Below are 57,671 nucleotides of genomic sequence, written 5' to 3' on the forward strand. Positions count from 1 at the left end.
CACCGCCACTCGCCTGGCTGCTCGGGATCGTTACTGTCCAGTTGCCATTAGTACCAACTGTCGCAGTCTGCGTTGTCGTACCGTCTGGATCTGTCACCGTGACTGTGTCACCTGAGACACCTGTTCCTGAGACGGTGCCTGACGCGGCCGTCGTAATCGTTGTCGCTGCGACTGTGGTTGCGGCATAGGCCACCGTCGGCGAACTGACTGCTGTCAGCGTGGCTGTTCCCGCACCAATAAATGTGAGTGCCGAAGCTGCATAGAGCCAATTTTTACCTGACTTCCATTGACGAAAATGAGTAATTTTCTTTCGTGTTATTTTGAATCTTGGTGACTCATGCAAACTACTATACTTCATTCTCACCCTCCAATACTCATGTTGTTTGTTTGTTTGTTTGTTTGTTTGCATAAAGCCTCCCTCTTTTTACTATAGCATAATATAATCTTTGTATTTTTTCAATTACACGAATATTTCAATTTCGATTAAATTTATACAAATTGAATCAAAAAAAAAATAAGAAATCATGAGCTAAGCTCATGATTTCTTATTACGTTTCTTATTTTCATTACTTCTCATATCAATAGTTTTTTTGTTCTGGTGAAAAATCAGCTTCTGTATCATCTTTTCCAACAATTTTGACTAAGGTCTCTTCAGCTTCATTCAGCGTTTTTTTCAATTTATCGGACAAAACCATCCCTTTTTGAAATTCTGTTATGGCATCTTCAAGTGCGACATCACCTGATTCTAATTTTCTAACAATCATTTCTAATTCAGTCAGGTTATCTTCAAATTTTGCGGTTTCTTTTTTTGTAGGCATGATTCACTCTCCAAACATTTTTTAACTTTCATTTTTCATGAAATTTTCATCAAATTCTAATTCATTTTGATCAAAAACAACGGTGTTAATTCCACATAAGGACATAAGAGCGTTACTTCTTCATTTTTATTGTCCTTTAGAGACAGAATTTTCTTGTTGACAATAACTGTTGACAATACAAAAATTCTTTCTAAAAGTGAAATTAAAATTCTTCTTATTTCACCTCTGCTGACACCTGACCATCAAACAGCGAAATTTCAATAGCTTTCCCTGGATTGACGTCTTTCACACTTTTAATAATTTTCCCATTTTTATCAGAAACAATGGAGAATCCTCTCGCTTTTATCTTAGAAATATCTAATAAAAGTAAATTTTGATAAGCACGATCTAATCGGAATTTTCGTCGTTCAACAGTTCTGGAATAAGCGGGTACCAACTGACCGGAAATAAGTTCAAATCGGTGTTGTCCCTGATCAACTTTTTGTTTGGTCAGTACTGACAAACGTTCGGTCAATAGATCAACTTTTTGAATATGCCCATCGTAGAGGCGCTCAGGTTGCCGAAATACGACCGAATGTGTTAATTTTTCCAATTTTTCACGTTTGAACATGATTAAGGCTTTTAAACGGTTTAACATTCGATTTTCTTGCTCATTTGACCAGGCGAGTAAATCAATTTTCGTATTTGGTGTAGCTAATTCAGCAGCTGCGGTTGGTGTCGCTGCACGTGCATCAGCAACAAAATCGGCTAAGGTCACATCTGTTTCATGCCCAACCGAACTGATGATTGGAATATGTGATTCAAATATCGCGCGGACAACGATTTCTTCATTAAAGCCCCATAGGTCCTCAATTGACCCACCACCACGACCAATAATCATCACATCAAAATCACCGCGTTCATTGGCTCGCCTAATATTCGAAGCAATTTCTTCTGCCGATCCTTCTCCTTGAACCTTTGTCGGATAAAGAACAATTTCTGACATTGGAAAGCGTCGTTGAATCGTTGTAATAATATCCCGGATAACAGCTCCAGAAGGTGAAGTGACAACTGCAATACAATTAGAAAATTGAGGCAATGCTTGCTTAAAACGAGTTTCAAAAAGTCCTTCAGCTGATAATTTTTTCTTCAACTGCTCAAATTTGACTGCCAAAGCTCCAATTCCGTCTGGAACCATTGTTTCAATATTAATCGAATAAGAACCAGAAGGCGCATATAATGAAACCCGTCCGACGACTAAAACCTTCATACCATCTTCAAGTTTAAAATCTAATTTGCGAAATTGTCCTGCCCACATGTTCGCCTGTATCACTGCACCCTCGTCCTTAATGGCAAAGTATTGGTGATTCGGCCGCTGGCGAAAATTAGAAATTTCCCCCGTCAAATAAACCCGTTCCAAATATGGATCACGAGAAAATTTAGCAGCCAGATATTTAGTTAATGTTGTTACTGTTAAATATTCTGTCATAATTCCCAACTTACATCATAATGTTTATCAATCAAGTGATAAGGGAGCTTATTCTGTTCACATCCCTCTTGAAAAGCTTGATTATTTGCGATGAGTAATGCTTTACTTAAGTAAGATTCATCCTGACGTTGTTCTACTTCTTAGGCGAATTTTTTGATGTCCTCAAAATGATTTTCGATATAATCTTTAGACATGACGATGAAATACGATTTGATTTGACCTAACATATCCTCAGAAAAATCATTTTGCCAATCAAAGGGGATATAAATTCCTTCGACAATCAAATTTTGCCGATTCTCAATCGCTGTTTTAATGATTTCTTTGACAATTTTCCAGAGAAATGGGCGGAGTGCCCCATCATCGCTCACCGAGAGTTCAGTCGTACCACTCCGAATCAGCCCCATTTTCAATAAATCAATTGACAAACATGAATAACTTGTCTGTTTAATTAATTTTTGTGCCAAAACTGTTTTACCTGTATGTGTTGCCCCGGAAACTAATAATATCACTATAATATTTTCTCCAAAACATAAATTTTAATCGTTTGTTTTTATGTTAAACCCACTCAAAAATAGGTTGTAAATTAAAACGATAAGTAGATGGCCTGTATAAGGGCAATAGTCTAATCCAGCTGAAAAGAAAAGTGCGCCAAAAGGAACGTCTAAATCTATTAATTATTTATTCGATGAGTATGAGTTATTATTTTCACTCATTTCAGCAGACCTAATTGTCTGTTCCATCAGCATGGTAATCGTCATTGGTCCCACACCACCAGGCACTGGGGTAATCAAGCTTGCTACTTCTTTGACCGAATCAAAGTCAACATCGCCACAGAGTTTTCCATTTTCATCTCTGTCCATGCCAACATCAATAACAACAGCACCTTTCTTAACCATATCAGCGGTGACAAATTTGGCTACACCAATGGCTACGACTAAAATATCGGCTGCTTTTGTCAACTCAGATAAATTTTTTGATCGACTGTGCGCAATGGTCACCGTTGCATTCGCCATCATCATGAGTTGTGCAATCGGTTTACCTACAATATTTGATCGTCCAATGACGACTGCTCGTTTCCCCGACAAATCAACATCATAATGTTTAAACATCGCCATGATGCCTGCTGGTGTACTTGGTACCATGACCGGATTTCCCGCCCAAAGTCGCCCCATATTCATAGGATGAAAACCATCGACATCCTTTTTAGGATCAATAGCGAGGAGTACTTTTTCTTCTGAAATATGAGCAGGCAATGGTAATTGTACCAATATCCCATTCCATTGTTCATCTTGATTATATTGATCAATTAGAGCAAGTAATTCACTTTCACTCGTCTGGTCTGGTAAGCGAACAACTTTTGAATTAATTCCCAGTCTTTGTGCTGTGCGTTCTTTATTTCGGACATAGACTTGACTAGCCGGATCTTCGCCCAACAAAATAACGACCAATCCAGGAACAACTCCCTTCTCACTTAATTTTTCAACTTTTACTTTTAAATCAGCTTGCATTTGAACAGCCAATGCTTTTCCATCAATAATTTTCATACTTTAAGTATATCACAAAAAAATAAAGCCTTTCAATTTTCCACGTCATTATTGTCTCCTGTTTCTAATTTTTTTAAATTAAAACAAGTAAATCATTTTACTTGTTTTAATCTACTTTCGACAAATGCTCATCCAAATTTTCTTTAATCTTATCGGTTGCTACTGTGAGTTCAACCTGACGAATTTCTCTTGGGAGAAATTTGCGAATGTCATCCTCATTATACCCCACCTGCAGTCGTCGGTTGTCCAAAATCAACGGGCGACGCAATAATGTCCTATTTTTTTCAAATATCTCAACTAATTCATTTAGAGAGAGTTGTTCAAAATCAAGCTGCAACCTATGGTATGCACGACTACGTGTTGAAATAATTTCTTCAGTTCCGTTATCTGTAAGCGACAAAATTTGTAGGTAATCGGCCCGACTGATATTGTCTGTCAACAAGTTCACTTCTTCATATTCTAAATGATGAAGTTCCATCCACTGCTTTGCTTTTTTACATGAGCTACACGAGATTACGGTATAGATTTTTACCATAGTCTTTCCCTCACTTATTTTTAATGTTCTAATGTTTTTCTCATTTATTTATAATCTTATTATAACATAGCATAATATTAAGTAAAGGGGGATCGTCAATTTGTAAGCTTTTTTAACTTTTGTGTAATCAAAAGAAAAAGTCTGTTTAATTACAGACTTTTTCATTTTATTGATTAAATTTTCTCATTTGTTACTTGTATTCACGATAGATACGATCGGAAAGTAAACACAGAATTTCATAATTAATGGTGTGGCGCCATTCGGCAATTTCTTGTGCCGTAATTTCTAATTGACCTTCACGACCAATTAATGTTACGGGAGTTCCAATAGGGTATTCTTTTTCCAGTTTTATACACATTTGATCCATGGAAACCCGGCCGATAATTTCACAATACTGACCATCCACAATCACATGAAAACCTTGCATCTCTCTGGTCCAACCATCAGCATAACCAATTGACACCGTCCCGACGACAGTATCTTCACTCGCAGTATAAGTGGCACCATAACCAACAGTATCTCCCGCCTGAATGGTTTTCACATGAGTCAATTCTGATTTTAATTCAAAAGCAGGCTCCAGATCAAAAGGTAAGTCTAAGGCTCTACCACTCGGATTAAGGCCATACATTGAGACCCCTAAACGTTCGATATCTTGAACTTGTTCTTTATGCCAAAGTCCAGCTGCCGAATTTGTCGAGTGAACAAATTGAGGACGACGGTTCAATCCAGCCACAATTGAAGCAAATTTTTCTTTTTGTTGTATATATTTTGTCGTATCCACTTCATCTGCAGTTGCGAAATGTGTAAAGATCCCATCAAACAGGATACCACTTTGATCAGCAAGGTCAATCATAGCATTTGCCTCAGCAGCATCCCGAACACCAATTCGCCCCATCCCAGAATCCACTGCAATGTGAATTTTTAGGCCTTGATAATTCGTTTTTTGTGCAACAATCAATTTTAACCATGCCAAACTGGGAGCAGTCAGCGTAATATTCAGACTGGTAGCAATATCTGCATTTTCAGGAACGATTCCTGATAAAACTAAAATGGGTTTTGTGATTAAATGATTTCGTAATTCGATCGCTTCATCGAGATTGGAAACGCAAAATCCGTCAACTAATTCGTGAACACTTTGAGCTACTGGAATCGCACCATGTCCATAAGCATTGGCCTTAACAACCGCATATAATGCGGGCTTTGCTCCAATGTGTTGGCGCATTTTTTTTACATTATTTTGAATCGCAGTCAAACTAACGATGGCTGGCGTATGACGATGGGGAGAAGATTTCATTTAAACAATCCTACTTTCTTCTTTGTGGGGATAAAATTAAAAAGTGATTTTTTTAATTATTTTCTAGAACTACGAAAGCAACAGCCTCAAGGTTACTGTGTGAAATAGTTAAATGAACGAGTCCCTTAAATGGGTGCTTAGAAAAATAAGGTTTTCCTAACTGGTCATTTTCAATTTCCAAATCGTGCATGCCGAGTTGGCGTCCAAAACCAGTTCCATAGGCTTTTGAAAAAGCTTCTTTCGCTGCCCAACGACCAGCTAAAAATTCAACTTTCCTTTTGGATGAAGAAAATTGATTAAACTTGACCATTTCTTGGTCCGTCAATACTTGTTCGACAAACCGTTCTGAGCGAATCATCGCATTTTCTATTCTTGAGAGTTCGACATTGTCGACGCCGTTTCCGTATATCATGTTCTCTATTATAGCACACCCAAAATATAAATTAATATTAAATTACATTTTGCAAAAAATTTTCTCAAGGGAAATTATCGTTTCTCTCAATCAAAAAGTACAGAAAAAAAACGGAGCTACAGTTCCATTTTTTGTTCAAATAAAATTAAGTGTGTTGCCACTTAGTATTTCTGCCACGAGTTTTTAGATATTCCAATAACGCAACAGTGTAAAAATAAATCAACATCAGCGAATATACAAATTCAGGAATGTACAGGGCAGCAACAATCCTTCCTCGCCAGCCGGTTTGCCAAACTGTCATGACTTGTGTCAGAACATAAACCCCAAATAAGAAAATTGTATACATAGGGACACTTGATTTTATCATGCCCATCATTGAAAATATTATACTGAGAACAAATATCCCAAGTACAACAGGCACCATTGCCATCGCAATATAAAGCCCAATTTGTTGAAACCAATAAATGGAAATCATCCAAAGTGGCATTTGTAAACCGTAGGCTCCGATATTTTGCAATGCTCCTAAGTACCAACGTTTTCTTTGGGCATGAAGACTTTTAAAGTCTTCCATAACATCGGTGACCGAGAAAATACCACAATGAGGAACAGAGTAGCCCACCACTAACATCGCCAATGTCAATTCATTGTCCTCCGTCAGACTGTCCACGTCATAATAACCCTCTCCCTTCGGGAGGATTTTCCCCACAAGACGAGCTGCTTTAATTTTTTTAATGGCCTCCCAACGGATCAGGCTTGCAGTTCCCGAAAGCACGAAAACTTCTGGTCGATGAAAGGCAATTAAGCCATAACGCGCATATTCCATTGCCTGTAATGTTCCAATGATTGTTTTAGACTCTCGACCGACAAAAATTGAACTCACACCTCCAACATCCACTTCTTCAAGCATTTTAAGCTCTGCTCTTTCAATAAAATTATCCTCAAGAATAGTGTCGGCATCCATGACTAAAATAGCTGGATTGTTTTGTTTTTCGAATTTACTTGCTAGTTCATCGAGTGCGAAATTAAGCGCACCTGCTTTCTTTTTTTTATTTTCTCCAGGCATAACAAGCACTTCTGCACCAGCATTCCAAGATTGCTCTGCAGTATGGTCAGTCGTATTATTCGGAATGACCACGATATGATCTGGTTGGCGCGTTTGCCGATAAAGACTTTTGAGCGTATGAGCTATCGTTTCTTCTTCATTCCACGCTGGAATAAGGACTGTAATGATTAGATTTTCTGCCATTTTGAATATCAATTCCGAGATGATTTGATAAAGTCATATGAACAAGGAGCTACCAAATAAGGAAAGGGCATCTCATCTTATCTCATCTCATTAGTATTTTTTTTATTTTGGTGAACTGATTTTATTTACTTTTTAATTCATCACTTACGTTTTTTGTATTATCAAATTTAAAAATGAGTTTGCCATTAAACGTCCACTTTAGATGCCGTCTGTGATCACTTGGCGAAATAACGTAATCAAGTGCTAGTCGCGGACCAAATTTAAAAAGGTGTAATACGATGCCAATATTAATAAGGATTGAAATAATCATTGAAAATTTGTAAATTAATTGCATATTAGAACTCAATTCCTAGGTAAAGTACTTCTCGATCAATAACATTTTCTTTAGAAATATCTTTTAATTCCATTTCAGTGTGGGCCAAATCATCTTCAAAAAGACCAATTGCTTCATTCAGGAATGAGGCCTGGTTATTTTCAAAATACCTCAGCAGAATCGTTAAGACTTGGATGCTTAAATATTGTCGAGGAATATAAGATTCTTTAATATCTTTACTCAATAATAGATTTGTATTGTCTCGGTTAATTTCATCGATTTTTTCTTGTGAGTTATTCAGTCGTCTTTCAAAATTCGCTCTTCTAAATCTGGCAAATAGTGGCGTATGCCAAAGTAAAACACATGTGATGTACGTCAAAACAAAGATTGAAACGACACCCATAAGACTCGATAAAGTAGAATTTTTTATTATTCCAGTCAGTAAAAAGCCCCAAGCTACAAAAAATGAAATGACGCCTGCCACGATTTCAAAATTGAATTGAACTCTTTTTTTGATTTGCTCTGAAATTTCTCGCCTTTCGATACTTTTAAGTTCGATTTGTTGCAATTCAGACAACACCATCCGGCAGTATGCCTCGGTTACACCCTTATCACTATTCATCTTATCTTTCTTCTTTCTCATAAATGAGTGCAGCTATGATTCTTTGAATTCCTCGTACATCCTGGAAACCATGTTCAAAGTAAAAGTCGGTATCTGCAAATTCATCGGTCGTCATATGGTTAGTTATCGCAATCGATAAGCTATTCACATAGCTATTAATGTTTGGAACATCGCCTACAAATTGTGCGCCTAAAATTTTATGTGTCTCTTGGTCATAAGTTAGCCAAATATTGTAACCCACTTTGTGAACTTTTGCATTATGATAAAAAATTTGAGCAGCTTTGTATCCCGCTGCAACAGATTTTTCAAATGTGATTCCCGTTGTTGCAATAATCAAGTCATCCATATCAATTGATAATGTCATTTCAGAAGACATAATTTCTTTTCGTGGCTCTATCAAGTTGCTTATCACAATTTGACCGGTTCGCAGCGCATCTGAAGCATGTGGAACATAAACCCCTTGATCTAATAAATCACAATAGGTTTCAGCACAGTCTCCAATTGCAAAAACATCTTTAAGACTCGTTTGTAAAAATCGGTCAGTTTTGATCGCCCCAGATTTTCCAATCTCAACTTGATTTCGTAAGAGTGCAACATTAGGTCGAAAGCCTGCTGAAAATATTACAATCTCGGTCAAAATTTCGCCTGAACTTGTTTTAGTTTTTATATGTTTTTTAGCTTTTTCAAAAGAAACAGCCATTTCATTCTTTCGTACTTCGATCCCTTCCGATTTCAAAATCTCTTCAAGTTGATCAGAAGCACCATGGTCAAAATAATGAGTCATGATTTTATCATGTTTTTCTACAAGAACTACTTTAAGTCCTCTTTTTTTTAGAATTCGTGCTAACTCTACTCCTATTGAACCACTCCCAAAGATAACGGCGGTTTTTCCTTTTTTAACCACTCGATTTAAATCAAGTGCAGATTTCAAATCTTTTAGAACGAACAAATTATCTGGTTCAGGGCCTAGGATGATTGGTAAGACTGGATAAGAACCTATGGCCATGATCAACTTATCCCAATGTTCTGTATAACTCATCCCATTTTCTAAATTAATATAGGACAAAACATGTTCCTTACCATCAATGGATTGAACATCCACACTTGTATTGACAATGTAACCAGCATTCCTCAAAGCGACTACAGTCGTGTATTGGCCTGAATCCAAACGTAATCGATCTTGATCAAGGATGTAGAATAGGGTATTTTGGGAAATGAAACTGATTTGATTTTTCTTTTCATATAAAACAATTTCTGCATCAGGATACCTTTTCTTTGCCTCAGTTGCTGCGCTAATTCCCGCATGAGATGCGCCAATGATTGCAATTCTCAACTTTTTGCCCCTTTTATTCAATTTATAAAACCATTTACTGTCTATACGCAAATTTGTAATTTTAAGATTACGCTTACATTCTATCACTTTTTTTAATTATTGGCAAGAAATATTCTCCATTTAATCTTTTTTTGGGAGGGCTTATTTTAATAAATTGATCAAAAGATTGTCCTTCGATTCCGTGCATATCTAGCATCGCTTTATCAATCTTAACACTCATCTGACGGCCCAGATTACACAAAAAAACTGCCTTCCGGCAGTTTTTATTATTTAGTTAATTCATAAATTGCTTCCGCATAAATGACGGCCGCTTTGAAGATGTTTTCAACAGGTTTCATTTCATTAGCTTGATGCATTGAATCAGGTTCTCCTTCAAACATTGCACCATAGGCAACACCACGTTTTAGCAAACGACCAAATGTACCACCACCAATAATAGTTTCGTAACCTTTAAGACCTGTATGTTTTTCATAAACATCAATCAAAGTGGAAACAAGTGGATCTTCCATCGGAACATAATGAGGCGTGTGGAGGTGTTCGGACAATGTCACATCATCAACCCCATCAATGGCTTTTAAGATTTCTTGCATGCGTTCTGGACTATTGCCTTGAGGGAAACGGAAATTAAGAGCAATTGTTCCTTCTGTTGCTTCATCATATGTCCAAACTCCTGCATTCATAGAAGTATTTCCCATCAAATCATCAACATAAGCAACACCCAATTTTTCACCTTCGTGGTCTTCAAGCAAAATTTCGGATGCAATTCGTAGGTAGGCAGCAGCTCCTCCACCAAAATTATAGCGGTTCAAGAACAAAGCAAGGTAAGTTGCACCGTTAATTCCTTTTTCAGGCATCGCACCATGTGCAGCACGTCCATGAAGGGTAATCGTAGCTTTATCACCATTTTCTTCAAGATCATATCTGAGGTTTTTATCTGCATACTCAGAAATGAATTGGTCAAGTTGACCTTTCAAGTCTTTAGCTCCAGTAATTACAGCCGTTGCTGATTCGGGAACCATATTTTCGGCAAGCCCTGCAGTAAAGCTATTCAAAATTACTTCACCATCATTTTTCCCTACAAAATGAAGATACTCAGTGATATTCCCTTTTTCACCATTGATAATTGGGAATTCAGCATCTGGTGAAAAGCCAAATTCTGGTAGCGGCAATTCACAATGGTCAAAGTAGTAATCCATGTCAGCCCAACCAGTTTCTTCATTGGTACCAACGATGAAACGGATTTTCTTAGATAATGGAACATTTAATTCTTTAAGGATTTTGAGCCCATAGTAACAAGCCATTGTTGGTCCTTTGTCATCTGATGCACCACGGGCATAAAGATTTCCTTGACGAATTTCAGGTTCAAATGGGTTTGAATCCCAACCAGCACCTGCTGGAACAACGTCTAAGTGACCAATGATTGCGAGTGTTTCGGCATCTTCTTTAGCCCCATTTTCATAAACAAAATGTCCAGCATAATTGTCGTAATTTTTTGTTTCGTAACCATCACGTTTTGCGATTGCTAGGAAAGCATCAAGGGCTTGACGAGGGCCAGGTCCAAATGGATTTTCAGCATTCGCATGAGCTTTATCTTCTGCTGAATTGATGCGTAAAAGCGTGAATAAATCTTCCATTAGTGCATCTTTACGTTTTTCAACTTCAGCATTAAAATCAATTGTTGCCATATTTATCTCCTTGAAATAGTAGTCACTTAACATTATACCAAAAAATCAGACGTTAGTCTGAGATTTCCTAATTTTTGTTTAAGATTTCAAATAATTTCACTTGAGGACCTGCTAGTGGAATTTGGCTTAAATCTTTAATCCACTTCTTATTTTCATCCAATAAAAGCTCCGAAACCTCGAATTTTTCTTCAATTTGGCAAGAAAATAAAGCAATGTTCCATTTCTGATGTGAAAAGACGTGTTTGTAATTACTAACGAAATTTATTTTTCCAATAGATTCCGATATTTTTGGCCGCTTGGATGTTCCGTCAGTACTGGCTTGATTGAATTCTGCTTTTGTCAATTCAGTCATCGGGAATAGCCACATGTCCGCCAAAAGCCCCTGTTCAGGTCTTTTTTCGAGATACCATTCACCAAGTGAATTTTGGGCAGCAAACGCAGCAAAAAAATGTTCTGTTTGCTTTATTTTTTTCGTTTTAACAGGAAAATTGAGTTGGGTGCCTTCTTTATAAGCTTGGCAATATTGATTTAAAGGACAAATTTCACAACGTGCAATTTTTGGCGTGCAAATTTGTGAGCCAATATCCATCAGCGCTTGATTGAAGTCACCAGGCCGCTCACTACTGATCAGTGGGCGCAGCACTTCATCGAATGATTTTCGCGCATTAGATTTAGAAATATCCGAATCTAATTCAAATAAGCGACTTGTCACGCGCATCAGATTCCCATCTATCGCCGGTTCAGCCAAGTTAAACGAAATGGATGCAATGGCTGCTGCAGTATAGGGGCCAATTCCTTTTAGGGATAAAATATCCGTCAGATCTGAAGGAAATTGTCCATCAAAATCCCTGATCATTTGTTGTGCGGCTAACTTCAAATTTCTCACTCTTGAATAATAACCGAGTCCTTCCCACATTTTCAATAACTCAGCATCATCAGCTTGTGCTAAACTTTCGACAGTCGGATATTTTGTCATAAAGCGTTCATAATAAGGAATAACTGTCTCAACTTGGGTTTGTTGCGCCATTATTTCAGAAATCCAAATTTGATAAGGAGCCTTTGTTTTACGCCATGGTAAAGGTTTCTTATTTATATCATACCAATTTAATAATTGGATTTGGAAGTCCTCAATCTGACTGTCAGTTAATTTGTTCATATTACCAATTTTAACAAAATAACGCGAATTCTGTAAGTTTAAAATTTTACACATCCATAAAAAAAAATGGAGTTTCACTCCATTTTTTATTTTTCAACAGGCGTCTGATCTTTCAAAGATTCCCAATTCTCATTCACTTGAAATTCAGCCGATAATTTCTCTTTAACTCTCTTAGCAACATCATAAGGCAATCCAGCTTCAGCAATCTGTTCAATGGATGCCTGTTCCATTGCGGGTAAATTTTTGAAAGTGGTCATCAATTTCTGTTTGCGTTTTGGACCCAAGCCCTCAATACCATCTAATTTCGATGCAAATGTATTTTTTCCTCTGACTTGACGGTGAAAGGTAATGGCAAAACGGTGAACTTCATCCTGAATCCGGGTCAACAAAAAGAATTCTTGCGATTGACGTGATAAATCAACAATTTCCAAAGGGTCACCGAATAATAATTCACTCGTCTGATGCTTGTCATTTTTTTGCATGCCAGCTACTGGAATTTTTAAGCCCAGTTCTTTTAAGACTTTTTTGGCTATATTAACTTGTCCTGCTCCACCATCCATTGCAATGAGATCAGGTAATGGGGACTGTTCTCTCACTGCTCGACTATAACGTCTTGTCATAACTTCGCGCATTGAAGCATAATCGTCAGCACCGACTACTGTTTTTATTTTATATTTTCGATAATCTTTTTTACTCGGTTTACCATTAATGAAAACAACCATTGCCGAAACTGGGGACGTCCCCATAATATTTGAGTTATCAAAACTTTCAATTCTGATTGGTTTAGGAATCCCTAAAATTTCCCCCAAATTTTCTACCGCACCAGTCGTTTTTAAAACGTCACGTTCCGCTACATCAAATTTTAGCTGCAGCTGAGTTTGTGCATTTTTCATCGCCATATTTACTAATTGCTTTTTCTCACCACGACTAGGTTGTAAAATTTTTGTTTTGTAAGCCGTCTTATTTACTTTTTCGGCTTTTAATTCCTTGTCTAATTTGACTATGGATTGTTCAACATCTTGATCGGAAAATTTTACCATTTTTGGACTAAAAATCTGTTGACGCCAGACTTGGTCGGCTTTAACTTTCTGCTCACTCGTATCAATCAAGTTTGTCAGTGCTGATGAATCTTGAGAAAGGGCCGTAATCACCCCTTCGACTGATTCAATATCAATTCCTTGAGGGATAAAGATTTCTCTGGGCAATAAGTGATTGGCATTTTGATAAAATTGACCAAGGTAAGTTAAAAAATCTTCTTCAGGTTCATTATAATATGGAAACATATTGACATCGCGCTGAATCACTTTTCCCTGGCGAACAAAGAAAACCTGTACACACATCCACCCCTTATCAAAATAATAGCCAAAGACATCGCGGTCCTTTAAATCTTGATTCATTACGCTCTGCTTAGTCCGTAGAGTTCCAATGGCATTAATCGTGTCGCGGTATTCAGCAGCCTGTTCAAATTCCATCTTTCCAGCTGCTGTCGTCATTTTATCCTGTAAAGCTTGAATCACTTTTTGATCATTCCCTGTTAAAAATTGACGCACTTCTTCAGTCATTTCTTTAAAAACTTGGGGATCTGTGTGATTTACAACGGGACACAAACACTGATGAATGTGATAATAAAAGCACACTTTTTTTTCATTTAGTCCACACTTGCGAAATGGAAATATTCTATCCATTAGCTTTTTGACTTCATTTGCTGCCTTAACATCGGGATAGGGCCCAAAATAATTCGCTCCATCCTTTTTTACTTGACGAACAACGAGTAAACGTGGATATTTTTCGTTAGTTATTTTCAAAAAAGGATAGTATTTATCATCTTTTAATAGGATGTTGTATTTAGGTTTGTAACGTTGAATTAAATTAATTTCAAGGACGAGCGATTCAATATTCGAACCGACCACAATCCACTCTAAATCCTCAATCTCACTTACTAAGAGTTCTGTTTTTGTGTTATGAGACCCGTGAAAATATGACCGCACACGGTTTTTCAAGTTCTTTGCTTTCCCAACATAAATTACTGTCCCATTTTTGTCCTTATGGAGATAACAACCCGGATTATCAGGTAATAATTCTAATTTTGCTCTAATCGTGGAATTCATAAAGCTATTATACCACCTCTTTCTTTGTTTTCTAAAAAAATATTCCTGACTTATTAAAAAAGACTTTTCATGATGAAAAGTCACATTTATTAACCAAATAGTTTACCAATTCCATAATGAATAGCAATAGTGATCAAGCCGATGATGATATTTCGTAGAACAGCCTTTTTCACGAAACCATCAGATAATTTAGCACTGATGTAACCCGTTAGAGAAAGCGCGACAACGGTCGCCAAAATTGTAACTGGGAATTGTAAATTTCCTTTTACGAATAGCATCGTGACCATGGGAAATAAACCGGCGATACCAAAACTAAAAAAAGAAGACCAGGCTGCTTGAAATGGGCTTGCATAATGTCCCAATGAAATGTCATATTTAGTTGCTAGCACTGTTTCGAGAGGCTTTTTATTCAACAATTCATCCGCTATCTCTTCCGATGTTTCAACAGAAATTCCTTTTTCTTGATAAAAGTTAACTACGAATTGACGTTGACCCTCAAAGTCAGTTAATAATAAGTCTCTTTCCTGCTCGACAATTGCTTTTTCACTGTCGGACTGTGAGCTCACCGAGGCATATTCACCTGAGGCCATCGAAAATGCGCCAGAAACCAAATTGGCCAAACTCGATATGAGTAATGCAAAGGAACTTCCTGACACTGCTGAAACTGAAAATAAGACACCAACAACGGTCAAAATTCCATCATTTGAGCCTAAAACACCTGCACGAACAGAATTTAATTTCTCATCCATGGTCATTTTTGATTTCTTACTCATCACAAACCTCCTTGTCTAAATAGGTAACCGACAAAGTAGGTCACAGCCATTGTCAATAGACCCGCAAAAACGTTTCGAATAACTGCGTGTTTTTTATCAGCGCCATTTAATCTAGCTGCTGCATACCCTGTCAAAGCAAGTGCAATAAGAACCGCAATAAATGTTGCGAACATATTCCAACCAGTTGGTAGAAACGAAATAGCGAGCATCGGTAACAAGGCACCAGTTGGAAAAGCCAACATCGAGGCTACAGCTGCCCCCTTTGCACTTAACTCATTCCCCAAAGTAAAACCATGACGTTCACGAACCGTAGTTCCTAAAGCATCCTGATTCATCATTTCCTTGGTTGCCTTTTGCGCTAATTCAGCAGAAATGCCAATCTCTTTATATTTTTCGAGCACATAATTGAATTCTTGGGCATAATTATTTTCAAGTGCAATCGATTGATCATGCGCTGCCTTTCTTTGAGCATCTTGTTGCGAACTGACTGAAACATATTCGCCCATCGCCATACTTACCGTTCCAGCTAATGTTCCGGCAAAACCGGCAAGTAAAATTGTACCCATATCCGATGTTGCACTTGCAACACCCAACACAATACCAGCAATCGAAATGATACCGTCATTTGCGCCCATCACACCGGCACGAATAATATTATTTTTTTGTAGTAAACTTTCTTCTTTCAATCTGTCTCCTTTTAGAACTATTCCAGCCCTACTTTAGAATGATTCTAGTTATATTTTAGAATCATTCTAATTAAATGTCAAGTCATTTGAATCAAAAAACTTTTCGTGCTATAATTAACGTAATAAGACAGTTAAAAGGGAGGAATTAAATTGGATAAAGATTTAAAAGCACTATTGCAATCTCATCAATTAAAAATCACTTCCCACCGATTAGTCATTTTGGATTATTTAATGACTCATGAGACTCATCCAACTGCCGAAAAAATCCATGAAGATTTACCAGACATCAGTCTGGCAACAGTTTATAACACACTTGAAAAACTGGTTGAAAGTGGACTCATCATCGTGATTAATGTGAATGGGACACGTCGATATGATTATTATGGTGAGCCTCATTATCATGTCATTAATAAAACAACTGGCGAAATATTTAATGTTGATAATTTTGATTTTCGTCCACTAATAAACGCAGCTCGGGAAGCAAGTGATCTCCGAATCACGGGTTTTAAAGTTGAAGTTTTTGGTGAAAGCAAGATAAAAGAGGACTAGTCCTCTTTTTTTTACTAAAATTTTTGAACAAAAAAAGACGCCAAAGCGCCTTTGATTTTATTCAAATTATAAATCGTTGATGTCGAAATCGTCACCAAGGAAATCAGCAAGTGAGAATCCTTCTTGTGTTTCTGGCAATTCGTATGAAGGTTTAGCAGCTTTACGTGGAGCACGTGGTTTACGATCACGTTTTTCACCGTCTTCATTATTGTTACGACGAGCTGGACGTTCTGGAGCTTCTTCAAGTGCTTTGATAGAAAGGCTGATTCGTTGTTCTTCAGGTTTAACATCAAGAACTTTCACGTTAACAACTTGACCTACTTTAAGCACATCTTTTGGATTTTCAACACGTTCCCAAGAAATTTGTGAAACGTGAACAAGTCCTTCAACGCCTGGGTAAAGTTCAACAAATGCACCAAAGTCAGTCAAACGTTTAACAGTACCTTCTACAGTAGAACCAACTGGTGCTTTTTCTTCAACTTCTTCCCAAGGACCTTTTTGAGTCGCTTTAAGAGAAAGTGAAAGGCGTCCAGCTTCTTCATCAAGTTTCAAGATTTTAACTTGAACTTCATCGCCAGGTTTAACAACGTCTGAAGGACGTTTAACACGGCTGTGGCTCAATTCTGAAACGTGAACAAGTCCGTCGATACCACCAAGGTCAACGAATGCTCCGAAGTTAGTAACACGTGATACTGTTCCTTCAACGATGTCGCCTTCTTGAAGTTGTGCAAATGCTTCTTTTTTAGCTTCTGCTGCTTCAGCTTCAACTACTGCACGACGGCTAAGAATAAAGCGATTTTCTGACGCATTAACTTCGATGATTTTAGCTTCAATTTCTTCGCCAACAAATTTCTTAGTGTCTTTTACGAAGTAAGTATCAATCATTGAGGCAGGGATAAATCCACGTACGCCGTTATAATCTACTGAAAGTCCGCCTTTAACATCTTTAGTAACTTTAACAGTTACGATTTCGCCTTCTTTGCCTTCAAGAGCAGTCCAAGCTTTACGGGCTTCAAGACGTTTCAATGAAAGAAGGTAGACATTTGCGCCTTCTGCATCTTTACCAACGATTTGCTTAATAACAAGCAAGTCAAGGACATCACCTGGTTTAACAAATGTATTGATGTCAGCATCGCGGTCGTTTGTGATTTCGCGAAGAGTAAGGACACCTTCAACTCCTGTACCAACGATAGCAACTTGTGCTTGACCGTCTTCAACAGAAAGGATTTCGCCCTTAACGACGTCGCGTACTTTAACGTCTTCAACGCTGTTTAATAATGTTTCAAATTCGTTCATTTGTAAAAAAAATTCCTCCAACAATTTGGCTGGCACACAGCCATGAACTGTATTATATCATATTTTAATGGAAAGGGAAAGTCTTTTTTAACCTTTTTTAATAAATATTTTCTAATTTTGCTTCTTAAGCTTAATCATTTACTTATTTATCTATAATTATTCAACCAAATAGGTGGTTAATCTTTTCACTTCTTCACGATTTAAGACCGATTGAGCCATCAAAATTCTTATTTTTGTTTGATCTGTTGGATCAAGCCCCCCACTTAAATCAATCCTCCCTAAATCATCAATGATTGGGATTGCTACTCCTTTGGGATAAATAATGAGTGGTGCAGCCGCAGTTTTTTCAGGACGTGTGAGATAAATTCCACTATAGGGGGCTCTCCCCTGTAAATTCAAAAAATACCGTTTTTCGTCTATGAGAACACAGTTTTCACGAATTAAAAATTGAATCCCATTATCAATGCCTGATTGACTGCGCCAAATTCCTTCCAAACTTGTGAAATCCCCCCTTAGAATTTGATTCATTTCCAACTCCTTTAATTCGTCCGAATCATAAAATTTTACTTTAGTAGGTTCGACGATAACAACATTTGAAAGCTTTGTCCATGGATGTTTGAAAGACAGCCATATGATTGATATTGAAAATAGTGCCAGAAAAATTAAGAAACAATTGTGTTGTATATTATTTTTTTTCATCGCCCTCACCTTGATATATTATAAAATAATTATAAAATAATTATAACAAAATGATAATATCATTAGAAATCATATACAAAAAATAGCGACCTGCGCTATTTCTTCATTCATTATTGATATTGCATGATTTGACCATCTTTGTATGCATAGTCGATTAGGGCGCCGCCTAGGCATTCGTCTCCGTCATAAAAGACAACAGCTTGCCCAGGAGTAATTGCACGAACAGGCTCATCAAAGTCTACCTTAACTTTGTCCCCGTTGACATGAATCGTAACCCCAGTATCTTGTTGGCGGTAACGGAATTTAGCTGTACAATGAAGGTCGAATTGTTCTGGCATCGCTTTTGTAAAACTCAATTGGCTAGCCGTCAGACTTGTTGAATAAAGGTGTTCGTGATGGAATCCTTGACCTACAAACAGGGTATTTGTTGATAGATCTTTTCCAACAACAAACCAAGGCTGTGAGTCATCTTGACCATGTTGCCCACCAATTCCGAGCCCTCCACGTTGACCAATTGTATAGTACATAAGGCCAGCATGAGCACCCATATCTTTGCCGTCAAGTGTCATCATTCGACCAGATTTAGCAGGCAGATAAGTTGAGAGGAATTGCTTGAAATTCTTTTCACCAATAAAACAAATTCCAGTTGAGTCCTTCTTTTTTGCTGTTGCTAATCCAGCTTTTTCTGCAATTCGGCGGACTTCAGGCTTTTCAATATTTCCTATAGGAAACATGACTTTTGCGAGTTGTTTTTGCGAGAGTTGACTCAAAAAATATGTTTGATCCTTATTTGAATCATCTCCTCTTAACATGTGGACAGTGCCATCTTCATCGCGGCTAATTTTTGCATAATGACCAGTTGCCACATAATCCGCTCCAAGATCCATGGCATAATCAAGGAAAGCTTTAAATTTAATTTCTTTATTACACATTACATCCGGATTGGGCGTCCGTCCAGCGCGATACTCAGCGAGGAAATACTCAAATACACGATCCCAGTATTCTTTTTCAAAATTAACTGAATAATAGGGGATTCCAATTTGGTCAGCGACTGCTGCAACATCTTTATAATCCTCTGTCGCGGTACAGACTCCGAATTCATCCGTATCATCCCAATTTTTCATGAAAACGCCAATGACATCGTAGCCCTGCTCTTTAAGCAGTAGAGCTGTCACACTCGAATCGACACCACCTGACATTCCGACAACAACACGTGTGTTCGCATTGTTTTTCTTATTTAAGTTATCCATTATTTTTCACCATCTCTTTCTATTTTGATTGTCACACAAAATATCAGTTTGAAGGCTGACTTTTGTTGGTTCAGTTGAAGGCTGAATTAATAGGTAACTGGATAATTATAGCAAAAATAACGAAAATTTTAAAGCCTCTTAAACTGGAGAAAATGATATAATGTTAGCATGATTGAACACACAGATAAGCCACTTATTTTTGACGCTGAAATAAATAATGTAAAATATGCATCTGCTGGACATTCAAAAATTGTCTGTCCTTTTTGTGATACTGAACATTTGCAAAATATTTTTCGAACGGAAGGAAATAAAATTTGGCTGAAGAATAAATTTTCTACGATCCGGGAATCATTAATGACGGTCATTATTGAATCTGATTTACATCTCGGTGATGTCTCTGTCTACACAAGGGAAGAGAATCGATCGGTTTTTCGCTTTGCTATTGAATGTTGGGATGAATTAATACAATCAGGAAAGTATCAATCAGTTTTGATGTTCAAAAATTTCGGCCCCCATTCTGGTGGAACCCTAAGGCATCCTCATATGCAAATTGTCGGTCTGGAAAATGTTGATGGCTACCTACAGATTTCCCCTGAAAACTTCGATGGGGTCGAAATAAAGAAGAACGGCGTTACAGTAACTATTTCAACTCGACCAATTATGGGCTTTGTCGAGTTTAATGTCATCATCTCGGAATTAAAAAATATTGAAAAAATGGCTGATGACGTTCAAACCATTACCCAGTATATATTGGGAGAATATATGGGGGGACATTGTGATTCTTACAATCTTTTCTTTCATCACATCGGTGAACTATACATTTGTAAAATTGTCCCTCGTTTCATAACATCACCTTATTTTATAGGCTATAAAATTCCACAGGTTAACCAATTGGATCGTTTAGAAGAAATAGCAAATGATCTACGAGCTAAAATGAAAAGAATTTAACTTAATTCTTTTTTTTTGAAAAAAAGAGGTGCTTTTAAGACTTTTCAGTTATAATATGTGTATGATAAAATTTGTTAAGAAAAATAAATGGTGGTTATTACTAAGCTTTTTTGTGCCTCTTGTGATGATGGCAGTCATTTTAGGAACAAATCAAATATATTGGGGCAGTTCAAGGTCCATTCTGGCAGGTGATTCTTATCACCAATATGTTGCCCTTCACTCACTTTATTCGAATATCTTACATTCTGCTGGACGTAACGGTTTTTTCTATACGTTTACGAGTGGTTTAGGGTTGAATTTGTATGCTTTTGCTGCATATTACATGGGCAGTTTCTTTATGCCTCTGACCTTCTTTTTTAATGTGCATAATATGCCTGATGCGCTATATTTACTGACTTTATTGAAGACGGGGACAATGGGGTTAACCTTTTTTGTCAGTTTTAAACAGATGTATCAAAAGTTGTCCGCATGGCTTATTTTAGCATTAGCTTGTGCCTATTCCACCATGAGTTTTTTGACCAGCCAAATCGAAATTATCATGTGGTTAGACGTGTTTATCTTGCTTCCTTTGATTGTGTGGGGGTTGCATTCACTTCAAGACAAAGGAAAAAGACGACTTTATTTTGTAACATTGACCATCTTATTTATTCAAAATTATTATTTTGGTTTCATGATTGCCCTCTTTTTGGTGCTTTATTATTTTGCAAGAGCAACCATGAAAAAGTGGTCCTGGCATAACTTTTTGGACTTTGCAGTCACTTCCTTATGTGCCGGGATGACCAGTTTAATCATGCTTCTTCCAATGTATCTGGATCTCAAAGCCAATAATACGAACGCCTTTTCTCAATCTTTAAGTTTTTTTACAGATGGATCAAGACCTTTCGACCTCTTTGCCAAGAATTTCGTTGGGGTATATGATACGACTCAATTTGGTGCTGTCCCCATGATTTATGTTGGACTTTTGCCCCTGATTCTTGCCCTTCTCTTCTTTTTTACTCACAGCATAAATTGGAAGGCTAAAATTGCTTACTTGGTTTTGCTTGGTGTCCTAATTGCTTCATTCTATATCGAAATTTTAGATTTGTTTTGGCAGGGAATGCACTCGCCCAATATGTTTTTGCACCGCTATGCTTTCATTTTCAGTTTAATTATATTGATTATGGCTTGCGAAACATTAACCAGATTGGATGAACTCGAAGTTTGGAAAATTTGTTTTGTTATTGGACTTTTAGGAATTGGATTTTCGGCTACATTGGCCTATGGAAATTACAATTATCTCAAGAATTTCAACAGCATCTTAACCGGCTTATTTGTACTTGCCTATTTAATTTTATTAATAAGTCGCCGCTGTCGATGGCTCTCATACAAATTGTTTTTACCGATTGTCTTTATCTTTATGATGGCTGAGGCTGGTGTCAATGGTTTTCTTCAGGTTTCTGGCTTGCAGAATGAATGGAATTTCGCTAGCCGAACATATTATAACCAACAAGCTGGACTGTTGCAGCCCTTAGCTGATAAAATCAATAAATTGACTGGGGACGGACTATTCCGGGCGGACAATACGAATCCTGATACAGCAAACGATGGTATGAAATATGGCTATAACTCCATTTCACAATTTTCGTCCGTAAGAAATTCCAATTCTAGTGCCCTCATGAAATTACTCGGTTTTCACACCGATGACACTTTTCTAAATTTGCGCTATCCCGGCAATACTTTACTCATGGATTCCATTTTCGGGGTAAAATACAACATCAACCAAAATCAACCTGTCAAATATGATTTTAATACAATCAGTTCAAAAGATAATTCATCAGCTCTGACAGAAAATCAAAATGCCCTCGGGTTAGGATTTATGGTCCCGGGTGGTTACCATGACGTGACTTTATCAAATGATTCAGACCGCTATTTGAGTAATCAAACAAAATTTGTCAATGCCTTGGCTAAGGTCAAATTAAATTATTTCACCCAGATCTATACCAGTTCAGAACATACTGAGAACAAAATAAGTGGCACTACTGATTATGTAACGTTAGCAAATAAAACAGGGCAAACTGGCGATGTAGCCGTAACTTATGAAATAACGGCACCTGCTCAAAGCCAATTCTATATTTCAATTCCAAACATCTCTTACATTTCAAATGACCAGAAAAATACGACGTTGACACTCTCTAAGGTTCAACCAAATGGTGAAGTCACCCCAATTTCAGGCTATTCTGTAAGCACTGATGACACTGGTACTTACTTTAATTTAGGGTATTATGAGAAGGCAACTCTATTAAAACTTACTTTAAGTTTCCCGGGTAATTCGCAAGTTTCATTCAATCCCACTTCCTTTTGGGCCCTCAATACGCAAAATTACAATGCTGCACTTGCAAAAATAAAGACCAGCACTGTCAACGGTGTGGAGGATAAAAATGGTGCGACTTTTACCATTGATGCCAAAACTTCTGGCGATTTATTTCTAACGATTCCATATGATAAAGGTTGGTCTGCCAAAGTTGATGGTAAAAATGCCAAAATTAAAAAGGCACAGTCTGGTTTTATGACCATTTCGATTCCTCAGGGGAAACACAAAGTTCAATTGAACTTTGTCCCGCAAGGCTTTGTAATCGGAAGTATTTGCTTTATTAGCGGCATTGTCTTATTTATTGGCTATGATTTTTTATTGCTTTTTGAAATCCACATGATAACTTTTTCCTTGAAAATGAACTTTGAAAGATAAACGCGTGATTTGTTCCGGTAAATGATTTTTAAATTTTAATTCATTCCCCTCGATCTGTAAACCAGCAAAACCATAAACAAGTCCGAGCCAGGAACCGCCCATATTCGCTGCATGGATACCGTGAGCTGCATTCCCCTGCATATCTGATAAATCCATCGTGGCACTGTCGGCAAAGAAGCGATAGGCCTCATTAGGACGTCCTAAACGACTTGCTACAACACCATGGATAGCTCTTGATAACGAGGAATCATGGGTAGTCAAAGGCTCATAAAAATCAAAATCTCGTTTGATTTGTTCCTCTGGCTCTGGATAAATCATATGTGCTAAGATCGTGTCTGCTTGTTTTAAAACTTGATGTTTATAAATTTTCATCGGATGATAATGGAGCAACAAAGGATAATTTTCTTTTGGCGTTTCATTAAAAGGCCAAGGTTCCTTATCCAAAAAACTATCGTCTTGTTTTGTTAATTTCCGCGCTTCATCATATCCGAAAAACATTGCTTCTGACGCATTCTTCCAATTTTCTCGTTCATAAAGATGCTCTGAAAAACGTTCCGCCAATTCACTCGCATAAGCCAAATTATTTTGCGCCATTTTATTAGTATAGTAATTGTTATTCACAAGTGCAGTATATTCATCTGGCCCCGTGACTTCATGGATTTCAAAGCCTCTTTTGCTCATAAAGCCATAGGATAACCAAAAGCGAGCAGTGTTATAAATGACCTCGCGGCTCTTCGCAATAAATTCTTCGTCGCCAGTAACTTGATCATAAAGCTGGAAAGCATAGGCGATATCCCCGTTGATATGTAATTGCGCTGTTCCTGCAGGATAGTATGCTGAGGTTTCATTCCCCGATTGTGTTCGCCATGCAAATAAAGCGCCGTCGAAGTCCAGTTCTTTCGCCCGCTCCAGTGCTTGTGGTAAAATTGACAACCGATAAGACAAAAGTTCCTTTGCAATTTCAGGTTGGGTGTAAATAAAGAAAGGTAAGAGGTACATCTCTGTATCCCAGAAATAATGCCCTTCATAGCCTTCACCTGTCAATCCTTTAGCCGCAAAATTAGTTTTTCCATCTCGTCCTGCTGAATTAAAGAGGTGATACAAATTCACACGTATCCCTTTTTGAAGCTCCTCATCACCTTCAATTTGAATATCTGATTTATCCCAAAATTCAGCAAAAATAACTTCTTGTTCAGCCTTCAATTGTTCATATTCAACCGTTTCAAAGTGATTCTGTCGTGCCATTTGATAAATCTGCGTGAATTCAAAATTTTCATTTTTATCAAGTTGCACTTTTGTGTCAATTGAATCAAATGCGGTAAAGAGTGACAAACTTGAATTTGGTGTGACGATTTGATTGGCGTTTACGAGCAGTTTTGTGGATGCTTCTCTTACGCGCGGGTCAAATTCAGCATTGCCTGTTGGTTGAATCAATTTCGCTTTCTTCTTTATTTCAATTGGGCCGGAGAAATTTAGAGGACTGATTTTTATTTTTTGAGCATAAACACTCCGATTGGCATGACTTGCAAAAGATTCAATTTCTAATCGTGCTTGTAATCCGGAAACCGTTGTATACTCATAACATTCATGCAATACTCCATTCATAAGGTCACATTCTATCGATTGTTGCATGAGTTTTGTCAATTTTTCTTCGCCAATCTTGATTTCCATACTTTTAAAATCAAATAATTTAACGATAGTCTCATGATTTTTTGCATAACCGTAAGCAGTTTCACCGTAAATAATGGGATGTGTTTCATAATATCCATTCACAAATGAACCCGGATTACTGGCACGAACTGGAATAGGGAGACTTGCTCGAACTCCCAGAAAACCATTTGCCTGAGCAAATAGGGTTTCAATATTTCCTTGTTCTTGATTCCCTAAATCATCAAGGCTTAAGATAAAATTTTTCATGTCACTCCTTCCAAAAGAGTCTGTCAGTAGTGACAGACCCTTTTTATTTAAATGTTAATTCAATTATACTTGATTTATTTTTCCCCGTCCATTCTTATTCCTTGCAAGAAGTAATTATTGAACAAAATATAAAGGATAATAATCGGAATAATGGTGAGTACTGATGCTGCCATTATACGATTCCACATTGTCCCACCTTGGTCAGCTGATTGAAGCATCTGCAATCCAACAGTTAAGGTATAATTCGAAGGTGTCCTTAAATATAGCATTGGTTGTAAGAAATTATTCCAGAAGCCCATGAAGATAAAGACAGCTTGAGTGGCAATAGATGGCCGAGCTAATGGCATGACAATTCTAAAGAAAGTACCTGTCCTTGACAAACCATCAATCCGTGCAGCTTCTTCAACATCTGAAGGAAAATTCAGGAAAAATTGACGCATCATGAAGATGTAAGAGATATTGATTGCAGCAGGTAAAATTAAGGCTGTGAAAGTGTCCAACATCCCTAAGTTTTTGATGATCATAAAGTTGGGAATCAATAGAATTTGACCCGGTACAGTCATGATGGCCAAAATACCGTAATAAATTCTTTGACGTCCAGGAAATGACAATTTTGCAAGCGCATAGCCAGCCATTGAATTTAAGAATATGTTGATTGCTGTACCGATTGTCGATATAATTAATGAATTGATGGTCCACTGAATAAAAAGTGAGCCTGACTGAGGATTAAACAAATATGCATATTGCTCCGCCGTAAAATGTTTTGAAAAGAGGGCCATGCTGCCGCTTGTGATTTCGCTCAGTGGTTTAAACGATGCAGCAATTGCCCATAAAAATGGATAGAGCGTAATCCCTGCATAAATGATCATAATCACGTAAAGCACGACTTTAAGTGATTTTTGCAAATTAGTTTCCTTCAAGTCCATTACCTCCATTCAATTTTTCGGCAATCCGTGAAACAAGGAAAATTACGATTGCAAGTACTAATGCAATAACAGCTGCATATCCCATTTGGTTATTTTGTGATTTGAAAGCATATTGATAAATCAGGAGTGAAACAGTCAGTGTTGAATTCGCTGGTCCACCCGACCCACCTGAGAAGATATAGGCTTGGTCAAACATCTGAAAAGTCCCAATAATTCCCATTAAAAGCACAAAAGTAGTCACCGGGCGTAAATGTGGAACTGTGATATATCTGAATTTTTGCATCACATTTGCCCCATCAATATCAGCAGCCTCATAAAGCGAATCAGGGAGGTCAACCAACGATGCCAAATAAATCGTCATAAAATAGGGAACAGTCGACCATATATTCATGACCATAATGACTTTTAAAGTCCAATTTGTATCGTTCAGAAAGTTTATCGGCTGATTAAGCAAATGTTGTCCAACCAAAAAGCCATTAATCGGTCCATTAAGATTGAATAGGAACATAAATATTAAGGTCAAAGCCGCCGAACTTGTTAAAGTTGGAAGGAAATAAATCAGACGAAAAAGTTTTTTTCCTTTTACACCGCGACTAGCCAATGTATAAGCCATGATCAATGCAATAATTGTCTGAGCTGGAACAACAATGAGGGCAAAAAAGCCCGTATTTTGAAAAGCACGCAAAAGGATGCCGTCAGTTAATAAATTCTTATAGTTAGAAAAATTGTTCCATGTATTCGTTTGAGCAATTAAGTTGACGTTATTAAATGACAAATATATTGCATACAAAATAGAAAGGATAATAAAGACCAAAATGACGAGTAGGGCCGGCGCCATGAAGGTATAGCCCTGAATTATTTCATTAAGTTCAGCCTTGCTCCTTTTCCTTTTTATTGTTTTATTCTTCATTAGAACCTCGAAATTCTATCCGCATTAAACGAATAGCAGTAAAAAGGTGGAAGGACCACCTTTTATGCTACTTTTTTCAAATTATTTACTGATTTTTGCGTTTGCGTCGTCATCAGCTTGTTTCAAAGCGGATTTCAAAGTATCTTCAGTTGCACCTTTTTTGAATGCATTTGAAATGAAGTTACCGTATGAGCTAACAACAGTTGTCAAATTAACACCATCTTGCCAAGCCACCGCACTTTTAATTGCGTCTTGGTGAACTTTCAAGAGTGGGTTGTCATTCAAGAAACTTGAATTTTCAGCCACATCTGGACGTGTTGCGAGTGTTCCGACTCCGTCAGTCCAAGTGGTCATACCGTCTTTTCCTGTAACATATTGGATCCAATCATTAGCGAGTTTAGAAACTTTTGTGTTCTTATTTTCACCCCATCCAACTGTATATTGCATGGTCATTTCTTTCCCTTTATAGGTCATATTAGGAATGATGTCAAAATTCAAATCTTTGTATTGTGTTTTGAATACTTGATAGTTCCAGTTTCCTGTCAATGCCATTGCAAATTTACCAGATGCAAAACCTGCTCCTTCATCACCAGCACCTACTTGTTGAGGTGTTGCGACAGCACCAGTGTTGAATAATTCAACAGCGGTGTTCAAATTCTTCAAAATAGTTGGGTTTGACAAATCGGATTTACCATCAGATGTAATTGGGTTTTGTCCGTCAGCAGTGATAAATTGCCAGTTCCTTGTTAAATCCGCATTGTAGTTCATCAAATAAACTTTACCTTTACCATAAGCGGCATCCAATTTTGCTTGTGCAGTTGGAGCCCATGTAATGAAATCTTCATATGACTTAGGAATTGCAGATTCATCAATGCCTGCTTTCTTAAAGACATCCTTATTCACATAAATGGCAAGGGTTGAAACATCTTTTGGTGCGGCGTAAGTTTTACCATTCGTTTGGAAGGCGGACACAATAGAAGGGTAGAAGTCTTTAGGATTTACAACACCTGATAAGTCAGCCAACACACCTTCTTTTTGAAGATAAGGATAGAATGATGAGTCAATATAAAAGGCATCTGGTGCTACTCCAGCTGAGAGGTCTGTTGGTAATTGCGTTGTAATATCAGTATAAACTTTTGGTTTAACTTTGACATCATATTTTTTTTCAAAAGACGAGACAAGTTTGTTAAAAGTCGCATTTTCTGTATCAGACCCTTTCCAATAACCAACAGTAAGCGTTTCGCCTTTAACAGAACCAGATTTATCAGAACCAGACGAATTTGAGCTACAAGCTGCAAGTGATGCCGCAGCCATGAATGCTGCTCCAGCAAGGGCAGCTTTTTTCCAAGTGTTCATACAATTTTCCTCCTAGTGAAAATTAGTTATTATATTGTGACCATATTTTGTAAGGTGTATTCTTGCCCTTTGTGCATAAATACAATATTTTGTCCATTATCAAGTTTGCTTACTGTAAAATGTGCTTGATCTATTTTTACCGTAAGTGCTTCGCCTTGATAATCAAAACCAAACTCTAAATGAGACCATTCTTTAGGGAGATGTGGTTCAATTCTTAATTTCGAATTAAACATTCGCACGCCCCCGTAGCCGAAGACAACCATTTGCCAAATCCCTCCAAGTGATGCCGCATGAATTCCTGCATCAGAAGATTTCATGTATTCCCCCATATCAATTGCAATGGCTTTATTAAAGAAGTCGTACGACTCGTTCAACTTTCCTAAATCTGCTGATAAAATCGCATGGGTAGAGAGACTTAATGAGCTATCATGAGTTGTTTTAGGTTCATAATAATCGAAATTTTTCAACTTCAATTCTTTATCAAATAAATCTTCAAACAGAAGCATCAGCAGCAATACATCGGCTTGCTTTGTGACCTGCATTTGATTGACTTGTTCCAAATTATAATCATGGAAAAGTGAATCTACCCCATCTTTTGATTTATAAACAGATAAATCCAGAATTTGCTTAGATAGGTATGAATCATCTTGAGGAATTATTCCTTCATCGGTTGGTCGAGGTAGATATATTTTATTTACTTTTTCCTGTAATATTTTCAAAAGTTTTGTAAAATTGAACTTTTGATTCAATCTTTCGTAAACTGATTGCTGATCATTTCTTAAACTATCTATAAGTTGAATTGCAAATGAGACGTTCCAATAAGCAGTATAATTTGTGTAAGCATTATTATTTACGTGTTCTTTATACTCATCAGGACCAATCACATCTTTGATTTCATAAAAATCGCCCTCTTGGTTATACTCCAGTCGACTGGCCCAAAATTTCGCAGTATCAATTAGAATTTCAAAACCTTTTTCCTGTGCAAATTGAGTATCACCAGTCACATCCAGATATTGTTTTACACCAAACGCGACATCAGAAGTGATATGTTGTTCAATAAAACCTGACCAAATTTTTGTCGCTTGTCCAGTTAAAATGTCGGCAGCTCCCCAAACTGGTGTCACTTCTCCATCTGTCGGCCAAGCAGCTTCCCAAGGATATTGAGCGCCATCAAGTCCATTTGATTTTGCTTTTTTGTGTGCACCATCAAGTCCCAAATAGCGATAAGTGACCAATTTCTTGGCAATATTGGGATGTGTATAGGTAAAATAAGGGAGCATGAATATTTCTGTGTCCCAAAATGTATGTCCTTTGTAGCCTTCTCCAGACATTCCTTTGGCACCAATATTCATTCTTTCATCGTGGGCGGGCGTCATGATATGCAAATGGTAAGTCGCAAAACGAATGGCAAGTTGATCTTTGAAATTTTTTGATTCAATGATAATGGGGTGCTTATCCCAAATTTTTTGCCAAGCAATTGCTGACTCTTCAAGTAAATCATCAAAAGTCATTTCTTCGATTGCTTCCATATCATCAACAGCTTTTATCCGTATATGTTCTAGGTCTCTGAATTCCAAATCATTATCTATCGATGTATAAATTGAGCCTCGTTTTTCAATTTCCACAGTTCCATTTGAAGGAAGTTCAAAATCATAATTCATGAAAAATGATCTTCTCCCTGTTTCCGGTCTATTCTTTGACGGAACTGTGATTCGATGCTCCACAGTTTGGACAAATTGGATTTTTGAATGCGTTGTCTGAGGCATCATCTGGATATACTTGCCTACCATCAATCCCTTTTCACCATCGGTAAAATGTTGACTTCCTTCATTTGAAACTTGACCATTGATCCCTGAGCGTAAGTGAACCTTGACAACTTCATCTGTCATATTTTGAACCTTAACATGACTTGACAAAACATGACGGCGTGCTTTAGAAATAAATTTTCTGAACACAAATTTTAATTTCAAATCGCCGCAGATCCAAATCATTTCTCTGGACAAAAGACCATTTTTCAAATTTAATTTTTTCCGATAGTCTTTCACTTCCCCATCTAATAATGTGAAGCTTTTTCCATTAAAATAAAAGTTCATCGCCCACATATCAGGAACATTGGGAAGTTCAGTGACTTCATTTTCATCAAATTGATTGAACGTTCCTGCAACGAAGATATCGCGTGTTTCCCCAACGTAACTTTCTTCTTCAGAGGCACGGGCGCCCATATATCCGTTCCCTAGTGCCATAATAGCTTCAGTTTTCCCTAAAACTTCCGGGTCAAAACCAACTTGTTCAATCTGCCAAAGCTTATCCCTTGTGTAGTTCATAAAGGCATTCATTACATAATCTCCTTTTTACTAAAACGTTTTAGTAAAGTCTAAAATTTTTTATTTATCAAAATAATGTTGATTTCTAAATACGAGGACAATAATTCCAAAAAGATAAATCCCTATAATGAGGATGACTTTTATGTGCAAAAAGAGACTCAAAATAAGATAGGGTAATACATAGATCGCATAAGCTCTCACATACTTCATCGGATCGTACTCTTCACGATAGGCCCAAGCAATAAAATAGGCTACGACTACCGTCAGTATAAACATGATCGTAAGAGGCAGGGCTGGGATATTCATCAAGGGAAATTTAGTGTCATTAAACAGTTGCGATCACCTCACTTCTACCAACAATATCGTGCAAAAACTTGCTTTTTATAAGATAACAAATTATTGAAATAAACAAAAATATTGGTCCGCCATAAGGTAAAAAATATAGTATCTTTGTAAATTCTCGTTGTCCAATTTCTGAAAGCGAGTTTTCCTGCGAAACAACTTTTAATTTAGCGAAATACTTCCCCAGTGTTTTCCCCGAGAATGAACTTTCACAAATCATATTGTATAAGATAAACAAGGCTGCAGCTAACAGGTTGAGCATGGAATTCCCCTGCCCTTTTGCTAGAATCTGAACAAGAAAAAGCGAAGGCAAATAGATTACAATTAAATCTATCAGAGTTGCTAAAGCTCGTTGAACGAACATTAATGCTTTCAAATCTATTTCAATCTCCTAAAACGATTTAGTACTCCTTTAGTATAACAAAAACGCTTTCATTTGTAAATGGTTTATTTTAAAAAAAAGATATTTTTATTTCATTTCTAAAAATATCTCTATCGTGCTTTTATTAATTTCTTACAAAAATTATTGTTAACTTTACAATCTTGCAGAGTCTCGTACAATGATTTCATAAGGGATGTATTTTTGTACCACTTTCCCAGTTTCAATTTGTTGAATTAAATCTGCAACCGCGACCTTTGTAAATTCTGGAATGTTTTGACGCACGGTCGTTAAACTGGGTGTGATATATGAAGCCAATGTAATATCATCAAAACCAACAACGTCAATTTTTTTAGCTACATTACGCTTTTTTAATGCCTTAATTACACCAATGGCCATCAAATCTGAGGCCGCAAATATGGCATCAATTTCTTCAATTCTTTCCATCTGTTCTACGATTTGGAATGCCATTTCTTCTGAAAAATTGGCATAGCTGATCAATGGATGCGCGATAACTGAACGAACCCCAGCCTCACGTTCCATAGCAACTGCTGCATTATTTGACCCGTTGATGAATAAAATCTTCTTGTTTCCTGATGCTAATAAGCGTCTCGCAACTTCGGCAGCTGCTGCTTGGTTATCAATTGATACACTTCCAACCGAACCGTTTTTTACGGTCATATCAATCGCAACCGTCGGTACGTCTAATCGTTTCAATTCATGGTAATAAGGGTCCTCTGTTGTAAGCCCCTGTATTATCAGTCCAGAAATATCACGTTCGCCACAAAACTGCTTTAATGATTTCATCTTTTGTTTTCTACCATTGACAGCATAAAAGACAAATTCATATTCCGTTTTATCAAGCGCCTCTATGACGCCACCAAGTATTTCCAAAGGCATAGCAACCCCTCTTGTTACATTTATTTCATTTAGAATTAATGCAATTTGTTTTTTATTTTTAGAGGACAAGCGTTTAGCGGCATAATTAGGCGCATAATCAAGTTCTTTTGCTACAGCTAAGACTTTCTTTTTAGTCTCTTCGCCAATATCGTCGTAGTGATTCAAAACGTGCGATACTGTACTCGACGAAACTCCAGCTCGTTTTGCCACATCAAGTATTGTACTTTTCTTCATCATTTACTCTTTCTAAAACTTCGCAGTATGATTTTATTCATTATAGCATTTTTAAAGACAAAAAAACCGACCGTAATCGATTTTTTAATCACTATTAAACTAAAACCGTATCACACTCGACAAGTTCTGTTTCATGGGCACACGAAATCGAATTATAATCTTGAATACAAGTGCAATCCACTTTACTTATTGTTTCTTTCTGAGCCAAACTTTCGGTCAGAAGTGCAACATCGGCATCTGTCAGTTCTGAAAAATCTATCATCCCTGCAATGAGTTCACTTTGCTTTGTGGCGCAAACTTTTCCAAGAAGCGATTTTCCCATTAACCCAACGGCTGTACATTCTTTCATCAAAGGTTGATAAACAAATTTCCGGCCTTCTTTTTCAGTTGCAAGCATCCCTTTTTTCACTAACCGACCCAGCAATGTTTTAACTGTCGCCAACGACCAATCTAAATGTTCAGGAATTTGATTCATGATTTCATCTACCCGAGCTTCTCCCAAAGACCAGATCACACGCATCACAACCATTTCTGCATTTGAAATATTACATTCTTCTTCCATTATCCACCTCCTTTTCAGTTTATATCCTTAACCTATAGTTTACAACTGTAAACTAATAAAGTCAAGCGATATGTCTAAAACTTTTACAACTGCTAAACTAAATAATTTAACTGTAATTGGAGTTGGCCGTTTTCACAATTTTACACATAAAGGCCGATGTTCTAGAAAATAATCACTGAAACGAGCGCATCGTTGGAAAAAGATTTAAATTTCGATTAAAAATAAATTTCTGAGTTAGTTATCCCCAAAAACTTGGGCCATAATTTTTCGACCGGTGGGTGTTTGTGCTAAGCCCCCTTCTGCAGTTTCACGAAAAGCTGCTGGTAGAGATCTCCCCACATTATACATACATGAAATCACTTCATCAACTGGGATCGCTGTTTTCACCCCAGCAAGTGCCATATCAGCAGAAATCATGGCTTGTGATGCTCCCATTGCATTTCTGTGAACACAGGGAATTTCGACTAAACCGGCAACTGGATCACAAATCAAACCTAACATATTTTGAAGGGTTAAAGCTATTGCATAACCTGCTTGTTCAGCAGACCCACCAGCTGCGAGAACAAGTGCGCCCGAAGCCATTGCAGCGGCTGAACCAATCTCAGCTTGACAACCACCTTCAGCGCCTGAAATAGTAGCATTATTCGCGATTGCAAGTCCAAATGCTCCACCTGAAAATAAGAAATCAACTTGTTGTTCGTGATTAAGTCCCAGTTTCTGAACGGCTGCTGTCAAAACCCCCGGCATACAGCCTGCTGAACCAGCAGTCGGTGTAGCACAAATGAGTCCCATTTGTGCATTAACTTCATTAACAGCCACCGCATCCCGCGCAGCTCCCAATATAATATCCCCAGACAAACCTTTGCCAGATGTAATATATTCATTCATTAATTTAGCATCGCCACCCGTTAATCCAGTTCGTGATTTTTCACCCAGGAGTCCTTTTTGAATCGAAGTTATCATTGTCTCTAGATTATGTTCCATCATAGAAATAATTTGCGCACGTCCACGCCCTGTTTGTTCCATTTCAATAGCAATCATCATTTCTGCTACCGAATCGTATTTTTTCGATTCCTCAATTAATGTTTGAACATTTGTAAACATTTTCCCTCTTTTCTTGTCTCTTAATTAAAAAAATTTACAGCATGGAGGCGAGGAATTTTTTTCATTTCCTCATATGCCTCATCAACATTTGAACTGTCAACTTCTAGAATCATAATGGCCTTCTCGCCCTTTGCCTCACGTGTTACATTCATTTTTGCTATGTTTATGAAATGGTTTGACAAAACATTAGACACTCTGGCAATCATTCCGGGAACATCTTCGTGAATAATTACAAAAGTCGGCATTCCTGCTGATATTGAAATATCGAACCCATTAAGTTCCGTCACTTGAATCATTCCACCACCGATTGAAATCCCTGTAACTGTCATTGTTCGATTCCCTTTTTTACAAATCAGTCGAGCGGTGTTGGGATGATCTGATCTTTCTTCAGGATGAGGAATATAGGCCACCTCCATTCCCTGCTCGTAAGCGATGCGAGGTGCGTCCGGTAAATTTTCATCATCCGTCTCCATCCCCAAAACACCAGCAACAAGTGCCACATCCGTTCCGTGCCCCCGATATGTTTTAGCAAACGATTCATACAAATGAATTTCTAATTTGTCAGGAAGTTCACCAAAAATTGAACGAACTATTTTACCAATACGGGCAGCACCCGCGGTATGCGAACTCGAAGGTCCAACCATTACAGGACCAATAATATCAAATACACTTCTATATCTTAAATTATCCATTTTATACACTTTCTTTACAAAAAAATTATATCATAAAAATGAACGGCAGCTTTCTTTAAAATAAAAAAAAAGCTCAAAAGATTGAGCTTTTTTAAAAATTATTTCCCTTTATAAATCGAACGTGATGTCCCATACCAAGCCTTGCCTAGTACCTTTTGGAGCCATGGTTGGAGCCATTTGTCAAGTCCGAGTGCACGTCCAGAACCAGCCATCAATGCGATTGCTACTGGGATGTACCAAAGTGAAACCCAAGTCAACATTCCTGTTGTAGCGAACATAACTGTCAAAATTGCTGTCCCAGCTGATGCGATAAATGTGAAGGCACCGAAGAGAAGACAAAGAGCAAGTCCCAATTCTACAACGGACATGAATTTTTGCAAGAACAAAGCAGTATTGTAGCCTGTTTCAGTATTAGGCATAAATACTTTCATCATTGATTGCATCCAGTGTGGAACACCATTTGTCATTGCCGCTGGAACAGTTCCGTATTCGTAAGTGATTCCTTTTGCAGGATTGATATCAGTGATTGTTACACCATGTTTAGCGAGTGCTGCAAGTGCTTGTTGAACTGTAACATCTGAAGTGCTTGCGTGTACAGCTGTACTTGCACCTGATGCTGCATCTGCTGCTGCGTGACCAGCAGCCGCTTTAAGTTCAGCAGGAGTTTGGAGCCATCCACCATTGTCTTTCAAGAAAGTTGAAATTTTAAGTGTTGAACCCATCCAACTTTGGCTTGCATTTCCAAAGAGTTTTGGAAGCGCATCTAAGAGCCAAGCAAGTCCAAAGAAGATGCGGAGTGGGAAGAGCCAAAGCACATTTCCACGACGTGAAGTGTGTCCGCGGAACAAGTTACGTTCATCTTCAGTATTGAAGATTTCGTTTTTCAAGTAAGTGAAGAAATAGTAACCTGAACAGAGTTGCAAAGTGTAAATAAGGTATGTAATGTTCTTCATCAACATCGCCCAGAAGCCAGTCAAACGAACGCCCATTACTTGTGCAACACCCCATTGTGAACCAATAGAGACCATTGTACCTTTATATTTGCCTTCAAATTTAGTTTTTTCTCCACCTTTAATTTCGGCGATAATGTTGTGAGCCGCAGTGTGACCTGTTTGTTCAGCTGCTTCAACGATTTGAGGCTGTGGACGTCCTGATTTAGGATCCATGTGTCCTGATACGTCACCAGCAACATAGATTCCTTTTCCTTCATGTCCAACGGCTTCCATGTAATCATTTGCAAGCAAACGATGTCCACGTTCTGTTTCAGTCAATTCAGAAGCTTGTGCATCAGTATTACCTTGAACACCAGTTGTCCAAATTAATGTATATGATGGAATTTGTTTTTCAACATGTTCTTCACCGCGCGCGCCAACACTTACAACGATGTGATCTTCAGCAACACCAGTGATACCATGGTTCAAAAGAACATTAACGTTTTTCTTACGGAGGTAAGCAAGGGCTTTATCAGCTTGTTTACGATCCAAAGTGTTCAAGATAGTTGGCATCATTTCAACAACGTTCAAAGTGATTTCACTTTCATCGAGTTTCCAATCACGCGCAACTTTCTTACGCCAATCAATCATTTCACCAACCATTTCGATTCCTGTGAAACCTGATCCTGCGATGTTGAATGTAAGCATTGCTTTACGTTTTTCATCGTTTGTTTCAACAGAAGCCAATTGAACCATACGTTCTAGTTGACGTTTAATCTTCATTGCGTCTTCGAGTGACCACAAAGTATAACCAAATTCTTTAACTCCTGGAACTCCAAAGTCATTTGGTTCGCCACCCATTGAAAAGAGAACAAAATCATAGTCATATACACCATGTTCAGTGATGACTTTTTTTGCTTCTTTGTCAACTTTAACAATTGAATCAGTAACAAGACTGACATTTTTACGTTTTCCAAGTAATTTTTGCAAGTCATATTGTGCGTTTGTGAAAGGAACGCGACCTGCTGCAACTTCATGAAGTTGTGTCATACTGGTTTGGTAGCTGTGGCGGTCAATCAAAGTGATTTCAGCATCATTTTTCAAAGCTTTTGAAAGTTGACGAGTTGCTGATACACCAGCGAAACCTGCCCCAAGGACTACGATTTTTTTCTTAGCCATTTGAGATATTTCTCCTAATAAGTTATAAATAATAATAATTCAATTTTATTATATCGCTTTATTAGAGTTTTGTAAAGTTTTTGTGAATAATATAATTTGTGAAATTTATTTAAATTTTTTCACAAGCTAATATTCGATTGATTTGAAATATTGAACATACTTTTTCCATAAAATTGAACTTTTTCTGGCAAATGATAGGGCTTGCAATAACGGGTTTCAGTCCTTAATTTTTAGGAAATATTTTGTGAATTTTTTTAAAAAATTGAACATATTCTACTTCTTATATGACTCTCGTACTATTTTTTCAGACAGGCCAAAACATTTTGTAAATGGAAGTACATAATTGACATCATCTAGTTGCTTATTTTTAAAAAATGTAATTCGACTCATTCCATTTTTAACTTCAACAGTAACTCTGTGACTCTCATCAATGAAAAAATGAATATGATCGACATCGCCTTGATGAATACTGACCCCTAAAGTTTTTCCGTCGTGTAATTCACAAGTTTGTGAACCATGAAGATAAGAGTCAACCACTAATTTCAAGATTGCAATTTCGGTATTCGGACTGTGCTGACTAGCTTCGGAAATGTGTGGATGCTTTTTAATTTGATTTTCTATATGTTTGTTTCGCATGGAGCACCTCCTTTCTATTTCTATTTTAACAATTGTTTTCATGGGTACAAAATGAGATACAAATTAGAATTATATTACAAAGCTGTTGAGTGGTAAATTTCAAAATCATTTGCTAAAATTTAGAGTAAAGAGAGGTGTTATAATGAATATCACATTTGACGATGCAGTGAGAGATCGCTTGTTATTACTTAAAGGTTCACACGAGGCTGATTTGGTCCTTGATTTCGACCACACTTTGAGTCGTGAAAATATTGGCCAAGACTGTTGTGGAATAACTCGCTACCGTATCGTTTTAGTGGAAAAAGGAAGTGTGCCTGAGGTTTTTAACGCTTCAATCTCATCCAATTTTGGTTCTGTTTATTTCAAAGAATGGGGGCAAATGTATTTAGATGATGAAATGAAGATTCGATTCAACGGCCCTCTAATTGAAATCATGGGTCGAGGTGAACTTATCGCTCCTAACATTGAAATTGTTGATTTCCGAGGTGATCAGCTAAAAATCAAGGCCGAAAAAGAATTGACTGTTTAATTAATTAAAATTGCCATTGAAACTGTAAAAATCGCGATTCCGATCCTAGTAAAAGAATCTACAAAATGATACTAAAAAACTGAGCCACGCTCAGTTTTTATTTTTGTTAATAAAATCAATGACTGTTTGATTGAATTTTTCTGCATCTTCCAAATGTAAGATATGACCACATCCTTCAAAATAAGCAACTTCTGAATGAGGATTTCCTTGTAAAGCACGAGCTGCTTTGGCATGTTCTGGTGGAAATACAGGAGATTCTCCTCCAGCAAAAAATAAATGCGGCTTTTTCTCCCGTCCTAATTCTGCTCGCCAATCCTGTTCGGTGACATTGAGTAACAAGGAACGATAAGTTTTGAAGTCAAAGGGATACATTTTTTTGCCTAATTCACGCTTAATTTCTGTGCTTAATTTTTTCTGAGTCAATTTGGTACGTGGAAAATCAATAACAAATTGTCCTAATTCTGATAATGTTCGCCCTGTTTGACCGTCTAACCAACCTTCATGTTTCATAAAAGTTGGCGCTTGGTCCTCTGTAATCACCAATAGCAAGTCTTTATCAGTAAATAATTCCTCAAAGGCCATGATTGTTGCTGCCCCCATAGAATGCCCGAGTAAAACAGGGTGTTTTAACTTTAAATGAGCTAATAATTCATGCAAATCAGTCGCCAACCGGGCTAAGGTCAAGCCATAATTAACTTTTTCTGACAACCCATGAGAACGATGATCATAAGTAATGACAAAAAATCCGGCATTTACCAAAGGCTCAATCTGACAGCACCAAGTGACTTCGCTCGCTGAATATCCATTTATCAAAACAATGGCCTGATTTGCAGGGTCTCCATATGTATGAAAGTGAATTTCAACATCATCATTGGTAATAAAAAAAGACATAATTTCTCCTTAATTCTACATCATGTTTATTGTATCAAAAAAAATCTGTCAGCGCTGACAGATTAAATTGTGAAAAATTAGTCAAGAGTATTACCATTTGTTTCTAAAATGCGCTTAAACCAATGGAAAGATTTTTTGGGAACACGTTTCAAATCAAGTAATTCATGGTTCGTCCGGTTTACGTAAACGGCTCCGTAACGCTTATTCATGTCGGCATGCGAGCTTGGAATATCAATTAACCCCCAACCTAAATAGCCAATTACATCAGCGCCATCAATAAAGATAGCATCTTTCATTGCTTGGATGTGTGCTCTGTGGTATTGAATACGCTGGTCATCTTGAATCTCATTTTGCCCGTCCCATTCTTCGTATAAACCAATCCCGTTTTCAATCGGGAAAATGGGAAGTCCAAATTGATTGTAGAGACGGGTGATTATATTTCTAAATCCTGTTGCATCAATTGTCCATTTCCAAGGACTGGCTGGTAAAGTTTCATCAAGACACAAACCTTCGTTCAAATAACGGTTCGGAGCTTCTCCTGCTGGAATCAGGGAAGCATCCAACAAGGCTGAGCGATAGTAAGAGAATGAAATAAAGTCAGCTTTTCCTGCAGCTAATATTGCATCATCTTCTCCACTCAGATAGTCCATATCAATCTTATTATTTTTAACAAATGTCATTACTTCATTAGAGTAACGACCATAAGTATAAACATCACAAAGATTCTGATAGAGAAATTCTTCTTGTTTACGAACGGCCAAATTATCTGCTGGTGCGGTTGACGCTGGATAAATCTCGGTGTACGCCACCATACCACCAATTTTTGCGGTCTGATCAAATTTATGTAAATAAGCGCTGATTTCGCAGTGAGCAAGCATAGTATGGTGGAAAATCGCATATAAATCGGAGAGGCTACGATCCCCCTTCTCATATCCCGAAATCTGAAATGTTTCATCTGTGAAGTATAAATTATGTTCATTAAAAACAATCCAATATTTAACACGAGATGAAAAACGACGTATCATTTCTTTCCCAAAGGAAACAAACGCATCTTTAACATGGCGACTCAGGAAACCGTTGTATTTTTCAGCTAAAGCAAGTGGCATATCGAAATGATATAAACAAATCATTGGTTCGATACCACGGGCAAGTAAATCGTCAATTAAGCGGCTATAAAATTCAATTCCCTCCTCATTGAATGCCCCATCTCCAGTTGGACAAACACGGGACCATGAAATTTGGAAACGATACATGTTCATGTTCATTTCTTTCATTAAGTCAAGGTCTTTTTCATAATCATGAAAATTATCAATCGCAACGTGCCAATCCATCGTATGATCGGTTGCAGAGCGAATATCATAAACGGAAAGGCCTTTTCCACCTTCGTTCCAACCTCCCTCGGTTTGCATTGAAGAGGTCGAATTCCCCCAGAAAAAATTTTTTGGCATTTCTTTGTTCATGAATGTTCTCTTTTCTAATATTTTGACGTCATCTTTACGTTAATTAACGGATATAATCGACAAAAAGTCTGTCATTACTGACAGGCCGATTTGCCTTATGCAACAATTTCTTCTTCATTTTCAGCTTCTTGTTCAAGAAGCATTTTGTCATATTTCCGAGCGAAAGGCAAATAAATCAAAATTGACTCTGTTAGTGCAACTATTTGAAGGACTGCATATTGCCAACCCCCAATTAAGAAACCTGAAATAATTGGTGGCGTTGTCCATGGTGCAGCTACACCGTTCATTGGAGGAACGATGCCAAAATAGATTGCACCATAAACTGTTGCCGAAACCACGACAGGCACAAGGAAGAATGGAAGTGCTAAAACAGGGTTCATTACCATTGGTAGGCCAAATAAGAAGGGTTCATTAATATTGAAAACTCCTGGTACCATTTCAACTTTACCAATTGATTTCATTTGTTGAGATTTTGCAAAGAACAGTGTGAAGACAATTAATCCAAACGTTATTCCTGAACCAGACAAGTTAATAAAATTATTATAAAACTCATTGGTAACGATATGTGCACCATTGGCCAGTGTTAATTTGTGTGCTTGATATAGGGTTGCATTTGCTGCTGTATTAGGAATCAAAAATGCTGATGTAATTGCTCCCATGATGATTCCACCATGAACTCCAAAGAACCAGAAGAATGGTACAAGTAAAGCAATTACGATAATACCACCGAATGAATCTCCAAGGCCTTGTAAAGGAACAGAGAGCCAGTGGTAGATAAATGTCACAAGATCAGTATGTCCTAATTTATTAAACAAGGCGTAGATTACTGTCGCTACAATGATGATGACCCCTGATGGAATCATGGATGTAAATTGATTAGCAACATTGGCTGGAACTTGTTCTGGAAGCTTGATTTTCCAGCCCGCACGCATCATCGATGTGTAAGCCCAACCTGTCAGAATACCAATGACAATGGCTGCAATCATCCCTTGGCCACCTTGCCATGAAAGGTTTAAGACTCCCGAAACTGGATTATTCAAGAAAACTTGCATGGCATCAGGCAATTTTTCAAATGCTGCTGTCGCTTGATTTCCAGTTAAATTACCAATTCCAGATGCTTCTTTTCCTGTTGAAAGAGCAGCTGTAATTGGATTTGCAACAGATAACGATTGGACAATAAAGAATGCTGATAGAGAAGTTAACCCAGCTTGTAAAGCAACATCTCCGAATTCTGTCTCCTTAACATAAGAGTATCCAATTCCGATTGCAGCCCAAATGGCTAAAATCCCAAAAGACATATTGAATGCTTGGCTAAATACAGCAGACCAACCATTTACGGATAACCAATTTGCAACAGATGGAATCGGCAAATTTGATAAAATTAGGAAAATTGACCCAACGATAATGAATGGCATGGCATAAAGCATCCCATTCTTCAATGCTGTCACTGCCTTGGTGTTGACAAATTTCATCACCGGCGGTAACACTTTGTCATTTATGAAATGATTCATAAATAAGACCTCCATATAATAATAAATGTAGAGAAAATTCGCCAGGTCAAATCTTCTCAAAGACTGATAAATAATTATTTATAATATAATAATACCCCATACAATAAATTTTGCAAGGGGTTTCTTAATTTTTGTAACAGGTTACAAGAATGGTTACATCCTCAATGTGCAACTCAAGATTATTCTTTATTTTCAGTCGCTTGATGTGCCAAAATTTCAAGTAAAGCTAGGACCGGGAGTTGCGTGGTCAAATTTTCCAAGGGATCATATTCGGAAAATTCTGTTTGGAAATTATAGGTCAAATTTACCGTTGATAATTTTGAAACGGTTGTATTTTCCTCATTCGTGATTGAAATAATTTTCGCCGTATCTTCCTCACGTAATTTCATCATCCGCTCAACAATTTTGTCCGTTTCTCCTGATGCAGATAAAATTATCGTGAGTAAATCAACAGCTCCTTTGCCTTTAATTGCCTGATATGGATCCGAAATAGAGTAACTTTCCAAGCCAATATTTGAAAAGTAACGCGCCCCGTACTCCGCTAATGCCCCCGAAGTTCCTAATCCAATAAAAACGATGTAACGTGCCGATTTTATCAATTGAACTGCAGCTGACATTTTTTCTCCATATTTCGCTTCACTAATTGAGCGCAAAAATAAGTCTAGCTGAACCAGATTTTCATAATAATTGACCGGAACCTCAGAAACTTGAGTATTATTTTTCAGGTAATATCGCAAATCAGCCCAGCCATGAAAACCTAATTTATTTGCCGTTCGCATGACCGTAGCCGTTGATACATGGACTTTTTCAGCACAATCACGTACCGTTAAATTTTTGGCTTCCTCAAGATTGGACAAAATATAATTAAAAACAGAGCTTTCTAATTCATTCAACGTTCTTACTTTTTCAGGAATAAAATTAATCATCAGACCACCTTTTCTAGTTTTATTGTATCAAAAAAGTCTTGCCATGAGAGACAAAGACTTATTTCATTTATTTTACAACAATGTTAACTAATTTATTCGGCACTGCAATAACTTTCACAATATCTCCCTTGATTTGGTCGGCAACAGCTTTTTGCCCGAGCTTAGCCAATTCGTCACGCGAAATATCTTTTGCAATTTTAATTTTTGCCTTCAATTTTCCATTAACTTGAACAACTATTTCAACTTCTGACTCTACTAATTTTGCAGCATCAAATGTTGGCCAAGTAACATATGAAATCCCCGCTGTTTGTCCTAATTTAACCCACAGTTCTTCAGCAATATGAGGAGCAAATGGGGCAAGCAATTGAACAAATCCTTTCGCATATTCAAGAGGCAATTTGTCTACTTTATTTGAAGCATTCACGAAAATCATCAATTGTGAGATGGCTGTGTTGAAAAGCATATGCTCAAGTCGTTCTGTAACATTTTTAACTGTTTCGTGATATATTTTATCGAGTTTGCCATCATTTTCAGATACAACTTTTTCAGAATCAATCAAACGCACAACACGATCCAAGAATTTACGCGCCCCTTCTAGTCCCTCTTCAGACCAAGCAATACTCGCATCAAGAGGTCCCATGAACATTTCATAAACACGTAAAGTATCTGCTCCATAGCGCTCGACAACATCATCTGGATTAACAACATTTTTGAGCGATTTAGACATCTTCGCTGGAGCTTGTTCTAATTCTTCACCTGTTTCGATGTTAAAGAATAAGCCATCACGTTTTTCAACTTTATCCGTTGCTACAAGCGCGCCACGGTGGTCACGATAGGATGTTCCCAAAATCATTCCTTGATTAAAAAGCTTTTGGAAAGGTTCTTTCGTAGGGACAATTCCTAAATCGTATAAGAATTTATGCCAGAAACGGGCATAAAGCAAATGAAGCACTGCATGCTCTGCTCCACCAACATAAATATCGACTGGTAGCCATTGTTTCAAGAGTTCAGGATCAGCAAGGGCCTTATCATTATGTGGGTCAATGTAACGAAGGTAGTACCAAGATGAACCGGCCCATTGTGGCATGGTATTTGTTTCACGACGGCCTTTAACACCATCTTCACGTGTTACAGTAAGCCAATCTGTCAAATTCGCCAAAGGTGATTCTCCAGTGCCAGAAGGTTTGATGTCAGAGGTTACTGGTAAGACAAGTGGCAAATCACTTTCAGGAACAGCTGTTGAAGTCCCGTCTTCCCAATGAATAATTGGAATTGGTTCTCCCCAATAACGTTGGCGAGAGAAGAGCCAGTCGCGCAATTTATAAGTTACTTTTTTTGTTCCTACTTTATTTTCTTCAAGCCAATCAACCATTTTTGCAATGGCCTCTGCTTTATTAAGGCCATCAAGGAAATCTGAGTTGATGTGGCGCCCATCTGCTGTAAATGGTTCTTTTTGAACATCGATCGCAGAACCTTGACCGTCTTCTCCTTCGAGGACTGGAATAATATTAAGATTGTAAACTTTCGCAAATTCCCAGTCACGCTCATCATGGGCAGGAACAGCCATAATTGCACCATGCCCATAAGTTGCCAAAACATAATCGGCAATCCAAATTGGAACTTCTTTTCCGTTAACAGGGTTTATCGCATAAGAACCAGTCCAAACACCAGTCTTTTCTTTGGCCAGATCGGTACGAGCCAAGTCAGATTTAAGACTTGCTTGACGCTTATATTCGGCAACTGCATTTGCCTGTTCCGCAGTCGTAACTGCTTCAACCAAATCGTGCTCTGGCGCAAGAACACAGTAAGTTGCTCCAAAAAGAGTATCAGGACGAGTTGTGAAAACAGTAAATTCTTCATCTGATTGAGCAACTTTAAAAGTCACATCTGCACCAGTTGACTTACCAATCCAATTACGTTGCATTTCTTTGATTGATTCAGGCCAATCTAATTCATCTAAATCATCAAGCAATCGGTCAGCATATGCCGTTATTTTCAAAATCCATTGACGCATGGGTTTACGCACTACTGGATAGCCTCCACGTTCAGAAGTGCCGTCAGGTAGCACTTCTTCATTGGCAATTGCAGTCCCAAGCTCTTCAACCCAGTTGACCGGAACTTGAGCTTCATAGGCCAAGCCCTTTTCATACATTTTAGTAAAGATCCATTGCGTCCATTTGTAAAAATTAGGATCTGTTGTGTTAACTTCACGATCCCAATCATAAGAGAAACCAAGACTATTGATTTGACGTTTAAAATTGGCAATATTTTCCGCAGTGAACCCTGCTGGGTCATGCCCAGTACTCATGGCATAATTTTCAGCAGGCAAGCCGAACGCATCCCAGCCCATTGGATGCAAGACATTAAAACCTTGTGCGCGTTTATAGCGCGAAAGGATATCTGTTGCTGTGTAGCCTTCTGGGTGGCCTACATGTAAGCCTGCACCTGAAGGGTAAGGAAACATATCTAGCGCATAAAACTTAGGACTATTTTTGTCTGTTTTGGTGCGGAAAGTTTCATTATCTGCCCAATATTTTTGCCATTTGGCTTCTATTTCTTGATGGTTATATTCCATAACTTCTCCAACATTTTCTGAATTATTGTGAATATTATTATTATAGCAGAAAAATCCGTGCTTGGCTCGGATTTTTATAGGCTCTAAAGCAAATTATAAGCGAGAATTAAATCACTTCCCATAAGCTGCAGACCATATTTCTGCTCGAATTTTTTAATTTTATTTAATAAGGTATTTCGATGAACATATAATAGTTTTGCTGCTTGAGCTTGGTTACCAGAGGTTTGATAGAGGCTCTTAACTAAGTGCTGGTCTTCAATATTTTCTTTTAGACGATACTGGATTTTTTTTAACATTGGACTCGAATGAACTTTCAAACTTTTAGAAATCAGCATTTCACTATAAGATTGACCCTGTTCAAAAGCCATTTTTTCTTCAAAATAGAGTGATTTAAGGTCATCACGTTCAACAAAGAAGCCCACATATGCATGAATGTGCTCGCCGGTATCTTGGCTCAGCGTTTTCAACACATCAAAAAGCTCTGATTTGGTCAGATTTTCCCCTGAAAATTGCTCGATTACCAACTGTTCTTCCTGATTAACCCTAATCAAGTCTGGTAACAATAATTTTAGTGTTGTTGATAATTCTAAAAAACTATTGCTCTTAAATTGAATAATTCGGTAAATGCCATTTCCCAAAGTATGAAAATCCATTTCTTGTTGCTCATTATTCAAAAGCGCAAGCATCTGCTGCTCCCTTTGGGTTAAATTTACTTTATCGACATGTTCATATAGGCGGCGTATTGCTCGAATTTGTTCTTTTTCCATATTTTTAAAAAAGCGACCAGCGGCCGCTCGAATACTTAGATATTTTCAGATGGACGACGTAATTCATAAAGTGGTGACAAGGGACGTTTTTCATGAATACGAATAATGGCATCTGCGAGCAAATTAGCGATTGATAATTGAACAATCTTATCGCTCTTACGTTCTTCTGGAATTTGAATTGTATCTAAAACGACAAGTTTTGTAATTGCAGATTTTTCGATACGTTCAATTGCAGGTCCTGAAAGTACGGCATGAGTACATGAGGCATAGACTTCTGTCGCCCCTAATTCCTTGAGTGCGTTAGCAGCTAAAGTAATTGTACCAGCTGTATCAATCATATCGTCAATCAAAATACATTTCTTGCCTTTAACATCACCAATAATATTCATAATTTCGGCTACATTTGCGCGTGGACGACGTTTATCAATAATCGCAAGAGGTGTCTTCAAGAAAGATGCCAATTTACGAGCACGGCCAACCCCACCGTGGTCAGGAGAAACAACAACCACATCATCACCAGTTGCAACGAAATTACGTTTGAAATATTCAGCAATTAAAGGCGAACCCATCAAATGATCAACAGGGATATTAAAGAACCCTTGAATTTGAGGCGCATGGAGGTCAAAAGTAATTAAACGGTCAGCACCGGCAATTTGAATCATGTTTGCCACAAGTTTTGATGTTATTGGTTCACGTGCGCGGGCCTTACGGTCTTGACGAGCATAGCCATAATAAGGCATCACAATGTTAATTGAGGCAGCACTAGCGCGACGTAGAGTATCCATCATAATTAACAATTCCATTAAATTTTCATTCACTGGTGCACTTGTTGATTGTAGAACGAATACATGTTCTCCGCGGACACTTTCATCAATATGTATTTCTGTTTCGCCATCAGAATAAGTTCTAATGGTCGCTTTCCCAAGCTCAATTCCAATTTCCTTAGCAACTTTTTTTGCTAATTCTTGATTGGAAGAGAGCGCAAACAACTTCAAATTTGAATACGACATGAAGGGCCTTTCTTTAATTCCAAATAGATATTTCTATTTTACCTTAAAAATGCTATTTTTTCAAACCTTCTTCACCCTCGTATTGAAAACGTAACTTTTGTAAAGATTATCAATTTTTCAAAACGTTGTGTAAAAAACAAAAAAAGAGCACATAAGCCTCATACTTAGTGCTGCTACCGTCAGGTCCTGACACGCTTCGTAAGGGACTTATTGCTCCATAAAATAATTATATCATATTTTTTTTCTTTTTCAACTTTTTACGGCGCTCACGGAAAAATTGTTGCATGATATCAGCGCATTCCCCTTCAAGAATTCCAGATTCAACTTGGACTTGATGGTTCAATCGTTCATCTTCAAGAATATGGTACAAACTGACCGTTCCGCCAAATTTTGGATTTGTTGCCCCAAAATAAACATGTGAAAGACGGGCCAGGCCAATCGCACCTGCACACATGACACAAGGTTCAATCGTAACAAAGAGTGAGCAATCAATCAGACGCCAATTTCCGACAACTTCATTGGCTATCTCGATGGCACAAATTTCCGCATGGTGGGTTGCTTTTTCATCTAGTTCTCGACGGTTAAATGATCGCGCGATGATTTTTTTATCTTTAACAATGACGACACCAATAGGGACTTCTTCATTGCTTGCTGCTTTATTGGCCTCTTTCAAGGCCTCTTTCATATAAAACTCTTTTTCTTCTTGGGTAAACTCTTGCATCAAAGTTGCCATTTCTGGTGTGGTTGGGCCAATTCCACTGGAACTGTTTGCGCAGCATTTTGTGCCTCTTCTCGAAGCGTATTTAGGTCTCCAAATTGAGGCAAGTGGGTCAAAATCAGTTTTTTAACCCCTGCGGCCTTTGCAATTTCACCTGCCTCAACTGACGAAAGGTGATTAGGCATTCTGTGTTTTTCCTTGAAAAAATAAACGTCAGCCAAAAGAACATCCGCGCCTTTGGAAAAATTTATCAAATCATCAAAGTACCCTGTATCTCCAGTATAAACGAGGATTTGTCCCGTTCGTCGTTCAACAATTCTCATCGCGTAATTAATGACAGGATGAACCATTTTTAAGAAAGTGATATCAAATGGCCCCATTTTCAAACCTTTTTCGACATCATAAGCGCGCCCTTCAGACACCCCGTCTAATGTCAATTTGGCAAATTCATTTTTATTTTCGGCATGGGCATAAATGGGCAGAAGCATGCCATCCCAGCCCTCTTGTCCAATCGGGAAAAGCTGTCTGTACTGACGTAAGGCACCCAGATCAGCGATATGATCCTCATGATAATGACTTAATATAACTGCATCCAATTGCGTGGGTTGCAATTCATGCTCAAGCTCGGTCACGGCACGTGAACCGCAATCGATTAGAAGATTATAGCCAGATTTACTTTGCAATAAATAACTCGTTGTCCCTGCATCTCGGGTGGGATAACCGCCCCAAACACCCAAAGCTGTTAATTTCATTTCTCGCCTCCTCTGTATTTTTCTTAATTAATTATAACAAATTATAGACTGTTTTTGCACTATTGCCACTGCTTCAGCGTGGAGAGTAACAAAAAAGCTCATGAAAACATGAGCTCTCAAACTTAAATATTTTCTGTCCGGTAAATGACAAAAACGATAAAATAAATCACACAAACACCCAATAGTGTCCAGACACCAAAAATATTACCTAGAACAGTGGCTAAAAATGCACCGATAAAGAAAGTCGGAATGATTGCTCCCAGAACGCGAACGGCGTGCAGGTATTTTTTATCTTTGGTTAAAAACCATTGAGCTAAACTGACAGAAAAGTTCTTGATGTTACCTGTTGTGAAAACTGAGGTATAACCTAATCCATGTGCACGATTAAAAGTATCAAATTGGATTGCCATAAAAAATGATAGAATTCCAACAAAAATTGAATTTGGTATTCTTAAAAAAGTATCATACATACTTCCATACAAGACAGCAAATACTGTCAATCCGACCAATTGAACACTCAGCATATATAGGGCGTCAAACTTCCCTCTTTTAACTAAATAATTAGAGTAAAAAACTTTAAAAATGACTCCAGCCATAAAAAAGAAGATGGGAATTGCAAAATCCCAAAATTTTACAATGTTACCTTGAGCTAAGTAAATACCGGCTTGCATGACGTTTCCTGTTTGTGCACCCGCAAATCGTTCATCATAATGAAAAAAAGTGTACCCGTCCATAAAGCCAGAACTCATCGCCATTAATAAGGCCACACGTAATTTCTCACGTACTTCTGTCTTCAATATATCCCCTCCTCCGGAATCCTTTCCTTTATTATATCAAAATTTAACAATCCTTGACCTGATATGAATGAAAATAAAAAAGCAGACACTCTGCTTTCATAACCATTCTTTCTTCAAAGTAAAGAAACTTCCACGGATTTCACCAGCTAATTTGGAACGTTGACGTGCAAATTTGAATTTGCCCTCAAGTTCGGTTGGTACCTCCATCCCTAAAGACAACTTAATACCAACAGCACGCTTAGGCTTCTTCCCTTCTTGAAGAGCCATTTTTTCATACAGGACATTAAGGACCATGCCATTTTCATAGTAAAACTCTGGCCAATAAAGTTGCTCATCTTCATAAACAGCAACTTCTAAAATTGGTGAAGAAAAAACTAATTCACGTTCTTCCAGCAAAATCTTATTAAGCCAGTCGATCTCCTTTTTCATTTCATCAGCAGGGTAGGTGAGATATTCAAATTTGTACTTATTCCAAAAATACCTTGCTTCATTTGCACGTAATCCTGCAAGATTTTCAGCATTTGGTGAGCTTTCTAAACCGGTTGTTTCAACATTTTTAAAATTAACTTGATATGCCATATAATTTTCCTCATTTTTTATCTTTTATCTTTTATTTTTAATCATTATATCATTTTTCCAAAAAAGTGAACATTTGAACTATTTTTTACTAAATTAATGGATATGGTTGATTATTTTTTTTTGAATAGGTTATAATGGAATTAGAAAAAGAAAGAGAGAGGTCATGTCATGAACGGTTACGAACGTCAATTTACTTGCGAAAAATGTGGAAATCATACCTTTGAGCAAGATCAATTCCAATCAACTGGTGGAGAGTTCTCCAAGCTTTTCAACGTCCAAAATAAGAAATTCATTACAATATCTTGTTCGCAATGTGGTTTTACTGAACTTTATAAGGCCAAAACAAGCACTGGAATGAACGTTCTAGACTTTTTACTCAATGGATAAAACGAAAATCAGCCTTAAGTCTTATTCAGCCTTAAGGTTTTAATGTTATCATTAGGATGGATTTCGTCCATTAATTGAAAAACATCTCCTATACATGCAAAACTAGAAAAGAGCTTTATGTCAGTTTTAGAACTTAAAAATATTAAAAAATCATATTTCTTGGGAAAAGAAGAATTCCCTGTTCTCAAGGGAATTGATTTACAAATTGAACGCGGTGAATTCGTAAGTCTTCTTGGTGAATCTGGAGGCGGTAAATCAACATTGATGAATATTATCGGTGGCTTAGATCGCGAATACGATGGCGATGTTATCGTCGATGGTCTTGTTCAAAGAGCAAAAAAAGAAAAAGCGATGGATGCTTACCGACGCGAGACAATTGGCTTTATTTTTCAATCCTTCAATCTCGTATCTTATTTATCTGTTCTTGACAATATCATGATCAGTTTGAAAATGACTGCTTTAACCGAAAAAGAACGTCATGCACGTGCAATAGAATTGACAAAACAAGTTGGACTCTATGAGCATCGGAAGAAAAAACCTGCGCAACTATCAGGGGGACAAAAACAAAGAGTAGCCATCGCGCGTGCCCTAGCCTCAGATCCAGAAATTATCTTGGCCGATGAACCAACTGGCGCACTTGATTCCCAAAATACAAGAGAAGTTTTGGCTTTATTGAGAGATATCGCGCAATCAGGTAAAACAGTCATTGTTGTAACGCACTCTCAGGAAGTAGCTGAATATGGCACTCGTATTATTCATTTGGCCGACGGGGTTATCACTGGTGACGAAAGAATTAAACCCGCTTATCCAGCACTTGAACATGACCGAATCAAATCAAAAGCACTTTCTCTTGCCGATACATTTAAAACGGCTTTCCAACATTTTACGAATGCATGGAAAATTAATTTGCTCATTGCAATCGGCACAGCAATTGGTTTATTCTCTGTCATCTTCTTCCTTGGCCTTGGGAATGGCGCGACCAAGTATATGAACCACATGATTACGTCCAATGTCAATCCAAATATCGTGACTGTTTTCAAGAGAACGACAACCGATAATGCTGTTGCGAACACCGAAGCACTTCGGCAGGCGCAAGAAAATTTAGGAGCTACGGACAATCTACTTGATTCAAACCATCTTAACAGTTTAAAAGATGCAAAATACGTAACAAAAGTTGAACCTGCTTATTCAATAAGCGGTTTAACAACAATGAAATATGATTCTACAACGAAAACAGGACTTTATTCAATCACAACATGGAACGCATCCAATATTAATGACTCCTATGTCAAAGGCAATAAGCCAGAAAATGGTGAAATTGCACTTTATGAAAAAGATGCAAAAGCGTTAAATAATGATTATAAATCCTTAATTGGTCAATCAATCTCAATTACATTCACTGCAAAGACATCATCGAATAGTAATGTGGAAGTAACCAAATCTCTCAAAGTGTCGGGAATTTTGAAAAATCCTGATAGCGCTGGTGCTGGAGGGGGAGCTGCAAGTTCAGTTATCATGACTGCATCAACTTTGAAATCTTCTTTAAGTGCTGCTGGTGCTGATTCTGATGCCGCATATGCCGTTGTCTCAGTTGATAAAGTCGATCATGTCAAATCTGCCGCACAAACAATCCAAAAGATAAAAATTGATGGAAACAAAGCCTTCGCAACGTTTAATATGGGATCCATTCTTGACACATTAACGAATATAACAAATATTGTCAGCTACGTACTTGCTGCAATTGCAGGAATTAGTCTGATCGTATCTATTTTCATGATTGTTGTGACCACTTACATGTCCGTTGCTGAACGAACAAAAGAAATTGGGGTTATTCGTGCGCTTGGTGGACGCCGTAAAGATATTTCACGTTTGTTTACTTTTGAAAGTTTGATTTTAGGACTTCCATCTGCAATCATCGCCATTTTGGCTGCATTCTTGGGCGAATTTATTATTAATAAGGCCCTCTCAGGTTTCCTTGACGGTGTCAGTATCGTTCAAATTTCTATCGGTCACTTGATTTTCGCTGTCATCGTTGCTGTGTTAATTGCTCTATTTGCCAGTCTCGCACCAAGTGGACGCGCAGCTCGACTTAATACAATTGAAGCATTAGCCGCAGAATAACATTATTTTATGCCCATTTTAAGTTATATTGAATATAATATAATTTAATTAATAAAAATAGACCTTGCCAAAGACAAAGCCTATTTTTTTGGCCCGTTGATATATATTTTTATACATAACGCTTTTAGGAGAACCCATGCAAGAACTTATTATACAGATTATGAATCAGTTTGGCTATATTGGTGTAGCTTTTCTAATCATGATTGAGAATGTCTTTCCCCCAATCCCATCCGAAGTGATTTTAACATTTGGTGGTTTCATGACGACTTACAGTAATCTTGGAGTCTGGCAAATGATCCTCGCCGCCACAATTGGATCAGTTTTAGGTGCAATCATTCTCTATTATATTGGTCGTGTTTTAAATGTTGACCGATTAGAGCAATTAATGTCTGGACGCCTTGGTAAATTCTTACGATTAAAAAAAGGAGACATCAAAAATGCAGAACAATGGTTTATGAAAAGAGGTTACATGACCATCTTCTTCTGTCGCTTTATTCCATTGATTCGTAGCCTTATTTCTATTCCTGCAGGGTCGGCAAAAATGAAACTTCCTCACTTTTTGATTTTGACAACCTTAGGAACATTGATTTGGAATATTGTTCTCGTCTTTCTAGGCCGTACAGTGGGCGATAATTGGGAATCCATCGCAGCAATTCTTGATACATACTCCAATTATACCGTCATAGCATTAGGGTTACTTGCTACTGGCTTCGTCTTATACTTCCTGAGAAAAAGAGTGTTTGTAACAAATAAAAAATAAAAAAAGAGTGCGAACTCTTTTTTTAAAACTCATTCCATTCTTCAGATTCTTTTTTAGAATTTTTTGCATTTTTAGAATCGCGATAAGGCCACCGTGAATCAAGACTATTATTTTGCCTTTCTTTAAAAATTGATTCTTGATTCCCATGATGAATTTCCTCACCCATTTTTCGCATATCTGCGACAGCCCGATTGCTCACTTTTCGCATTTGTTCGGCGAAATCATGCATTTCGATTGGAGAAAATTGAAAAGGGAATCGCCCACCCTTCATACCAAAAAGTGAGAAATCAATGTTTTCACAATCAAATTTTTCATCTTTATTTGCCTCAACAAGCTTATTAATTAATTTATCGAGCTGAACTTGTTCTTCATCAGTTAAAACATCAAAAATTTCCTTGCCTATATTATCTCTGAAATCAATACGTTTTTCGTATGCTAAACGGCCTTTCTTTGTCAAATAGACTCGACTCACCCGCTTGTCATTTTCGTCTTGTCGTCGTTCCACATAGCCATCCTCCTCCAAGTTCTTAACTTGGGCCGTAACACTGGAGGGCTTTATGTCTAGTTGTTCAGAAATTTCCGAGTTTGTCAGACCGTCCTGAATCCAGAGCTCAACCATCAAACCCTGTGCACCATTTCGTTTCCCGCGATTCTTCAATTTTTCTGACAACATTTCCATGTGAAGTGCTGTCATAAACCGAGGACTATGTAATAATCTAGAAAAGAGTTGCAGTAGTTCATTTGTTTTTTCAGACATTTATTTGTACCTTAGTTTTCACAATTTTAGTTAGTTTAACATTATTGATTCTAACAAAATTAATTATAATGGCTTTAATTAGTTTTGTCAATAGAAAACTAAACATAAAAGAAAATCAGTCCGAGGACTGATTTTTTAAATGCCTTGATCAAGCTGATAGAGCCGCTTGAAATCTTCATTTTCATTGAGTAAGGCATGTGGTTCTCCATCAATTTTGATGCTTCCATTTTCTAAGAAAATAACGCGATCCATCCGCTGAATTCCTAGCAAGTGGTGGGTGATGAAGAGAATTGTTTTTCCTTTCAATCGATCAAAGAAAAGTTGCAAAAGCTGATTTTCAGTGATTGGGTCAAGAGAAACGGTTGGCTCATCCAAAATTATTGTTTGAGCATTAGAAAGTAATATTCGAGCAAGTGCCAAACGTTGACGTTCGCCGCCTGAAAATTGTGTTCCAGCTTCATTAATCCATTCAGCTAGACCGTTAGGCAAGCTTTCAACCATCGATTTTAGTCCAACGAGCTCTAGTGTTTCCCAAATTTCTTCATCTGTCGCATCTAGTTTAGCTAATGTCAAATTTGATCGAAGTGTAGCATTGAATATATAGGGACTTTGATTAATTACACCAATTTTTGATTCAACATTATTAGCTTTTGATGGTTCTACATTTCCAAACGTAATTTTTCCTGAAGTTGGTCGTAAATCACCACGAACAAGACTGGCAAGAGTGGATTTCCCTACCCCAGAACGTCCTAAAATAACCAGATGTTCACCTTTATTAATTTCCAAATTAAGATTTTTAAAGACCACTTGTCCATCCTCAAATGAGAAACTCATGTCTCGAATTGATAAATCGTCTGAAACGATTGCTTGATTACGAATGGTTTCATCTGAATCAGGTAATTGATTCAAACGTTTAACTGAATCCGCATAACGTTGCGTTTCAACAATAGCTTCTGAAAGTGGTCCATAAGCATCAAAAAGTGGAAAAGCCATTAATGAAATTGCTGCAATATAATTTAATGACTCACCGCTAGTCAAATGAAGACCAGACCAGATTAGTAAAAAGACGACTAAAGTTGCATAAATGAATTGTAAAAGCAGTCCACGTTTACGAGCAAAACTGAAAAGTCCTTTTTGAACAGAACGCGTGTTTTTTTCTGCTTCCAAATAATTTTTTAAGAAGTCATCTTTACGACCAGAAAGAGTCCAATCTTGTAGCCCTAAAATATCTTCTGTCAAATCTGAAAAAAGTTGATTTCGGTAATGTTTCAACCGCGTATCGTCATTAACTGTCCATTTAAATGACAAGAATGGAATTAGAATTAGTAAAATTCCGAGGAAAATCGCCAAACCAAAGGCTAATGAAAGTGAAACCACCGATGCAGAAATTAAAAGGGCAATAGATAAGGCACCGGCAATTAGCACTGGAAAGATTGTTCTTAAATATAAATTTTGTAGGCTGGCTAAATCTTCGTTTAATATACCCAACAAATCCCCGATTTTTAATCGATTTGCAATACTCACTGAGTTTTTCTCAAGGCGTAAATACAATTTTTTTCGTAATTCGCTTGTAATTTTCAAAATCCAGTTATGTGAGGTCAAACGTTCAACATAGCGAATAACTGGACGTCCGATACCGAAAACACGAACCATCAGAACTGGTACATAAATCATGAGAATATTTTCTGGTTTTCGTGCCGATTTGGAAATGACATAACCACTGGAAAACATGAGTAATCCTGCGCATAACATTGTGATCACACCTAAAAATACCGCCAATATTAATCCTGATTTATATTTTTTCAAATAAGGGGTAATCCAATTGTTACTAAATAAGATATCTCTAATTTTCATTTTATTTTTGTCATTGAGTTTATCCATGTCCTTACCCTCTCATTTCTGCAATTAATTTTTGATAATATGCATTTTCTGCAAGCAAAGTTTCATGTGTTCCAATGCCTTGAACTTCTCCTTCATTGAGGACAATGACAAGGTCCATTTTCGGAAGCCAGTGAAGTCGGTGCGTTGCTAAGAAAACCAATTTATCATTGAGGAGTGGAAGGATATTTTCTTTAATTTCAAGTTCCGTTTCGATATCCAAATGAGCGGTAGGTTCATCAAGTAAGAGTATATTGCGGTTTTTTGATAAAAAGGCTCGAGCTAAAGCAACACGTTGCATCTGACCGCCCGATAAAGTCCGTCCTCCTGCACCAATTAATACATCAAGGCCCAGGTTTTCTACTAATTTAGTAAGACCAGCTTGATTCGCTGCATCAATTATTTCTTCATCCGTTGCAGTTGGTTCATAGAATGCCAAATTATCTCGCAAACTACCAGCAAAGACGTACGTATTTTGTGGTATAAAGGATACCGACCGGCGCCAATTTTCGTCGTTTAATGTTGAAATTTGACTTTTGCCATTCAATTCATAATTTCCAGAAGTAGGGTTCGAAAAGCCAGAGAGCATATTTAGAAGCGTTGATTTACCCGAACCTGAAGCTCCAACAATGGCCACTTTTTGAAGTCCTTTAATTGTCACATTGACATTATTAATGCCACGTCCATTTTCATATGCTTTAGTCAGTTCCGACAAGGTTAAACTCGATTTTTCCGTCCAGAAAACTGGTTTTTCTACTTGAGTTGACAATTGCTCATCCGTATCAAGAACAGCTTTTACAGCCTGAAATGAGTTTTTTCCATTTAATGTCGCATGATAGTCACTTGCAAATTCACGTAAGGGCAAAAAGTATTCGGGTGCTAAAATCAAGGCCATTAAAGCAGGAAATAGCAAAATTTCACCACTCATCAATCGCAAGCCGAGGAACAGAGCCATCGTGGCTACTGACAATGTTGAAAAGAAATCAAGGGCAAATGTTGATAAAATAGCAACAGACAATGTTCTCATCGTTGCTACTCTAAAACGCTCTGAAGTATGGAAAATTGAATTGGCATAATCTTTGGAACGACCAAAATATTTTAACGTTGAAATCCCGCGTAATGAGTCTAAAAAGTGATTAGATAAAATTTGGTATGACTCATATTGTCGGCTAGCCCGACCTTCCGCAGCATACCCCAAAAGCACCATAAAAACAATTGAGATAGGAAAGGTGATGATTAAGACAATTGAACTTCTCCAATCAATTATTACGACGGCCAGTAAAATCACCATTGGAACAATAACCATATTAAAAACTTTGGAAAGAACCAATTTAATATAGGTTTCAACATCCTCAATGCCAGTAATCGCGGTAGTCGCTAAAGAACCTGAACCCATTTCA

At 37.5% G+C, this 57,671-nt stretch carries 52 protein-coding genes, 1 other RNA gene and 1 pseudogene (1 of these 54 running past the window's edge); 7 read left to right on the top strand and 47 right to left on the bottom strand.

Annotated elements, in window-relative coordinates; all coding sequences use genetic code 11:
• The 16 genes and pseudogenes from RT41_RS07450 to RT41_RS07530 form a co-directional block, all read right to left on the bottom strand.
• A partial coding sequence (locus tag RT41_RS07450) for an Ig-like domain-containing protein (protein ID WP_180752700.1) occupies positions 1-358 on the bottom strand: 358 nt, incomplete at its 3' end.
• 220 nt (positions 359-578) lie between these two features.
• On the bottom strand, positions 579-818 hold the full coding sequence (locus tag RT41_RS07455) for an exodeoxyribonuclease VII small subunit (RefSeq protein ID WP_054639299.1): 240 nt from the start codon (positions 816-818) through the stop codon (positions 579-581).
• 214 nt (positions 819-1,032) lie between these two features.
• Positions 1,033-2,286: an exodeoxyribonuclease VII large subunit gene (gene xseA, locus RT41_RS07460; RefSeq protein ID WP_096818726.1), complete on the bottom strand. Its 1,254-nt coding sequence runs from the start codon at positions 2,284-2,286 to the stop codon at positions 1,033-1,035.
• A 140-nt stretch (positions 2,287-2,426) separates the two neighbouring features.
• Complete coding sequence (locus RT41_RS07465) at positions 2,427-2,795, bottom strand: zeta toxin family protein (protein WP_219524946.1); 369 nt, start codon at positions 2,793-2,795, stop codon at positions 2,427-2,429.
• 165 nt (positions 2,796-2,960) lie between these two features.
• Entirely contained in the window at positions 2,961-3,830 is an 870-nt protein-coding gene (locus RT41_RS07470; protein WP_054639300.1) for a bifunctional methylenetetrahydrofolate dehydrogenase/methenyltetrahydrofolate cyclohydrolase, read from the bottom strand.
• A 106-nt stretch (positions 3,831-3,936) separates the two neighbouring features.
• On the bottom strand, positions 3,937-4,365 hold the full coding sequence (locus RT41_RS07475; RefSeq protein WP_054639301.1) for a Spx/MgsR family RNA polymerase-binding regulatory protein: 429 nt from the start codon (positions 4,363-4,365) through the stop codon (positions 3,937-3,939).
• Between the two features lie 190 nt (positions 4,366-4,555).
• On the bottom strand, positions 4,556-5,659 hold the full coding sequence (gene alr, locus RT41_RS07480) for an alanine racemase (RefSeq protein WP_096818580.1): 1,104 nt from the start codon (positions 5,657-5,659) through the stop codon (positions 4,556-4,558).
• A 52-nt stretch (positions 5,660-5,711) separates the two neighbouring features.
• A complete protein-coding gene (gene acpS / locus RT41_RS07485; RefSeq protein WP_054639302.1) occupies positions 5,712-6,071 on the bottom strand; it encodes a holo-ACP synthase in 360 nt (119 codons plus the stop codon).
• A gap of 145 nt (positions 6,072-6,216) precedes the next feature.
• Positions 6,217-7,317, bottom strand: a complete 1,101-nt coding sequence (locus tag RT41_RS07490) for a glycosyltransferase family 2 protein (RefSeq protein WP_054639303.1) — start codon at positions 7,315-7,317, stop codon at positions 6,217-6,219.
• A 335-nt stretch (positions 7,318-7,652) separates the two neighbouring features.
• Positions 7,653-8,252, bottom strand: coding sequence for a hypothetical protein (locus tag RT41_RS07500; RefSeq protein WP_096818583.1), 600 nt, complete (start codon positions 8,250-8,252; stop codon positions 7,653-7,655).
• 1 nt (position 8,253) lies between these two features.
• Positions 8,254-9,585: an FAD-dependent oxidoreductase gene (locus RT41_RS07505; protein WP_180752701.1), complete on the bottom strand. Its 1,332-nt coding sequence runs from the start codon at positions 9,583-9,585 to the stop codon at positions 8,254-8,256.
• A gap of 266 nt (positions 9,586-9,851) precedes the next feature.
• A complete protein-coding gene (gene pepV / locus RT41_RS07510) occupies positions 9,852-11,270 on the bottom strand; it encodes a dipeptidase PepV (protein ID WP_096818587.1) in 1,419 nt (472 codons plus the stop codon).
• A 67-nt stretch (positions 11,271-11,337) separates the two neighbouring features.
• A complete protein-coding gene (gene mutY, locus RT41_RS07515) occupies positions 11,338-12,426 on the bottom strand; it encodes an A/G-specific adenine glycosylase (RefSeq protein WP_096818731.1) in 1,089 nt (362 codons plus the stop codon).
• A gap of 149 nt (positions 12,427-12,575) precedes the next feature.
• A pseudogene (gene uvrC, locus RT41_RS07520) lies at positions 12,576-14,534 on the bottom strand (excinuclease ABC subunit UvrC); the annotation flags it as partial.
• A gap of 89 nt (positions 14,535-14,623) precedes the next feature.
• Complete coding sequence (locus RT41_RS07525) at positions 14,624-15,307, bottom strand: VIT1/CCC1 transporter family protein (RefSeq protein WP_054639309.1); 684 nt, start codon at positions 15,305-15,307, stop codon at positions 14,624-14,626.
• Positions 15,307-15,993 (bottom strand): VIT1/CCC1 transporter family protein, encoded by a 687-nt coding sequence (locus RT41_RS07530; protein WP_096818591.1) that lies wholly within the window; start codon positions 15,991-15,993, stop codon positions 15,307-15,309. Before RT41_RS07530 ends, RT41_RS07525 begins: the two co-directional genes overlap by 1 nt.
• A 150-nt stretch (positions 15,994-16,143) precedes the next feature.
• On the opposite strand from RT41_RS07530, the gene RT41_RS07535 reads away from it, so the two are divergent.
• The gene (locus RT41_RS07535) at positions 16,144-16,542 is read left to right on the top strand and encodes a Fur family transcriptional regulator (protein ID WP_096818593.1); all 399 of its coding nucleotides are present in this window, start codon (positions 16,144-16,146) and stop codon (positions 16,540-16,542) included.
• A gap of 66 nt (positions 16,543-16,608) precedes the next feature.
• Here RT41_RS07535 and rpsA read toward each other — a convergent pair whose 3' ends face one another.
• The 3 genes from rpsA to mnmA all read right to left on the bottom strand — a co-directional run bounded on the left by rpsA (position 16,609) and on the right by mnmA (position 19,787).
• Complete coding sequence (rpsA, locus tag RT41_RS07540; protein ID WP_054639310.1) at positions 16,609-17,838, bottom strand: 30S ribosomal protein S1; 1,230 nt, start codon at positions 17,836-17,838, stop codon at positions 16,609-16,611.
• 156 nt (positions 17,839-17,994) lie between these two features.
• On the bottom strand, positions 17,995-18,537 hold the full coding sequence (locus RT41_RS07545) for a hypothetical protein (RefSeq protein ID WP_096818594.1): 543 nt from the start codon (positions 18,535-18,537) through the stop codon (positions 17,995-17,997).
• A gap of 110 nt (positions 18,538-18,647) precedes the next feature.
• Positions 18,648-19,787, bottom strand: a complete 1,140-nt coding sequence (gene mnmA / locus RT41_RS07550) for a tRNA 2-thiouridine(34) synthase MnmA (RefSeq protein ID WP_096818597.1) — start codon at positions 19,785-19,787, stop codon at positions 18,648-18,650.
• Between the two features lie 168 nt (positions 19,788-19,955).
• On the opposite strand from mnmA, the gene RT41_RS07555 reads away from it, so the two are divergent.
• Complete coding sequence (locus RT41_RS07555; RefSeq protein ID WP_096818599.1) at positions 19,956-20,735, top strand: DUF4931 domain-containing protein; 780 nt, start codon at positions 19,956-19,958, stop codon at positions 20,733-20,735.
• Between the two features lie 61 nt (positions 20,736-20,796).
• Positions 20,797-23,460 carry a YfhO family protein gene (locus tag RT41_RS07560; RefSeq protein WP_096818601.1) on the top strand — a complete coding sequence of 888 codons (2,664 nt, stop codon included), beginning with the start codon at positions 20,797-20,799 and terminating at the stop codon, positions 23,458-23,460.
• Here the strand turns inward: RT41_RS07560 and RT41_RS07565 are convergent.
• The 13 genes from RT41_RS07565 to RT41_RS07625 all read right to left on the bottom strand — a co-directional run bounded on the left by RT41_RS07565 (position 23,401) and on the right by RT41_RS07625 (position 37,853).
• On the bottom strand, positions 23,401-25,377 hold the full coding sequence (locus tag RT41_RS07565; protein ID WP_096818603.1) for a glycoside hydrolase family 65 protein: 1,977 nt from the start codon (positions 25,375-25,377) through the stop codon (positions 23,401-23,403). The genes RT41_RS07560 and RT41_RS07565 overlap by 60 nt on opposite strands.
• Positions 25,378-25,451: 74 nt before the next feature.
• A complete protein-coding gene (locus RT41_RS07570; RefSeq protein ID WP_373279840.1) occupies positions 25,452-26,303 on the bottom strand; it encodes a carbohydrate ABC transporter permease in 852 nt (283 codons plus the stop codon).
• The gene (locus RT41_RS07575; protein WP_096818605.1) at positions 26,284-27,213 is read right to left on the bottom strand and encodes a carbohydrate ABC transporter permease; all 930 of its coding nucleotides are present in this window, start codon (positions 27,211-27,213) and stop codon (positions 26,284-26,286) included. Before RT41_RS07575 ends, RT41_RS07570 begins: the two co-directional genes overlap by 20 nt.
• Positions 27,214-27,294: 81 nt before the next feature.
• Complete coding sequence (locus tag RT41_RS07580) at positions 27,295-28,569, bottom strand: ABC transporter substrate-binding protein (protein ID WP_096818607.1); 1,275 nt, start codon at positions 28,567-28,569, stop codon at positions 27,295-27,297.
• Positions 28,570-28,598: 29 nt separating this feature from the next.
• Positions 28,599-30,905: a glycoside hydrolase family 65 protein gene (locus RT41_RS07585; RefSeq protein ID WP_096818610.1), complete on the bottom strand. Its 2,307-nt coding sequence runs from the start codon at positions 30,903-30,905 to the stop codon at positions 28,599-28,601.
• A gap of 48 nt (positions 30,906-30,953) precedes the next feature.
• Positions 30,954-31,199, bottom strand: coding sequence for a hypothetical protein (locus RT41_RS07590; RefSeq protein WP_054639314.1), 246 nt, complete (start codon positions 31,197-31,199; stop codon positions 30,954-30,956).
• A gap of 19 nt (positions 31,200-31,218) precedes the next feature.
• Positions 31,219-31,611: an RDD family protein gene (locus RT41_RS07595; protein WP_054639315.1), complete on the bottom strand. Its 393-nt coding sequence runs from the start codon at positions 31,609-31,611 to the stop codon at positions 31,219-31,221.
• A gap of 159 nt (positions 31,612-31,770) precedes the next feature.
• Positions 31,771-32,751: a LacI family DNA-binding transcriptional regulator gene (locus tag RT41_RS07600; RefSeq protein ID WP_245811643.1), complete on the bottom strand. Its 981-nt coding sequence runs from the start codon at positions 32,749-32,751 to the stop codon at positions 31,771-31,773.
• 91 nt (positions 32,752-32,842) lie between these two features.
• Entirely contained in the window at positions 32,843-33,313 is a 471-nt protein-coding gene (locus RT41_RS07605; protein WP_096818612.1) for a CopY/TcrY family copper transport repressor, read from the bottom strand.
• A gap of 231 nt (positions 33,314-33,544) precedes the next feature.
• Positions 33,545-34,414 carry an L-serine ammonia-lyase, iron-sulfur-dependent, subunit alpha gene (sdaAA, locus tag RT41_RS07610; protein WP_054639316.1) on the bottom strand — a complete coding sequence of 290 codons (870 nt, stop codon included), beginning with the start codon at positions 34,412-34,414 and terminating at the stop codon, positions 33,545-33,547.
• A gap of 20 nt (positions 34,415-34,434) precedes the next feature.
• Positions 34,435-35,106 (bottom strand): L-serine ammonia-lyase, iron-sulfur-dependent subunit beta, encoded by a 672-nt coding sequence (gene sdaAB, locus RT41_RS07615; protein ID WP_096818614.1) that lies wholly within the window; start codon positions 35,104-35,106, stop codon positions 34,435-34,437.
• A gap of 98 nt (positions 35,107-35,204) precedes the next feature.
• Positions 35,205-37,217, bottom strand: a complete 2,013-nt coding sequence (locus tag RT41_RS07620; RefSeq protein WP_096818617.1) for an NAD(P)/FAD-dependent oxidoreductase — start codon at positions 37,215-37,217, stop codon at positions 35,205-35,207.
• Positions 37,218-37,490: 273 nt separating this feature from the next.
• Positions 37,491-37,853, bottom strand: coding sequence for a hypothetical protein (locus tag RT41_RS07625; RefSeq protein WP_096818619.1), 363 nt, complete (start codon positions 37,851-37,853; stop codon positions 37,491-37,493).
• A 142-nt stretch (positions 37,854-37,995) separates the two neighbouring features.
• Here RT41_RS07625 and RT41_RS07630 point away from each other — a divergent pair, with 142 nt between their 5' ends.
• Positions 37,996-38,382: an iron-sulfur cluster biosynthesis family protein gene (locus tag RT41_RS07630; RefSeq protein ID WP_054639317.1), complete on the top strand. Its 387-nt coding sequence runs from the start codon at positions 37,996-37,998 to the stop codon at positions 38,380-38,382.
• A 90-nt stretch (positions 38,383-38,472) separates the two neighbouring features.
• Here RT41_RS07630 and RT41_RS07635 read toward each other — a convergent pair whose 3' ends face one another.
• From RT41_RS07635 to RT41_RS07690, 12 genes are all read right to left on the bottom strand, one after another.
• Positions 38,473-39,273 (bottom strand): alpha/beta fold hydrolase, encoded by an 801-nt coding sequence (locus RT41_RS07635; protein WP_096818621.1) that lies wholly within the window; start codon positions 39,271-39,273, stop codon positions 38,473-38,475.
• A 77-nt stretch (positions 39,274-39,350) separates the two neighbouring features.
• A complete protein-coding gene (locus RT41_RS07640; RefSeq protein WP_096818622.1) occupies positions 39,351-40,733 on the bottom strand; it encodes a glycoside hydrolase family 1 protein in 1,383 nt (460 codons plus the stop codon).
• 95 nt (positions 40,734-40,828) lie between these two features.
• A complete protein-coding gene (locus RT41_RS07645; RefSeq protein WP_096818624.1) occupies positions 40,829-42,244 on the bottom strand; it encodes a PTS sugar transporter subunit IIC in 1,416 nt (471 codons plus the stop codon).
• Positions 42,245-42,423: 179 nt separating this feature from the next.
• Positions 42,424-43,170, bottom strand: a complete 747-nt coding sequence (locus RT41_RS07650) for a MurR/RpiR family transcriptional regulator (RefSeq protein ID WP_054639318.1) — start codon at positions 43,168-43,170, stop codon at positions 42,424-42,426.
• Between the two features lie 67 nt (positions 43,171-43,237).
• Entirely contained in the window at positions 43,238-45,745 is a 2,508-nt protein-coding gene (leuS, locus tag RT41_RS07655) for a leucine--tRNA ligase (protein WP_054639319.1), read from the bottom strand.
• 83 nt (positions 45,746-45,828) lie between these two features.
• Positions 45,829-46,512 (bottom strand): helix-turn-helix domain-containing protein, encoded by a 684-nt coding sequence (locus tag RT41_RS07660; RefSeq protein WP_096818626.1) that lies wholly within the window; start codon positions 46,510-46,512, stop codon positions 45,829-45,831.
• Positions 46,513-46,547: 35 nt separating this feature from the next.
• Positions 46,548-47,522, bottom strand: coding sequence for a ribose-phosphate diphosphokinase (locus RT41_RS07665; protein ID WP_096818628.1), 975 nt, complete (start codon positions 47,520-47,522; stop codon positions 46,548-46,550).
• A gap of 136 nt (positions 47,523-47,658) precedes the next feature.
• Positions 47,659-47,744: signal recognition particle sRNA small type (gene ffs, locus RT41_RS07670), an RNA gene on the bottom strand.
• Between the two features lie 4 nt (positions 47,745-47,748).
• Positions 47,749-48,243, bottom strand: coding sequence for a tRNA adenosine(34) deaminase TadA (tadA, locus tag RT41_RS07675; protein ID WP_096818736.1), 495 nt, complete (start codon positions 48,241-48,243; stop codon positions 47,749-47,751).
• Positions 48,243-48,992, bottom strand: a complete 750-nt coding sequence (locus RT41_RS07680) for an MBL fold metallo-hydrolase (protein ID WP_096818630.1) — start codon at positions 48,990-48,992, stop codon at positions 48,243-48,245. Before RT41_RS07680 ends, tadA begins: the two co-directional genes overlap by 1 nt.
• 122 nt (positions 48,993-49,114) lie before the next feature.
• On the bottom strand, positions 49,115-49,789 hold the full coding sequence (locus RT41_RS07685; RefSeq protein ID WP_096818631.1) for a YoaK family protein: 675 nt from the start codon (positions 49,787-49,789) through the stop codon (positions 49,115-49,117).
• A gap of 96 nt (positions 49,790-49,885) precedes the next feature.
• Positions 49,886-50,368 carry a phage tail protein gene (locus tag RT41_RS07690; protein ID WP_096818634.1) on the bottom strand — a complete coding sequence of 161 codons (483 nt, stop codon included), beginning with the start codon at positions 50,366-50,368 and terminating at the stop codon, positions 49,886-49,888.
• Between the two features lie 168 nt (positions 50,369-50,536).
• Here RT41_RS07690 and RT41_RS07695 point away from each other — a divergent pair, with 168 nt between their 5' ends.
• From RT41_RS07695 to RT41_RS07705, 3 genes are all read left to right on the top strand, one after another.
• Complete coding sequence (locus tag RT41_RS07695; RefSeq protein WP_054639323.1) at positions 50,537-50,755, top strand: zinc ribbon domain-containing protein; 219 nt, start codon at positions 50,537-50,539, stop codon at positions 50,753-50,755.
• Between the two features lie 117 nt (positions 50,756-50,872).
• Complete coding sequence (locus RT41_RS07700) at positions 50,873-52,876, top strand: ABC transporter ATP-binding protein/permease (protein WP_096818636.1); 2,004 nt, start codon at positions 50,873-50,875, stop codon at positions 52,874-52,876.
• Positions 52,877-53,012: 136 nt separating this feature from the next.
• Positions 53,013-53,636 (top strand): DedA family protein, encoded by a 624-nt coding sequence (locus tag RT41_RS07705; protein ID WP_096818638.1) that lies wholly within the window; start codon positions 53,013-53,015, stop codon positions 53,634-53,636.
• Between the two features lie 22 nt (positions 53,637-53,658).
• On the opposite strand, the gene RT41_RS07710 is transcribed toward RT41_RS07705, so the two are convergent.
• The 3 genes from RT41_RS07710 to cydD all read right to left on the bottom strand — a co-directional run.
• Positions 53,659-54,393 (bottom strand): MarR family winged helix-turn-helix transcriptional regulator, encoded by a 735-nt coding sequence (locus RT41_RS07710; RefSeq protein WP_096818640.1) that lies wholly within the window; start codon positions 54,391-54,393, stop codon positions 53,659-53,661.
• A gap of 135 nt (positions 54,394-54,528) precedes the next feature.
• The gene (cydC, locus tag RT41_RS07715; protein WP_096818739.1) at positions 54,529-56,247 is read right to left on the bottom strand and encodes a thiol reductant ABC exporter subunit CydC; all 1,719 of its coding nucleotides are present in this window, start codon (positions 56,245-56,247) and stop codon (positions 54,529-54,531) included.
• 31 nt (positions 56,248-56,278) lie between these two features.
• Positions 56,279-57,671 carry the 3' portion of a thiol reductant ABC exporter subunit CydD gene (gene cydD, locus RT41_RS07720; RefSeq protein WP_096818642.1) on the bottom strand. The gene runs 317 nt beyond the window's last position, so only the last 1,393 of its 1,710 coding nucleotides appear in the window; the start codon falls outside the window, past its right edge; it ends in the stop codon at positions 56,279-56,281.

The sequence above is a fragment of the Lactococcus fujiensis JCM 16395 genome (assembly GCF_002441655.1).
Lineage (GTDB): Bacteria > Bacillota > Bacilli > Lactobacillales > Streptococcaceae > Lactococcus > Lactococcus fujiensis.

Excerpts from the sequence above, each read along its gene's own strand:
- RT41_RS07455 (WP_054639299.1), bottom strand. The coding sequence starts at position 818 with ATGCCTACAAAAAAAGAAACCGCAAAATTTGAAGATAACCTGACTGAA.
- xseA (WP_096818726.1), bottom strand. The coding sequence starts at position 2,286 with ATGACAGAATATTTAACAGTAACAACATTAACTAAATATCTGGCTGCT.
- RT41_RS07470 (WP_054639300.1), bottom strand. The coding sequence starts at position 3,830 with ATGAAAATTATTGATGGAAAAGCATTGGCTGTTCAAATGCAAGCTGAT.
- RT41_RS07475 (WP_054639301.1), bottom strand. The coding sequence starts at position 4,365 with ATGGTAAAAATCTATACCGTAATCTCGTGTAGCTCATGTAAAAAAGCA.
- alr (WP_096818580.1), bottom strand. The coding sequence starts at position 5,659 with ATGAAATCTTCTCCCCATCGTCATACGCCAGCCATCGTTAGTTTGACT.
- acpS (WP_054639302.1), bottom strand. The coding sequence starts at position 6,071 with ATGATATACGGAAACGGCGTCGACAATGTCGAACTCTCAAGAATAGAA.
- RT41_RS07490 (WP_054639303.1), bottom strand. The coding sequence starts at position 7,317 with ATGGCAGAAAATCTAATCATTACAGTCCTTATTCCAGCGTGGAATGAA.
- RT41_RS07500 (WP_096818583.1), bottom strand. The coding sequence starts at position 8,252 with ATGAATAGTGATAAGGGTGTAACCGAGGCATACTGCCGGATGGTGTTG.
- pepV (WP_096818587.1), bottom strand. The coding sequence starts at position 11,270 with ATGGCAACAATTGATTTTAATGCTGAAGTTGAAAAACGTAAAGATGCA.
- mutY (WP_096818731.1), bottom strand. The coding sequence starts at position 12,426 with ATGAACAAATTAACTGACAGTCAGATTGAGGACTTCCAAATCCAATTA.
- RT41_RS07525 (WP_054639309.1), bottom strand. The coding sequence starts at position 15,307 with ATGAGTAAGAAATCAAAAATGACCATGGATGAGAAATTAAATTCTGTT.
- rpsA (WP_054639310.1), bottom strand. The coding sequence starts at position 17,838 with ATGAACGAATTTGAAACATTATTAAACAGCGTTGAAGACGTTAAAGTA.
- RT41_RS07545 (WP_096818594.1), bottom strand. The coding sequence starts at position 18,537 with ATGAAAAAAAATAATATACAACACAATTGTTTCTTAATTTTTCTGGCA.
- mnmA (WP_096818597.1), bottom strand. The coding sequence starts at position 19,787 with ATGGATAACTTAAATAAGAAAAACAATGCGAACACACGTGTTGTTGTC.
- RT41_RS07555 (WP_096818599.1), top strand. The coding sequence starts at position 19,956 with ATGATTGAACACACAGATAAGCCACTTATTTTTGACGCTGAAATAAAT.
- RT41_RS07560 (WP_096818601.1), top strand. The coding sequence starts at position 20,797 with ATGATAAAATTTGTTAAGAAAAATAAATGGTGGTTATTACTAAGCTTT.
- RT41_RS07565 (WP_096818603.1), bottom strand. The coding sequence starts at position 25,377 with ATGAAAAATTTTATCTTAAGCCTTGATGATTTAGGGAATCAAGAACAA.
- RT41_RS07570 (WP_373279840.1), bottom strand. The coding sequence starts at position 26,303 with ATGGACTTGAAGGAAACTAATTTGCAAAAATCACTTAAAGTCGTGCTT.
- RT41_RS07575 (WP_096818605.1), bottom strand. The coding sequence starts at position 27,213 with ATGAAGAATAAAACAATAAAAAGGAAAAGGAGCAAGGCTGAACTTAAT.
- RT41_RS07580 (WP_096818607.1), bottom strand. The coding sequence starts at position 28,569 with ATGAACACTTGGAAAAAAGCTGCCCTTGCTGGAGCAGCATTCATGGCT.
- RT41_RS07585 (WP_096818610.1), bottom strand. The coding sequence starts at position 30,905 with ATGAATGCCTTTATGAACTACACAAGGGATAAGCTTTGGCAGATTGAA.
- RT41_RS07590 (WP_054639314.1), bottom strand. The coding sequence starts at position 31,199 with ATGAATATCCCAGCCCTGCCTCTTACGATCATGTTTATACTGACGGTA.
- RT41_RS07600 (WP_245811643.1), bottom strand. The coding sequence starts at position 32,751 with ATGATGAAGAAAAGTACAATACTTGATGTGGCAAAACGAGCTGGAGTT.
- sdaAA (WP_054639316.1), bottom strand. The coding sequence starts at position 34,414 with ATGTTTACAAATGTTCAAACATTAATTGAGGAATCGAAAAAATACGAT.
- sdaAB (WP_096818614.1), bottom strand. The coding sequence starts at position 35,106 with ATGGATAATTTAAGATATAGAAGTGTATTTGATATTATTGGTCCTGTA.
- RT41_RS07620 (WP_096818617.1), bottom strand. The coding sequence starts at position 37,217 with ATGGCTAAGAAAAAAATCGTAGTCCTTGGGGCAGGTTTCGCTGGTGTA.
- RT41_RS07625 (WP_096818619.1), bottom strand. The coding sequence starts at position 37,853 with ATGCGAAACAAACATATAGAAAATCAAATTAAAAAGCATCCACACATT.
- RT41_RS07630 (WP_054639317.1), top strand. The coding sequence starts at position 37,996 with ATGAATATCACATTTGACGATGCAGTGAGAGATCGCTTGTTATTACTT.
- RT41_RS07635 (WP_096818621.1), bottom strand. The coding sequence starts at position 39,273 with ATGTCTTTTTTTATTACCAATGATGATGTTGAAATTCACTTTCATACA.
- RT41_RS07640 (WP_096818622.1), bottom strand. The coding sequence starts at position 40,733 with ATGAACAAAGAAATGCCAAAAAATTTTTTCTGGGGGAATTCGACCTCT.
- RT41_RS07645 (WP_096818624.1), bottom strand. The coding sequence starts at position 42,244 with ATGAATCATTTCATAAATGACAAAGTGTTACCGCCGGTGATGAAATTT.
- RT41_RS07650 (WP_054639318.1), bottom strand. The coding sequence starts at position 43,170 with ATGATTAATTTTATTCCTGAAAAAGTAAGAACGTTGAATGAATTAGAA.
- leuS (WP_054639319.1), bottom strand. The coding sequence starts at position 45,745 with ATGGAATATAACCATCAAGAAATAGAAGCCAAATGGCAAAAATATTGG.
- RT41_RS07660 (WP_096818626.1), bottom strand. The coding sequence starts at position 46,512 with ATGGAAAAAGAACAAATTCGAGCAATACGCCGCCTATATGAACATGTC.
- RT41_RS07665 (WP_096818628.1), bottom strand. The coding sequence starts at position 47,522 with ATGTCGTATTCAAATTTGAAGTTGTTTGCGCTCTCTTCCAATCAAGAA.
- tadA (WP_096818736.1), bottom strand. The coding sequence starts at position 48,243 with ATGCAAGAGTTTACCCAAGAAGAAAAAGAGTTTTATATGAAAGAGGCC.
- RT41_RS07680 (WP_096818630.1), bottom strand. The coding sequence starts at position 48,992 with ATGAAATTAACAGCTTTGGGTGTTTGGGGCGGTTATCCCACCCGAGAT.
- RT41_RS07690 (WP_096818634.1), bottom strand. The coding sequence starts at position 50,368 with ATGGCATATCAAGTTAATTTTAAAAATGTTGAAACAACCGGTTTAGAA.
- RT41_RS07695 (WP_054639323.1), top strand. The coding sequence starts at position 50,537 with ATGAACGGTTACGAACGTCAATTTACTTGCGAAAAATGTGGAAATCAT.
- RT41_RS07700 (WP_096818636.1), top strand. The coding sequence starts at position 50,873 with ATGTCAGTTTTAGAACTTAAAAATATTAAAAAATCATATTTCTTGGGA.
- RT41_RS07705 (WP_096818638.1), top strand. The coding sequence starts at position 53,013 with ATGCAAGAACTTATTATACAGATTATGAATCAGTTTGGCTATATTGGT.
- RT41_RS07710 (WP_096818640.1), bottom strand. The coding sequence starts at position 54,393 with ATGTCTGAAAAAACAAATGAACTACTGCAACTCTTTTCTAGATTATTA.
- cydC (WP_096818739.1), bottom strand. The coding sequence starts at position 56,247 with ATGAAAATTAGAGATATCTTATTTAGTAACAATTGGATTACCCCTTAT.